The organism is Pantoea sp. SGAir0418 (assembly GCF_043529865.1).
Map to the genome: position 1 here is coordinate 3,660,430 of NZ_CP027911.1, position 56,776 is coordinate 3,717,205.

Below are 56,776 nucleotides of genomic sequence, written 5' to 3' on the forward strand. Positions count from 1 at the left end.
TCTCCTGCGATTTAAAACGTTTGGTTTCCGTCAGATCAACATCGCCGGTCAGGGTAAAGGGTCCGCGATTCCACGCCAGTCCGGTAGTTACCAGCGGGCGAATCTGATACGTATCGCGATAGCCGTTAACCTCTTTGGTGTCGATATCGCGCGAGACCAGGTTCTGCCCGGTCACGCCGAAGGTCCAGTTCTCCGCGAAGTCGGTAGCGATACCGGCATCGACGTTGAAACCGGTATCGGTGCTGCGATAGCGGCTGTCGTTAATATCATTCTTGTCGTAGTTATAAACGCTGGCGGTGTAGTTATACAGCCAGGTCTTCTGCAGCTTTGGCGTGACGCCAACGGAGACCGGGTGACCGGCGATGGTGAACTCATGTGCCATTGCGACGCCGTAATCGGTGATCAGCGCAGCCAGGCCGTTGGCGCTGGAGCGCAGATTATTTTGGTCGCCCGGCAAGGGAATGCGTCCATTTGCGACCTGATCCAGATAATCGATATCGCTCTGTACCACGTTAGCGCGGATGTGTGCCGTGCCGTAGGCCTTGGTGATGAAGGCGAAAGGAAGGGTCTCGTTGGGAATGCTGACGGCTAACGCCACGCCTGCGGTGCCATTCGCTTTATCACCGCGCAGATCGCGCAGCTGATTGGCCATATCACCTGCCGCCGCTCTGACCTGAGGCGCGCCATTGATGATCTCCGGCAGCGTAATGTTGTTGATCACGTCACGATAGCGGTCCACCGTATCAGTAATTTCGTCTACGCGATCCACTAATTTGTCTTTGTCAGTAATCTGCACACCAGCTGAAGGAAAAATGATGCTGACGTTATCTTCAGGCTGCGCTTTGGTCATCAATGCCGGGTTAGCCAGCACTGCCGAGCTCCAGGTTGAGGAAGCAACACCGGTTCCCCCCATGGCATCGTTACGCGCATCGTACCAGGTGCCAGCAGCAAATGCTGATGAGGTAAAAAATACCGCATTAAAACCAACAACATAAGCAATTTTCTTGCGTCTGAATAATGTCTTCACCATGAGTCTGCCATCACCTTTTAATTGTCGTGGACTGTCTCTACGACGGAATAGTTTATTAGCCCTATTCTGAACGCTGGCTAACGCTTTATTGCTGTGAATTGAAAGGAATTAGCATTGCTATTCGCAGAATTGGTCACGCCCGCACCATTCTGCTGTTGTTTTATGCAGAAATATGAACGTCAGCTAAATTGATGCCAGAAATTACTTAAAACCTTTTGAACCATAGCCACTAAGTCAGTGAGTTGCAAAGCAAAAAGATGGGTTAACCTGTGAGAAAAAACTCAGGAAGGAAAAGCATGGCTTAACAGAAGGAGGTACCAGGGCGCAACGCGGCAGATAAGTGGCTGAAAGACAGACATTTCCTGGATGATATCAGGTAAAAAAGCAATGGCAGCAGCGTAAAAGTTTGTGTGATAAAATAACATCACCCATCACCTGGAGAATGCTTATGCCAAACCTCACGCCCGAACAACTGCTCACGCAGGCTGAATCTCTGTGCCTTGACCGTGGCGTGCGCCTCACTACGCAGCGCGCAGAAGTGCTGCGCCTGATGGCGGAGCAGAACGGTTCCATTAGCGCTTACGATTTGCTGGACCAGCTGCGCATCAGTGAACCCCAGGCGAAACCACCGACTATTTATCGCGCGCTGGATTTCCTGCTGGAGCAGGGATTTATTCATCGGGTGGAGTCAAATAACAGTTATGTGGTGTGCCACCATTTCGACGAGCCGGCGCACACATCGGTAATGCTGGTGTGCGACAACTGTGCCGCCGTCAGTGAGAAGCACGCGCACGGCGTGGAAAAGATCATTGCCGGGTTGGCCGATCAGGCAGGTTTTACCTTACGTCATAGCGTTATTGAGGCGCACGGCTTGTGTGAAAACTGTGCCGAAGTGGCGGCCTGCACGCAGCCGGGTAGCTGTCAGCACGATCATGAAGTGGAAAGTAAGAAGAAGGTGCGTAAAGGGTAACTGGCACGTCCGTGTGCCAGGCCGATCGTAACGATCAGCGGGTAGGAGCATCATCCTTAAAGCGGGAGACTTACCAGCGGTAATCTTTGTTTTGACTTTCCCAGTCTTTCAATTCACGTTCAGCTTCATCTTTGGCGTAACCGTAACGTTCCTGGATTTTACCCACCAGCTGATCGCGTTTCCCTTCGATCACGGTCAAATCGTCATCGGTTAACTTGCCCCATTTCTCTTTAAACTTCCCTTTAAACTGCTTCCAGTTTCCGCTCGCTTCGTCTTTGTTCATAACAATCCTCCACGTCTTCCTGAGTGAGATGGTGTATTTCTCATGTAATACCGGAAATAACCATATAACGCGCTGCTTATCTGCGCCGTTTGAGATAATTATAGTAGCCGCTTCGGATTGTGCACAGAATTACAGATTATTCTGGCATCTGCGCTGCGCTTATGGCTGGCTGAACCAGCTGTCACGCTGCCAGTGGCGGCGCCACATCCATCCCAGCGTCAGGCCGCGCAGCGCCAGAAACACCGTGATCGCCAGCCATAAACCGTGATTCCCTAACCACGGCAGCGTCAGCAAAGTGATGCCGAAACCGGCTGCTGCCATGATCATGCTGTTACGCATTTCGCGGCCGCGCGTCGCGCCAATGAACATGCCGTCCAGCAGATAACACCAGACGCCGACCAGCGGTAAAATCACCTGCCACAGCAGAAAGCGATCGGCCATCTCACGCAGCGGCTGCAGCGAGGTAAGCAGCGCAACAATGTGCGGCCCGCTGAGCGCATAAATAAGCGCAAACAGCAGCGCAACGATACCCGCCTGGCGACAGGCGGCATGCCAGATCAGCAGCAGCCGGCTGCGATCTTTTGCCCCTACCGCTTCACCCGAGCAGGCTTCCACCGCGTAAGCAAAGCCGTCCAGCGCATAGGCAGTAAACGTCAGGAACATCAACAGCACCGCATTGACCGCAACCACATCCGGTCCGATGCGTGCACCCAGCAGGGTCAGCGAGGCGAAGCAGATCTGCAGCATGAGCGAGCGCAGCATGATGTCGCGATTAAGGCGAAATAACCGCGCCGCGTCACCGCGCCAGCTGTTTTTCAGCAGTTTGAAATCGATACCGCGCAGTTTCAGCACGCGCGCCACCATCCATAATCCCACTGCCAGCGTCACGTATTCGGCCAGCGCCGTGGCGGCGGCGGCACCGGCAACGCCCCAGTGCAGTTTCAGCACCAGCAGCAGATCGAGCAGGATGTTGACCAGGTTTCCGACAATCAGCAGAACCATCGGCGCACGCGCATACTGCACGCCCAGCAGCCAGCCGAGAATCACCAGGTTAGCCAGCGTAGCCGGTGCGCTCAGCCAGCGGATTTCAATGAAGATCTGCGCCTGCTGCTGGACTTCCGCGCTGCCGCCCATCAGCGTTGCCGCCAGGCTACTGGCAGGAGAACGCAGCAGCGCCAGCAGCAACCCGGCGGCCAGAGCGATCAGCAGCGGCTGCATCAGTGCGCGCGCCAGTGCCTGTTTATCGCCGGCCCCGAACGCCTGCGCGGTTAAACCGGTGGTGCTCATACGCAGAAACAGCAGCAGCATAAAGATGAAGCTGGTTGCCGTGGTGCCTACGGCCACGCCGCCGAGGTAGATCGGGCTATCAAGATGGCCAATCACGGCGGTATCGACCACGCCGAGCAGCGGCACGGTGATATTGGAGAGGATCATTGGCAACGCCAGTCGCCACAGCGCTTTATCAGAAGAGGAAAATAGCTGCATCAGCCCCATCCCGAGGGTTACGGTGGTCGGCCTGAGCGAGCGCCTTACGGGCCGGGAACAAAAGTATGATTAGAGCAGACTGCGGACAGCGCGCGAGCGCCGCCGCAGCGGGGGAGATCAACCGGGTTTCAGAGCCACTCGCCGTTGCGCACGATGCCTACGGCCAGCCCTTCCACGGTTAGCGACTGTTCACGGGTATCCACGACAATCGGCTGGAAATCATTGTTTTCCGGCAGCAGCTGGACAATCGCGCCCTGCTTCTTCCAGCGTTTCACCGTGACTTCATCATCGATACGCGCAACCACCACCTGGCCATTGCGCACTTCCTGTGTTTTATGCACCGCGAGCAGATCGCCGTCCATAATGCCGATATCTTTCATCGACATACCGCTGACGCGCAGCAGGAAATCGGCAGAGGGTTTGAACAGGTTGGCGTCGACCTGATAGTGGGCTTCGATATGTTCCTGCGCCAGCAGCGGTTCACCGGCGGCGACGCGACCGATCAGTGGCAGCCCTTCACTCGCCTCTTCTTCCATCAGCAGGCGAATACCGCGCGATGCACCGGAGACGATTTCAATGACACCTTTACGCGCCAGCGCTTTCAGGTGTTCTTCAGCAGCGTTAGGCGAGCGGAAGCCCAGTTGCGAAGCAATTTCAGCACGCGTTGGCGGCATGCCGGTCTGATTAATATGGTCGCGAATCAGGTCATAGACCTGTTGCTGCCTGCTGGTTAACGCTTTCATCCCGCCCCCTGGTTGTTTATACAGTCGCTGTGAGTATATACAGGTATTGGCGAAATGAAAACCGAAACAGAGGGAAAAATCAGCGGCTTGATGAATGTGGAATGTTTATCGCAAATGCGACCAAAGCAGCGCGATCCAGACAAACAGAGCCAGTAAGATAGCCAGCAGTACCGCCGCCGAGCCCATGTCTTTGGCGCGTCCTGCCAGCGGATGGCGCTCCTGACCGATGCGGTCCACCACGGCTTCGATGGCACTATTAAGGATCTCAACAATGACCACCAGCACCACCGAGCCAATCAGCAACACACGCGTGATGGCATCGACATCCAGCCAGCAGGCAATGGCAACCGCGACCAGTGCGGCAATCGCCTCCTGGCGAAAAGCGGCTTCATGCTGCCAGGCAGCGCGCAGCCCCTGCCAGGAATAACCGGCGGCTTTAATGATTCTCAGGAAACCGGTGACGTTATTTGCCATGTTGTGGAACCCTTAACTGTTTTTGACGTCAATGTCTGGGCGCGCGAGGTGGCACAGCCACAGATCTTCGCCGCACTTTCTGGTATGCTTGCCGCGCTTTGCTAACAAGAGGCTTCAAGTTGTCTATGTCAGGTTGGCGTAAACTCTATTACAAATTGTTGAATTTACCACTCTCTATTTTGGTAAAAAGTAAGGTCATTCCGACCGATCCGATCTCGGAACACGGTATCGATCCGACCCGTCCGGTGATGTATGTTTTGCCTTATGATTCAAAGGCGGACCTGCTCACGCTACGCGCACAGTGCCTGAAGCACGATCTGCCGGATCCGCTGGCACCGCTGGAGATTGACGGCACCCTGCTGCCGCGCCACGTATTTATTCACGATGGGCCACGCGTCTTCCCCTATTTCGTGGCGAACCCGGAGTCGGTCAAGCTTTTCCATGACTACCTCGATCTGCACCGCAACAATGCGGCGCTGGACGTACAGATGCTGCCGGTTTCCGTGATGTTTGGCCGTGCGCCAGGCCGTGAAATTCAGGGCGAACCGACGCCACATCTGCGTATTCTTAACGGTATACAGAAGTTCTTTGCCATCCTGTGGCACGGTCGCGACAGCTTTGTCCGCTTCTCGCCCACGGTTTCACTGCGTCAGATGGCCACCGAACACGGTACCGATCAGTCGATCGCGCAGAAGCTGGCACGTGTCGCGCGCATTCATTTTGCCCGCCAGCGGCTGGCAGCCGTCGGCCCGCGTCTGCCGGCACGCCAGGATCTGTTCAACAAGCTGCTGCAGTCCAAAGCGATTGAGAAAGCGGTTGAAGACGAAGCGCGCAGCAAGAAGATTTCGCATGAAAAAGCCCAGCAGAACGCCATCGAAATGATGGAAGAAGTGGCGGCGGATTTCTCGTACGAAGCGATCCGCGTGACTGACCGTGTGATGGGCTGGCTGTGGAGTCGGCTCTATCAGGGCATTAACGTGCACGGCGGCGAACGCGTGCGCCAGCTGGCGCAGGATGGTCACGAAATTGTTTACGTGCCCTGCCACCGCAGCCACATGGATTATCTGCTGCTGTCCTACGTGCTCTATCATCAGGGCCTGGTGCCGCCGCATATTGCTGCCGGTATCAATCTCAACTTCTGGCCAGCCGGACCGATTTTCCGTCGCCTCGGTGCCTTCTTTATTCGTCGTACCTTTAAAGGCAACAAGCTCTACTCCACGGTGTTCCGCGAGTATCTGGGCGAGCTGTTCAGCCGCGGCTATTCGGTTGAGTATTTTGTTGAGGGCGGGCGCTCACGTACTGGCCGTCTGCTCGACCCGAAAACCGGCACGCTGTCGATGACGTTACAGGCGCTGCTGCGCGGCGGCAGCCGTCCTATCACCTTTGTGCCGATCTACATCGGTTATGAGCACGTGATGGAAGTCGGCACTTATGCCAAAGAGCTGCGCGGTGCCGCGAAAGAGAAAGAGGGCTTCATGCAGATGGTGCGCGGCCTGCGCAAGCTGCGTAACCTCGGTCAGGGCTATGTGAACTTCGGTGAGCCGCTGTCGCTGGTTAACTATCTTAACAAACAGGTTCCGGAGTGGCGCGACGCGATTGACCCTATCGATCCTCAGCGTCCGGCGTGGATGACGCCGGTAGTGAACGATATCGCGGCACGTCTGATGGTACGCATCAACGAAGCCGGCGCGGCCAACGCCATGAACCTGTGCGTGACCGCGCTGCTGGCATCGCGCCAGCGTTCGCTGACGCGTGAACAGCTGACGGAACAGCTGGAGTGCTACACCCAGCTGCTGCGCAATGTGCCGTACTCACCCGAGTCAACCGTGCCGGATCTCAGCGCTGAAGCGCTGCTCGATCACGCCATGGGCATGAACAAGTTCGAGACCGAGCAGGACAGTATTGGCGAGATCATCATTCTGCCGCGCGAGCAGGCGGTGCTGATGACCTACTATCGCAACAACATCCACCATATGCTGGTGATGCCGTCGCTGATTGCCGCTATCGTGCAGCAGCATCGGGAGATCAGCGAGGCGGAACTGCTGCGCCAGGTCAGCCTGGTCTATCCGATGCTGAAGAGCGAACTGTTCCTGCGCTGGGACAGTGCCGAACTGCCAGCCCTGCTGAATGCGCTCTGCGCCGAAATGGCGCGGCAGGGGCTGATCACCGTACAGGAAGGCCAGCTGAAAATGAGTGCGGCGCGTTACCGTACGCTGCAGCTGCTGGCGGCCGGGATTCGTGAAACGCTGCAGCGTTTCGCCATCACCTTCGCCATTCTCAGCGCCAAGCCGACCATTAACCGTGGCACGCTGGAGAAAGAGAGCCGCACGCTGGCTCAGCGTCTGTCAGTGCTGCACGGTATCAATGCGCCGGAGTTCTTCGACAAGGCAGTCTTTACCGCGCTGGTGCTGTCGCTGCGTGATGAAGGCTATATCAGTGATTCCGGTGATGCGGATGCTGAACGTACCAATATGATGTGGCAGATGCTGGCCGAACTGGTCACCAGCGATGTCCGTCTGACCATTGAGAGTGCCGTGGCGCACGACTAATGGACGACTGAAAACCGCGGCGCATCTGTCACACGCCAGATTGCGCCGCGGTTTTTATTGTCAGATTCAGGCGCGAAAAGAACGCGCTTCCCACTGCGACGACCGGCGCGCCGCCGGGGTTAATCATCCCGTCATCAGAACAGCGCAACAAACGGCTGGGTATTAAGCAGCACGCCAATAAACAGCACCAGACCAACGTAGTTGTTGTTAAGGAATGCCTGGAAGCACAGCTCACGTTCACGCCCGGCAATCAGTTTCTGCTGATGCACAAACAGCCCGCCCGCCAGCAGCAGCGACCAGTAAAACGCACCGTTCAGATGCAGTAAAATGCCCACCAGTGCCATCAGGCCCAGCGCGGCCAGCTGTAACAACCCGATAATCAGCTTGTCGTAACGCCCAAAAAGAATCGCCGTGGATTTCACGCCAATCTTCAGATCGTCGTCGCGGTCAACCATGGCGTACTGGGTGTCATAAGCCACCGTCCAGCAAATATTGGCGAGAAACACCAGCCAGCAGACAAAGGGTAAGGACTCACTAACCGCCGCCCAGCCCATCGGAATCGCCCAGCCAAACGCCGCGCCCAGCACCACCTGCGGCAGATGGGTATAGCGTTTCATAAAGGGATAAACCCACGCCAGCGCCAGCCCGCCAAATGACAGCAGAATGGTCATGCGGTTCATGGTCAGCACCAGCAGGAACGCCAGCAGACCGAGGCCAGCGAACAGCAGCTTCGCCTCTTTCTCCGTTACCGCGCCGCTGGCTAACGGTCGCGCGGCGGTGCGTTTCACGTGGCCGTCGACGTTACGGTCGGCATAATCGTTGATCACGCAGCCCGCCGCACGCATCACAAACACGCCAGGGACGAACACCAGCAGCACCGACAGCGGCGGAATCGCCATGCCGGACAGCCACAGCGCCCACAGTGTCGGCCACAGCAGCAGCAGCGTGCCAATCGGTTTATCAATACGCATCAGGCGACTATAGGCCTGCCATTTGCTCATGGTTAAAGTCTTTTGCACGGGGCGTTATCCTTGCTTCAGCGCGCGGTACAGCGGCGACGCCGGTAAAAACAGTTCAGTTAACAGCAGCGGTTTGCCGGACAGGCGCAGCCGCGAGCGGCGTCCCCACAGGTCATCAATCTGGCCCGGATCGATAAAATCACGGCTCAGCGTCGAGGAGGCAAACAGGTAGCGTCCCAGCGGTCGCGTGCCGAGATTTTGCAGCATCTGTTCCGGGCCGTTCAGCGTGCTCTCCGGCACCACGGTACGGCCAATCAGCCAGGGTTCATTGTCACCGCACAGCACGATTTCACGCAACCAGAAGCGCGTGTCGGCAGGCAGAAACGCTGCTTCCTGCGGCATCTCATCGGCGGTAATGAACGCTTCCCGCAGCAGTTGTACGGTAACCTGCTGACAATGCTGCTCAAAGCGGCGTGTCATTGAGTCTTCTTCCAGCAGCCAGTCAAGCAGCGGCGGTGAAAGTAACGGGGAAGAGGCTGGCAGCCAGTGCAGTGCGCGTAACTGGCGCAGCGCGTCATGCGACATCAGGACATCTCCGGTAAAAAAGTTGCCCTAGTGTAGCGCACCGCGCTCAGCGTGACACATCTGCTTGTGCCACGCTGGCGTCGCGGGAGGAATTACTCGCGTTTCAGGCGGTTACTGTTGGCCAGCCACAGCGTCACCACCAGAATCAAAATGGCCGCCGAGTAGCACAACGTATCGAAAGGATTTTTATGGTCGACAATGATCAGACGAATAATCGCCGTGATGCCGATATAGACGAAGTAGCGCAGCGGAAAGTGATAGCCGGACTGAAAGTACTTCACAATCAGCGCGATAAACTCGAAATAGAGAAAGTAGATCACAATGCCTTCGATCAGCAGATACGAGGACGCCTGCTCACCGGTGCTGAACAGCACATTCGCCAGGTGAATGGTCTCTTTACCGAGAAACACCACCAGAATAACGGCCAGAATCACCAGGCCAATGTTCAGTACCCACTGTAATACCGAAGCAATAAGCTGCCCCGCCGCTGGTTTTGTTGTCATTATTTTGCGCCTCAGATGACGAGATTCTTCTGGCGCTATCATGCTGTAATGTGATCTAAATCACAATACATCACACCTCAACATCAACGCACAGCGCGTCATAACGCCAGTACTCGCAGTCGCAGTCAATCACCCGCTTATGCTGGTCACGGTTGATACGCGTAATCAGCAGGCCGGGCGTACCGCTCGCCACGTTCAGTGCGGGCGCCGCCCGCGCCGGAAGCGGACCGGGCACAATGGTAAACCGTGCGCCGCCGTAGTGAATGCCGTAGCGCTGGTCATACAGATCGGTCAGCGAGCGGGTGAGATCTTCACGCAGCAGACCGGGAAAGAAGGCCGGATTGAGGTAATGCTCGACGTACAGCACCGCGCGGCCATCAATGCGGCGCAGGCGGCGAATGCGGTACACCTGATCGCCTTCCAGCAGTTGCAGATGACGCGCAATTGCCAGCTGCGCCGGCACCTCGCGCGCCTCCATCACCTCAGTGCTGGCAATGCGCCCCTGCTGCAGCGCCATGGCGTGAAAGTGGCTGTGATGTGCCGGGTTATAGATGAGGCGCGGCGGCGCAATAAACCAGCCGCGCCGCAGTTCGCGGTAGATGACGCCCTGCGCTTCCAGCAGGCCAAGCGCTTCACGAAGCGTGATGCGCGTGGTGGAATATTGCTCGCTCAACGCGCGCTCGGCCGGCAATCGTCTGGTGACAAACTCTCCGTTTTCAATCCGTTCGCATAGTGCGGCGGCGATCACATCTGCGGTTTTCGACGACATTTTTTTCAGCCTCATTTTGGGGCAAATCTGCACTATGACAGTTCGATGACTACAATGTGACAAGGCACATCCCACGCTTTAGCGCGCTGTAACCGCATGTGGAACGACGCGCCACATCCCATTTCAACACCCCGGTCATAAAACCTTCATCTATCCGGGCTACATTGGCTCGGTTCTTGCTGGACTAGACCACGACGACCCACAACTTACACCCGGAGCAACCGAGATGAAAGCGTTTATCTCTTCTGTAGTAGCCAGTGCCGTTCTGCTTGCGCTGCCCGCCGCGCAGGCCGCCGATAACGATGTTGCCGCGCTGGAAAAAGCCGCGCGCGCCGAAGGCCAGGTTAACAGCGTCGGTATGCCTGACACCTGGGCCAACTGGAAAGATACCTGGAACGATCTCAGCACCAAATACGGTCTCAAGCACAGCGATACCGATATGTCTTCGGCGCAGGAGCTGGCGAAGTTTGCCGCCGAGCAGGATAACGCCAGCGCCGATATCGGCGACGTGGGCGCCGCTTTCGGTCCGATTGCCGTCGCCAAAGGCGTGGCGCAACCCTACAAACCCACCCACTGGGATCAGATTCCGGCATGGGCGAAAGACGCCGATGGCAACTGGATGCTGGCCTACACCGGCACCATCGCTTTCCTGATCGACAAGCAGCAGGTGAAAGACGCACCGCACAGCTGGGCCGATCTGAAAAAAGGTAAGTATGTGGTCACTATCGGCGACGTCGGCACGGCTGCTCAGGCGGCAAACGGCGTCCTCGCCGCCAGCTATGCGCTGGGCGGTGACGAGAAGAACATCAAGCCGGCGCTGGCGTTCTTTGGCGAGCTGGCGAAACAGGGCCGCCTTGGCGTGACCGATCCGGTGATCGCCAACATCGAAAAAGGTGAGATTCAGGTCGCCGTGGTGTGGGACTTCAACGGTCTGAACTACCGCGACCAGATTGATAAAAATCGCTACGAAGTGGTGATTCCGTCGGACGGGTCCGTGACTTCTGGCTACACCACCATTATCAACAAATACGCCCGCCACCCGAACGCGGCGAAGCTGGCGCGTGAATACATTCTGTCGGATGAGGGCCAGATAAACCTGGCGAAAGGCTATGCGCGCCCGATTCGCGCCGAGCATTTAACGCTGCCGGCGGACGTGCAGGCCAAACTGCTGCCGCAGTCGGAATATAAAAATGCCCGTCCGATCAAAGACCAGGCTGCCTGGGATAAGACCTCAAAACTGCTGCCGCGTCTGTGGCAGGAGAATGTGGTTATTAACATGAAGCAGTAATGCAGACGTTTTGCCAGTCGCACATACCGTAGCGGCGCGACGTATCGCGCATCCGTTTTCCGGCAATGCGCAATACATTGCGCCGCTACCTATCACCAATTTTTACAGAGTGCGCATTCATGCGCACCTGAGGGAGCGGGGATGAAAACAATCCTGGTGGTACTCGATGGGCTGAGTAATCAGGTGGCGCAGCACGCCATGGGCTATCTGTTTGCCGAATGCAAACAGGGCAACGGCCACTATTACACGCTGACCTGCGAACTGCCGTCGCTGTCACGTCCGCTGTACGAATGCATTCTGACCGGCATTCCACCGGTGCGCAGCGGCATCATTCACAACGGCGTCAATCGCCTGAGCAATCAGCGCAGCATCTTCCACTATGCGCGCGATGCCGGACTCACTACCGCCGCTGCCGCTTATCACTGGGTGAGCGAACTGTATAACCACTCGCCGTTCAACGCCGCGCGCGATCGCCACACTAACGCGCCCGACCTGCCGATTCAGTACGGCCATTTCTACTGGGACGACGGTTACCCCGACTCGCATCTGTTCGAGGATGCCGAAAGCCTGCGCCTGCAGCACGATCCCGATTTCCTGCTGATTCACCCAATGAACATCGACGATGCCGGGCACAAGCACAGCCTGTCATCACCGCAGTATCGTAACCGGGCACGAATGGCGGATGGCTATCTGTCGCAGTGGATGCCCGGCTGGCTGGCCGCCGGTTATCAGGTGATTGTCACCGCCGACCACGGCATGAACGACGATCGCTCGCACGGCGGTATTCTGCCGGAAGAGACGCAGGTGCCGCTGTTTGTTTTTGGCCGCGGCTTCTCGCTGCAGCCCGACCTGGAGCCGCAGCAAACCGACCTGTGCGGCACCGTCTGCACCCTGCTCGGCGTCCCGCACGACAAACCGCTGTGTCGCGGTCTGCTGGCGGAGCCGCGCTGATGAAGGGCAAAACCCTGGCCTCGCTGTTGCTGCTGCCGTTCGTGCTGTTCTGGATCGCCTTCCAGCTCGCGCCGCTGCTGTGGATTGCCATCAACAGCTTCTGGAGCGATATCAATGAGCGCTGGGGCATCGATAACTACAGCGATATCCTCACTTCACCGTTCTACCTGCAGGCTTTTCGCCTGTCGCTGGATATTTCGCTGTGGTCGAGCGTTTACGGCCTGCTGATCGCGCTGCTTGCCGGTTATTCGCTGCACAAGCTCGGCACCGGGCGTTTTCAGCGCTTTTTGCTGTCGTTCACCAATATGACCAGCAACTTCGCCGGCGTGCCGCTGGCCTTCGCCTTTGTCATCCTGCTCGGACTGAACGGCTGCCTGACGCTGCTGCTGCGCCACTACGGCTGGCTGGACAGCTTTAAGCTGTTTTCGCGCGACGGCATGGTGCTGGTTTACACCTGGTTCCAGATTCCGCTCGGTATTCTGCTGCTCTACCCGGCGTTTGACGGGCTGCGGAAAGACTGGGAAGAGTCGGCGGCACTGCTTGGTGCCAGCCGCTGGCGCTACTGGTGGCACATCGGCCTGCCGATTCTGTTTCCGGCGCTGCTCGGCACCTTTGTGATTTTGCTGGCCAACGCGCTGGGCGCCTACGCCACCATTTACGCGCTGACCACCGGCAACTTCAACGTGGTGCCGGTGCGCATCGCCGCGCTGGTGTCAGGCGATATCTCGCTCGATCCCAATACCGGCGGCGCGCTGGCGATGCTGCTGGTGCTGATTATGGCGCTGATTACCGTGGTGCAGCAGTATCTGGTGCGTCGCAGCTATCTGCATGCCCGCGTACAGGAGTCCTGACATGTCTCGCGTCGAAAAACTCTACCATCGCCTGATTGTCTGGCTGCTGCTGATTGTGCTCGCCGCACCGCTGCTGGCGACGCTGCTGTACGGCATCTCCAGTGAGTGGAGCGATACCATTCTGCCGCAGGGCTTTACCCTGAAGTGGCTGACGCAGTTGTGGAGCGATCCGCGCTTCCTCACCGCGCTCGGTCATTCACTGCTGATCTGCGTGGGTGCGCTGCTGTTCTCCCTGCTGCTGGTGCTGCCTGCGATGTTTGTAATCGCTTACTACTATCCAAAACTGGACGCGGTGATGAACGTGCTGATTCTGATGCCGTTTGCCGTGCCGCCGGTAGTCTCGTCGGTCGGGCTGCTGCAGCTCTACTCCTCGGGCCCGCTGATGCTGACCGGCACGCCATGGATTCTCATCGGCTGTTACTTCACCATTGCGTTGCCGTTTATCTACCGCGCCATTGCCAACAATATGCAGGCCATCAACCTGAAAGAGCTGATTGACGCGGCTCATCTGCTGGGCGCCAGCACCTGGCAGGCAGCCCTGTTTGTGGTGCTGCCAAATCTGCGCAAAGGGGTGTTCATTGCCGTGCTGCTCTCCTTCTCCTTTCTGATTGGTGAGTTTGTCTTTGCTAACCTGCTGGTCGGCACCCGCTATGAAACGCTGCAGGTTTATCTCTACAACATGCGCAACGGCAGCGGGCATTTCACCAGCGCGCTGGTGATCTCTTATTTTGCGGTTGTCCTGCTGGTCACCTGGCTGGCCAATGCCCTCAATCCTGAACGAGGCTGACCATGAGTTACCTGAACGTTACCCAACTGAATAAAAGCTACGGCCCGACCACCATTTTTGAAAACATCGATTTCAGCGCCGACGAAGGTGAGTTTGTCACCCTGCTCGGCCCGAGCGGCTGCGGCAAGTCAACGCTGCTGCGCTGCATCGCCGGCCTGACCGATGTCGACAGCGGCACCATTCTGCTGCAGGGCCAGGATCTGGTGCCGCTGCCGCCACAAAAGCGCACCATTGGCATGGTGTTCCAGAGCTATGCGCTGTTTCCCAATATGACGGTGGAGAAGAACGTCGCGTTTGGCCTGAAGATGCAGAAACTGGCCGCCGGTGAGATTCAGCAACGCGTGATGGAAGCGCTGGCGCTGGTGGAGCTGACCGACTTCGCGCGCCGCTATCCGCACCAGCTGTCGGGCGGCCAGTGTCAGCGCGTGGCGCTGGCACGTTCGCTGGTGACGCGGCCGCGTCTGCTGCTGCTGGATGAACCGCTGTCGGCGCTGGACGCCCGCATTCGCCGCCATCTGCGCGAGCAGATTCGCCACATTCAGCAGGAGCTGAAGCTGACCACCATTTTTGTCACCCACGATCAGGAAGAGGCGCTGACGCTGTCGGACCGTATTGTGCTGATGAATCGCGGTCGCATTGTGCAAAACGGCAACGCGGAAACGCTCTATACCCAGCCGGTGGATCTGTTCGCCGCGGGCTTTATTGGTAACTACAACCTGCTGAGCGCCGAACAGGCAACGCAGCTGACCGGCCAGCCGTTCAGCGGCCAGGTGGCGATTCGTCCGGAATCCATCCTGCTGTGCGCACCGCAGGCGGGCATCGCGGCCACCATTCTCAGCCATAGCCTGCTCGGGAACGTGATCCGCTATCGCGTGCTGGCGAATCAGGTCGAGTTGTCCGTCGATGTGCTCAACCGCAGCGTGGCAGATTTACACCCCGCCGGCATGCAGATTGGACTACAGTTAGAGATGTCGACGTTGCGCCAGGTCGCTTAAATTAAACGAAAAATTGGCAACGCAGCGCGACGCAGGTATTTATCGGCTGTGCTTATCGCCAGGCAGGCAGCCGCCTGTTTTCTGCCTGGCGCATAGGAGCCTTTATTCGTGCTAACCCTGCTTAACCTTCTCTCCGCCGTCGCCCTGCTGGTATGGGGCACCCACATTGTCCGCACCGGCGTGATGCGCGTGTACGGTGCCGATCTGCGTCGCGTGTTAAGCCGCAGCGTGGAAAAAAAACCGATGGCGTTTCTTGCCGGGATTGGCGTTACCGCGCTGGTGCAGAGCAGTAACGCCACCACGTTATTAGTCACGTCGTTTGTGGCGCAGAATCTGGTCAGCCTGACGCCCGCGCTGGTGGTGGTGCTGGGTGCCGACGTCGGTACCGCCATCATGGCGCGCATCCTGACCTTCGATCTCTCCTGGCTGTCGCCGCTGTTTATCTTTTTTGGCGTGGTATTTTTCCTCAGCCGCAAACAGACGCGCGCCGGTCAGATCGGACGCGCGGCCATCGGCCTCGGGCTGATTCTGCTGGCGCTGCAGCTGATTGTCGCCGCCGCCAAACCCATTACCCAGGCCGCCGGCGTGCAGGTGCTGTTCTCGACGCTGACCGGCGATATCATGCTGGATGCGCTGATTGGCGCGGTATTCGCCATCATCAGCTACTCCAGCCTGGCTGCGGTGCTGATTACCGCCACGCTGACCGCCACCGGCGTTATCTCGTTCAAAGTGGCGCTGTGTCTGGTAATTGGCGCTAACCTCGGCAGCGGCTTGCTGGCAATGATCAACGCCAGCGGATCCAATGCTGCCGGCAAGCGGGTGGCGCTCGGCAGCCTGTTGTTCAAGCTGATTGGCAGCATCGTTATTTTGCCGTTTGTCGATTACATCGCCGACCTGCTGGATAAGCTGCCGGTTAACGATGAAGAGATGGTGATCTTCTTCCACGTGTTCTACAACCTGGTGCGCTGTCTGGTGATGGTGCCGTTTGCCGAACCGATGGCGCGCCTGTGCCGCCGCATGATCGCCGACGATGCGGAAAACCAGACCCATCTTAAACCTAAGCACCTCGACAGCAGCGCGCTGGATACCCCGGCGCTGGCGCTGGCCAACGCGGCGCGGGAGACGCTGCGCATTGGCGATGTGGTGGAGCAGATGCTGGAGAGCTTCAACAAGGTGGTGATGGGCGAACTGCGCGAGGAGCGCGCGGTGCGGCGGCTGGATGATGATGTGGATGTGCTGTACACCGCCATTAAGCTCTATCTGGCGCGCATGCCGAAGGAGGATCTGGCGGAAGAGGATTCACGCCGCTGGGCCGAGGTGATTGAGATGGCGCTGAATCTGGAGCAGGCAGGCGACATTATCGAACGCATGAGCGCCGACGTAGCGGACAAATCGCTGCAGGCGCGCCGGGCGTTTTCGCCGGAAGGGCTGGAAGAGCTGAATTCGCTGCAGGAGCAGGTGTTAAGCAACCTGCGCCTGAGCCTGTCGGTGTTTCTGTCGCACGACGTCACCAGCGCGAAGCGCCTGCGCCGTGCCAAGCACCGTTTCCGCATCCTGATTCGCCGTTATTCCCACGCCCACGTCGAGCGCCTGCACCGGCAGAATGTGCAAAGCATCGAAACCAGTTCGCTGCATTTAGGTTTGCTGGGAGATATGAAGCGCCTGAATTCGCTGTTCTGCGCGGTAGCGTACACCGTACTGGACCAGCCGGACGATGAGCGCGAGGTGGATTAATTTTAAGGTCGCCATGAATGGCGACCCTGTAAAACCGACCGGCCGTTGTAGGGTGCGCATTCATGCGCACCAGGCAATTTACGACAACAAACTAAACGCGATCATCCCGACGATGGCGCCGGTGGTGCCGAGAATCGTCTCCATCAGCGTCCAGGTCTTCAGCGTCTCGCCTTCGGTGGCACCGGTGAAGCGGCCGAACAGCCAGAAACCGGCATCGTTGACGTGGCTGATAATAATCGAGCCGCCGCCAATGCAGATCGACAGCGCCGCCAGCTGCGCACCGCTGTAATGCAACGGTTCAATCACCGGCATCACCAGCCCGACGGTGGTTAAACAGGCCACCGTGGCCGAGCCCTGAATCACCCGAATCGCGCCGGAGAGAATAAAACAGGCCAGCGCAATCGGCATGCCGGCACCGGTCAGCGCGTGGCCCAGCACCGGGCCAACGCCGGAATCCACCAGCACCTGTTTGAACACGCCGCCCGCGCCAATCACCAGCAGAATAATCCCCGCCGGTTGCAGCGCGCTGCCGCATACCTGCATCACCTTCTCTTTATCCATGCCCTGACGGTAAGCCAGGCCGTAAATCGCCACCAGCAGCGCCAGCAGGATGGCGGTAAACGGATGGCCGATAAACTCCAGCCACGCATACAGACGTGAATCCGGTGTGGTAAAGCGCGCGCCGATGGTTTTCAGCCCGACCAGCAGCAGTGGGAACAGAATCAGCGACAGGCTAAAGCCAAACGACGGCAGCTGGCCCTCGCTGACGTCCGGCTGATGATCTTCCGGCGGCGCGCTGAACGTCACATGGCGCGCAATCAGGTTGCCAAACAGCGGACCGGCAATCAGCATGCCGGGAATCGCCGCGCACAGCCCCAGCAGGATCATCCAGCCAAAGTCAGCGTGCATCTGCGCCGCCAGCAGCATCGGTGCCGGTCCGGGCAGCAAAAAGGCCGCCGCGGCGGCGACGCCGGCAAACAGCGGGATCACCAGTTTGACCAGATTATCGTGGGTACGGCGTGCCACGGCGAAGGCGATGCTGATCAACAACACCACGGCCACTTCAAAGAACAGCGGCAGCGCACAGATCAGCCCGGCAATGCCCATCGCATAGTGCGCGCGCCGCTCGCCAAAGGTTTTCAGCATGCGAATGGCGATCTGATCGACCGCACCGGTTTCATGCAGAATTTTGCCGAACATGGCGCCCAGCGCCACCACAATGGCGAGAAAGCCGAGCGTGCCGCCCATGCCTTTTTGCATGGTCTCGGCAATTTTATCCAGCGGCATACCGGAGAACAGACCGGCACCCATCGACACTAACATCAGGGCGACAAAGGCGTGCATACGCGCTTTCATCACCAAAAACAGCAGCAGCAGGACAGAGCCTGCTGCGGTTAACACCAGCGTTGCGGTACTCATGACTAACCCTTGTTGATTGCGCCCTCGATGGTCGCAACCGTGGCCGCAACTACCTCATCCAGTGAGTGATTGATATCGACAACCAGCACATCCGGCTCGTCGGCACCCGGTTCCTGCAGGGTTTCAAACTGTGTCACCAGCATCTGCGGTTTGAAGAAGTGGCCTTTGCGCGCCTTGAGACGAGACTCAATGGTGGCAAAATCGCCCTTCAGATAGATGAATTTCAGGTTGTGGTTGCCCTGACGCAGGATGTCGCGATAGGACTTTTTCAGCGCTGAACAGACGATGATCGAGATCGCCTGGGTGCGCTGCATCGCGAACGCCGCATCATTCAGCGCCTGCAGCCACGGCTGGCGATCGTCGTCGTTCAGCGGATGGCCTTCCGCCATTTTGGTGATGTTGCTGCGCGGATGCAGGAAATCACCATCCAGAAACGCGGTGCTGAGCTGATGAGACACCTGATTGGCGACGGCAGACTTTCCGCTGCCGGAAACACCCATCAGGATAAAGACGTGGTGCGATGGAGATGGCGTGGTCATGGTTTTGCGCTCCGGCAGGTTAAGCTGCCAATGTTACCGATAACAATTTTGATTGCCATTGTCCGAGCGCGCTCAGACGCTGGCAACCCTTGTCAGGCGGAAAAGCACGAAAGTGTGAACTGACTCAAAAAATCGCCAAAATCAGATGCTGCCACCTTCGGCAATCTCAAAACCGACATCCAGCGGCGCGGTCACGCTGCGATCGCCGCCAATCCGCGCCAGCAGCATGGCGGCTGATTCACGCCCCATGCGTTCGCGTGGCGTCAGCACCGTAGCCAGCCGCGGATTGACCACCTGCGTGATGTCGTGGCCGTGAAAGCCGGCGATCGCCATCTGCTCCGGCACGCGCAACCCCTGGCGCTGGCACTCAAACATCGCGCCTACCGCCAGGTCATCATTGGTACAGAACAGGCTGTCAGTGTGCGGATAGCGCTTCTGCGCCTCACGCAGCAGCTGGGCACCGGCGCTGAAGGAGGAGGCATCTTCCATCATGACGCTGTGTGGCGTCAGCCCGGCTTCGCGCATCGCCTGTTCGTAGCCCTGCTGCTTTTGCAGCGTACGCTCATCAAGGCGCGCGCCCAGGTAAACGGTATGACGATGGCCTTTCCTGAGGATAGCATGCGTCATCTGCCGCGCCGCCTCGACGTTGTCGAAGCCCACGGCCATATCAAGGCACGGCGTGACGCAATCCATCATTTCGATCACCGGAATGCCCGCCACTTCCAGCATGCGCAGCGTGCCCGGCGTGTGGGAACGTTCGGTAAGGATCACGCCATCAATGTTCCAGCCCAGCAGCGAACGCAGCTGCAGCTCCTCTTTGTGCGGGTTATAGCCGAAGTGCGCCACCAGCGTCTGATAGCCCGCTTCATCGGTCACGGTTTCAATGCCGCGCAGCACGTCGGCAAACACCTGGTTGGTGAGCGAGGGCAGCAGCACGCCAATCGCGCGGCTGGTGGCGTTAGAGAGCATGTCGGGCGCACGGTTGGGGATATAGCCGAGTTCATCCAGCGCCACGGCGATTTTGTCGCGCAGCGCCGCAGAGACCTGATCGGGGTTCCGCAGGTAGCGGCTGACGGTCATTTTTGTGATGCCGACGCGATCGGCAACATCCTGTAATACCGGTCTTTTCTTCTTCATCGTGTGCGCCTGAGGTCAGAGATACGCTGAGTTTATCATTTTTTTGTCATGTTATGCCGTTGCGGCCACGGAAGGAGAAGAGGGATAAAGTGCTGAGGACGGGGTTCGGCTGAGGCACAGGCAAAAAAAAAGCCAGCACCCGAGCTGGCTAAGAAACACTGGAAGCAATGTGAGCAATGTCGTGCTTACCCGGTTTGTCAGGAGACGCAGCCGGATTCGCGTTGACAATAATAATCATTATCATTCGCGTCTGTAAAGCCCTTTCCTGTTTTTTTTACCGTTGACGTTGCGCGCGAATTCCCTGATGTTAAAGGGGATTTCATTCACTGAGTGCAAGGAGCTGCTTTATGAGTCAGGTTACTGTTCGTCACGCAACGCCCGAAGATGCCGCCGTTCTGACGCGTATCTATAGCCAGCCGGAAACCCAGGCGGGCACGCTGCATCTGCCGTATCAGACACCGTCACTCTGGCAGGAGCGGCTCGCGAATCCCCGTCCCCATGTCACCATGCTGGTGGCCTGTATTGACGGGCAGGTTGTCGGTCAGCTGACGCTGGAAGTTATGGCGGTGGCACGCCGCCGTCACTGCGCCACTATCGGCATGGGCGTTGATCCGGCATTCCATCGGCGCGGCGTGGGTAAAGCGCTGATGGCGGCGATGGTGGATCTGTGCGACAACTGGCTGCAGGTCACGCGGATTGAACTGACGGTATTTGCGGATAATTACCAGGCCATGGGTTTGTATCAGCAGTTTGGTTTTGAGATTGAAGGTACCGCCAGAGGTTTCGCGGTCCGCGACGGCCAGATGATCGATACGCACTACATGGCGCGTCTGAAAGGGAATGCGCGATGAATCGCGCCGCTACCGGCCGGTGCACGGTGAGGTAGCGGCGCAATTTATTGCGCGACGTTAATACCCGGCACTCAAATCATCCACCGAGCGCGGGTCGGATGCGCCGTAACGCATGCCGTCCGGGCCAATCATGATGCTCTGCGTGCTGCCCATCGCCGGCAGCACTTTGACATGCTGACCTTTTGCTTCCAGCAGACGCAGCGTATCCGGGCTGAAGCCCTTCTCGACGCGCAGCTGATCCGGCAGCCACTGATGGTGGAAGCGCGGCGCATTGGTGGCTTCCGCCACGTTCATGCCGAAATCGATACTGTTCACCACCATTTGCAGCACGGTGGTGATAATCCGACTGCCGCCCGGGCTGCCGGTCACCAGCCAGGTTTTACCGTCTTTCGCCACAATGGTTGGCGACATCGATGACAGCGGACGTTTGGCCGGCTGAATCGCGTTCGCCTCACCGCCCACCAGGCCATAGACGTTTGGCGTGCCCGGCTTGGCAGAGAAATCATCCATTTCATTGTTCATCAGAATGCCGCTGTTACCGGCCACCACGCCGCTGCCAAAGTAGGTATTCAGCGTGTAAGTCACCGCCACCGCGTTGCCGTCTTTATCCACCACCGAGAAGTGGGTGGTTTGATTGCTCTCGTACGGTGCCAGCTTGCCGGGCTTGATGTCGGCTGAGGGGCGCGCCTTGTTGACATCAATCTGCTGGGCCAGCGTTTTGGCGTAGGCTTTGCTGGTCAGCGCCTGCTGCGGCACTTTAACGAAGTCGGGATCGCCGAGATACTCGGAGCGGTCGGCGTAGGCATATTTTTCCGCTTCGGCCATAACCTGCATCGCGTCCGCGCTGCCGAAGCCCCATTTCGCCAGGTCGAAGTTTTCCAGGATATTGAGGATCTGCACGATATGAATGCCGCCGGACGACGGTGGCGGCATGGAGAACACCTCGTAGCCACGGTAGCTGCCGCTTACCGGCTTGCGTTCCACTGCGCGGTAGGCCGCCAGATCCGCCTTGCCAATCAGTCCGCCGTGCTGCGCCATTTCGGCAGCGATCTCATCGGCAATTTTGCCTTTGTAGAACGCATCCGGCCCCTGCTGGGCAATCAGCTGCAGGCTGTGCGCGAGGTTTTTCTGCACCAGGCGATCGCCCTTCTGGTAAGGCTGACCGTCGGCTTTGTAGAAAATGGCGCGACTGTTGTCGTGGTTGATCAGGTTCTCTTTACCGTAGGTAGCGAGATCGTCAGCCAGCGCATCGTTAACGATGATGCCGTCGCGCGCCAGTTTGATCGCCGGCGCCAGCAGCGTGCTGAGCGGCAGCGTGCCATACTTTTGCGCCGCCAGGGCAAAACCGGCTACGGTTCCCGGCGTGCCGGAAGCCAGATGAGAAGTGAGTGATAACTTACTATCCGCGTTGCCCTGCTTATCCAGGAACATATCGCGCGAGGCACGCGCCGGCGCCATCTCGCGGAAATCAATGGCGGTGGTGCGGCCGGCAGCGGTGCGCAGCAGCATAAAGCCGCCACCGCCCAGGTTACCCGCCTGCGGGTGAGTGACCGCCAGCGCAAAGCCCACCGCAATCGCTGCATCTACCGCGTTACCCCCTTGTTTGAGGACATCGACGCCCACCCGGGTTGCCATGGCGTCCACTGACGCAACCATTCCGTGCTGCGCTTTCACCGGGTGAAAGGTGTCACTGTCGACGCCATATGACACCGGCGGTGCGCTGGCTGGCGCCGCCTGCGCCCCCTGCACCACGGTAAAACTCATTAAAAGCGCCCAGCCGAACTGGCGCACACCGTTATGTATCCTCATCCCGCCACCATCCTTTCAGTTGTTTACATTTGTTATTGATTGCTGCAAGTGTTTGCAAATACTGTAAAAAAGATAGCAGTTAAGCCAAATTAGGTGCACTCCTGGTTTTGGGGTTTGTGATATCGCATAAACTTATGGTTGCGGCGGTTGCTGCCGGGTGGCGAGCAACCTCACACAGCAGGCCGCACTGATGGAGGAACACCATGAAAAAATGGCTGATTGTTATCGCGGCACTGATGCCGCTGAGCGGCATGGCGAACATGCTGAACAACACTAACCAACCGAATCAACCCGGCTATAACCCAAGCCAGCAGCGGATGCAGACGCGCATGCAGGTCCAGCAGCAGCAACAGCAGCAGCAGTTGCGTCAGGATCAGCAGCAGCAAAATCAGGAGATGCAGCGTAAGCTGCAGGAGCGGCGCGATAGCGCCCGGCAGCGCGTGATTCAGTCGCAGCCGGGCCAGCAGAACAGCAATACACAAACGCAGTACGGCAATTAACGGAAGTCCGGGCCGATAGCATCAATGCGATCGGTACAGATGGCATCCACGCCCCAGCTCAGCAGCTCGCGCGCCCGCGCGGGCTGATTCACGGTATACACCAGAATACGCAGACCGGCGGCTTTAAGCGCGGCGGTGCGTCCGGCGTCCAGTAAGCGATGATTTAAATGGATGGAGACGCAGTCGAGCGCGGCGGTAAGCGTCTGCCAGTCGTCGTGCCACTCATCCAGCAGCAGGCCGCGCGGCAGCTCCGGCGCGGCCTGCATCGCCGCTTCCAGCGCCGCGTACGAGAACGAGGACAGCAGCGGTGCCGTTTGTCCCTGCCACAGCGTTCGTGCGGCCAGCGCCACATCACGTCCGGTTTCCACCTCTGTACCGCTGCTGGGTTTGATCTCAATGTTGGCCATCATCTGATGCTGGCGGCAGCGCGCGGCCACCTCGCTCAGCAATGCCAGCGGTTCACCGTCAAATTCACGGCTAAACCAGCTGCCGGCATCCAGCTGCGCCAGCTGCTGCCACGGCAGATCGCCCGCCACGCCCCAGCCGTTGCTGGTGCGGTCCAGCGTGTCATCGTGCAGCAGGAAAATCTGCTTATCCTGTGACAGTTTGGCGTCGAATTCGATCATGGTATGACCGTAGTGCGCGCCGACATCAATCGCCGCCAGGGTGTTTTCCGGGGCCAGCTTGCCGCCGCCGCGATGCGCAACAATGTGCGGATAGGGCCAGTTTTTTACACTCATTCCAGACGCTTTCCATGGGTAGAATCGAAGAAGTGTAACGCATCTGGCGGCAGTTGTAGCCACAGGCTGCTGCCAGCCTGCGGCCGCTCGCTATGCGGCAAACGCACCACCAGCCGCGTGTTGCCAATGTGGCCATGCGCAAGATTGTCCGCGCCGAGGATCTCCAGCGTATCCACCACCAGCGGCACACCGCCGGCCTCACGACTGCTGAGCTGAATATGCTCGGGACGAATGCCGAGCGTCAGCGGACGGTTGGCCCATCGTGCTTTGCCGGCGCCGAGCGGCAGGCTGTTGAGCGCATCGAGCGTAAAGCGCGAGCCATCGCTATTGATCTGACCGGGTAGCAGGTTCATCGCCGGCGCGCCGATGAACGACGCAACAAACTGACTGGCCGGACGCTCATACACCTCCACCGGCGTGCCCACCTGCTCCACCACGCCTTTATTCATCACCATCACGCGCTGCGCCAGCGTCATGGCTTCAACCTGATCGTGCGTGACGTACAGGCTGGTGGTTTTCAGCCGGCGGTGCAGTTGCTGCAGCTCCAGACGCATCTGCACGCGCAGGCGCGCATCCAGGTTCGACAGCGGCTCATCAAACAGAAACACCGCCGGTTCCCGCACGATGGCGCGGCCCATGGCCACGCGCTGACGCTGGCCGCCGGAGAGCTCGCGCGGACGGCGCTGCAACAGGTGATCAAGCTCCAGACTGCGCGCCGCATCCATCACCCGCTGGGTAATCTGTTCCTTGCCCATGCCGCGGATCTTCAGGCCGTAAGCCATGTTTTCTCCCACCGTCATGTGCGGGTAGAGCGCGTAATTCTGGAATACCATGGCGATGCCGCGATCTTTCGGCTCCATGTCGGTGACGCGCCGATCATCGATGTAGATATCGCCCGACGTGACGCGCTCCAGCCCGGCCACCATGCGCAGCAGCGTCGATTTTCCACAGCCGGATGGGCCGACCATCACCATAAATTCACCGTCATTGATGGTGATGTTCAGCGGCTGAATGATTTGGTTTTTGCCGTCATACGATTTCGTCACGGTCTGAAGGGTTACCGCTGCCATCTATTTCTCACTCTCCACCAGGCCACGCACAAAAGCGCGCTGCATCACAAGCACCACCACCACCGGTGGGATCAGGGTTAATAACATCGCCGCCATCACTTCGTTCCACTGCGTCGGACCGCCGCTGGTGTTGATCATACTTTTCACCCCCGCCACGGCAGTGCTCAGGCCGGCATCGTTGATGATCAGCAGCGGCCACAGATACTGGTTCCAGCCGTAAATAAAGGTGATGACAAACAGCGCGGCGAGATTGGTTTTTGACAGCGGCAGCACGATATCCCAGAAAAAACGCATCGGACTGGCGCCGTCAATGCGCGCCGCTTCAATCAGCTCATCCGGCAGCGACATAAAAAACTGGCGGAACAGGAACGTGGCGGTCGCGGAGGCCATCAGCGGCAATGTCAGACCGCTGTAACTGTCCAGCATGTGCAGCGTGGAGATCACCTCCACCGTCGGGAAAATACGCACTTCTACCGGCAGCATCAGGGTGATAAAGATCAGCCAGAAAAACAGCGTGCGCAGCGGAAAGCGAAACCACACCAGCGCAAACGCCGAGAGCATCGACACCGTGATTTTGCCCACGGTGATGCCCAGCGCCATGATCAGGCTGTTCAGCATCATCAGGCCAAACGCCGCGCTGCCGTTGACGCCATCGCGCCAGATGTGGGTGATGTTGTCGATGAGATGCGGGCCCGGCACCAGCGTCATCGGCACCTGATACACCGCGTTGTTATCCAGCGTCGCGGCGACAAACGCCACGTACAGCGGGAACAGAATGGTCAGCACCCCCAGCGCCAGCAGCGTGTGGGCGAAGATATCCAGCCCGCGTCGGTTTTCAATCATTGGTATTGCACCTTACGCTCGACAAAGCGGAATTGCAGAATGGTCAGGCCGATAACCAGCAACATCAGCACCACCGACTGCGCGGCGGACGACGAGAGATCGAGTCCGGTGAAGCCTTCGCGGTAGATTTTGTAGATCAGCGTGGTGGTGGCCTGTACCGGCCCGCCGCCGGTGGCGGCATCGATCACCGGGAAGGTGTCGAAAAAGGCGTAAACCAGATTCACCACCAGCAGGAAAAAGCTGACCGGCGTAATCAGCGGCAGCGACAGATTAAAGAAACGGCGCACCGGTCCGGCACCGTCAATCGCCGCGGCTTCCACCAGCGATTTAGGAATGGACTGCAGCGCGGCAAAGAAAAACAGGAAGTTGTAGCTCATTTGCTGCCAGATCGACGCAAGTACAATCAGGAACATCGCCTGACCGCTGTTCTGCGCATAGTTCCAGTTGTAGCCAAGCTGGTTCAGCAGATGGCTGAACAGCCCCAGCCCCGGATTGAACAGGAACATCCATAGCACCGCCGCAACTACCGGCGCCACCGCATAGGGCAGCAGCAGCAGCGTCTGATAGAGCTTTTTCAGCCGGATAACGTAATCCACCAGTGCCGCCAGCAGCAGCGAGAATGTCATGCCGCATACCGTCACCAGCGCGCTAAACACGAGGGTGGTCCAGAACGAATCAAGGTAGTAGTCGTCACTGAACAGGCGGCGGAAGTTATCAAGGCCAACAAAGGTGCTGGAGATGCCAAACGGATCGATGCTTTGCAGCGAGTACCACAGCGCCTCTCCGGCGGGCCAGAGAAAAAAGATCGCGGTGATCGCCAGTTGCGGTGCCACCAGCAGATACGGCAACAAACGGGCGCGGAAAACCGGACGTGATGATGAGGACATAGCAGGCTCGTCAGAATGAGACAGCGGGACGGACTTACCCGTCCATCCCGCCATTACGGAGTTACTTCACTTGCTGTTCAAAGCGACGCAGCAGTTCGTTGCCGCGTTTCACCGCGTTGTCCAGCGCTGCCTGTGGCGACTGTTTGCCGGTCCACACGCCTTCCAGCTCTTCGTCGACGATGGTACGAATCTGCGGCATGTTGCCCAGACGCATCCCTTTGGTGAACGGCAGCGGATCTTTATTCAGCATCTGCCGCGTGGCGATGTCCGCGCCCGGGTTTTTGTCATAGAAGCCCTGCTGTTTGGTCAGCTCATAAGCCGCGGTGGTGATCGGCAGATAACCGGTTTTCTGGTGCCATTCTGCCGCGATATCCGGCTGGGCGAGGAACTTCATGAACTCCGCCGCACCTTTATAAGTCGCTGCATCTTTGCCTTTCATCACCCACAGGCTGGCGCCACCGATAATGGCGTTCTGCGGTGCGTTCGGCACAGTGTCATCGTACGGCATCATGCCCACGCCAAAGTTGAATTTGGCGTAATGCTTAATGTCGGCCAGCGAACCGGATGAGGCGGTGGTGATACCGCAGTCGCCGTTATAGAACTTGGACGTCGACTCATCTTTACGGCCAAAGTAAGTGAAATCACCTTTCTTATTCATCTCTTCCAGCAGCTGGATGTGGCGCACCTGCACGGGTTTGTTGAACTCCAGCACCGCGTCGGTACCGTCAAAGCCGTTGTTTTTGGTGGCAACCGGCAGGCCATGCCAGGCGCTGAAGTTTTCGATCTGAATCCAGCCCTGCCAGCCGCTGGCATAGCCGCAGCTCATGCCGGCTTTACGCAGCGCGGCGGCATCCTGCGCCAGCGCCTGCCAGGTTTTCGGTGGCTGATCCGGGTTAAGACCGGCTTTTTTGAACGCGTCTTTGTTGTAGTACAGCACCGGCGTGGAGCTGTTAAACGGCTGTGAGATCAGCTGGCCGTTGCTGTCGCTGTAGTAACCGGCAACCGCAGGAACAAACTGTTTCGGGTCCATCGGCACGCCGGCGTCTTTAAACACTTCATGCACCGGCACGATGGCTTTAGAGGCCATCATGGTGGCGGTGCCCACTTCGTAAACCTGCAGAATGGCCGGTGCCTTACCGCTGCGCACCGCAGCGATACCCGCAGCCAGGCTCTGCTCGTAGTTGCCTTTGTAGGTCGGAACGATTTTGTAATCCGGGTGAGCCTGGTTAAAACGCTGTGCCAGAGAATCGACTTCTTTGCCTAACTCACCTTCCATTGAGTGCCAGAAAGGGATTTCGGTAGCAGCCAGCGCATTACCGCTGATCGCCAGACCGAGCAGCAGACTCATCAGGCGGGGACGAAGCGTAAAAGCGGACATAAGGGTTTCCTGTGCTTGTGGCGCGCGCGATATCACGCATTTTTTGTTCGCGAAGTAACATGACACGAGGAAATGACGGAAAAATAACAGGATTATGACGGGAATATGACGGGGTTAGTGCGCGCTGATGCCCTCACCCCGGCCCTCTCCCACGGGGAGAGGGAGATGAAAGGCCGTGCGTGCTGATGCCCTCACCCCGGCCCTCTCCCACGGGGAGAGGGGGATAAAAGGCGGTGCGCTGATGCCTTCTTCTGCAGGGCGAGAGAAGTCCGGGAGGATGCCAGGATAGCAACCTGGCCTGAAAAACGCTGCCGTACGGTTCCCTCTCCCGCGTGCGGGAGAGGGTTAGGGTGAGGGCAAATCACCGCACCAACGTCATGACCAAAGCCAGGTCAGGCGCCTAAATACGCGCTTCGCACCGCTTCATTGGATAACAACGCTTCACCGCTATCCTCCAGCACCACGTGACCGTTCTCCAGCACGTAGCCGCGATCGGCCAGCTTCAGCGCCTGGTTGGCGTTCTGCTCGACGAGGAAGATGGTCATGCCCTCTTTACGCAGCTGTTCGATGGTGTCGAAAATCTGCTGGATAATGATCGGCGCCAGACCCAGCGACGGCTCGTCCAGCAGCAGCAGGCGCGGCTGGCTCATGAGCGCGCGGCCAATCGCCAGCATCTGCTGCTCACCGCCGGACATGGTGCCGGCGCGCTGCACTTTGCGCTCCGCCAGCCGGGGGAACAGCTGATAAACGCGCTCAATGCGCTCCTGATACTGCTGACGCGTCGCGAAGAAACCGCCCATCGCCAGGTTCTCTTCCACCGTCATGCGCGAAAACACGCGCCGGCCTTCCGGTACGATGGCAATCGCTTCACGCATGATTTTTGCCGTCTGCCAGTCGGTAATGGTTTTGCCATCAAAGGTGATGGTGCCACTGGTGGCGCGCGGTTCGCCACACAGCGTACCGAGCAGCGTGGTTTTACCCGCGCCGTTCGCGCCAATCAGCGTCACGATTTCGCCCTGACTGATGTGCAGATTAATGTTATGCAGTGCCTGGATCGGGCCATAGTGCGCGCTGACGCCCTGCAAAGTTAAAATCGGGTTCGCCATGTTACGCCTCACCTAAATAAGCACGGATCACATCCGGGTTGTTACGCACTTCTTCCGGCGTACCGTTGGCCAGCGGCGTTCCCTGATTCACCACATAAATGCGATCAGAAATGCCCATCACCAGCTTCATATCGTGTTCAATCAGCAGCACCGTCACCTTGTGTTCGCCGCGCAGTTCAGCGATCAGCTCATCCAGCTCGTGCGTTTCGCGCGGGTTGAGGCCGGCGGCCGGTTCGTCGAGCATCAGGATTTCCGGACGCGTCACCATGCAGCGGGCGATCTCCAGCCGGCGCTGCTGGCCGTAAGCCAGATTGCCGGCCTGGCGGTTAGCCAGCTCCAGCAGGCCAATGCGCTCCAGCCAGCTGGCCGCGCGGTCCAGCGCTTCGCTCTCGCCACGCCGGAACGCCGGGGTTTTAAACAGCCCGGAGAACACGCCGCTTTTCAAATGCTGATGCTGCGCCACCAGCAGGTTTTCAATCACCGTCATCTCACGGAACAGGCGCACGTGCTGGAAAGTTCGCACCACGCCCATGCGCGCGATCTTCTGCCCCGGCAGGCCCTGCAATGGCTGATCGCGCAGTTTGATGGTGCCGCCCGTTGGCTTATAGAAACCGGTCAGGCAGTTGAATACCGTGGTTTTCCCCGCCCCGTTCGGGCCAATCAGCGAGACGATCTCCTGCGGATGCAGTTCCAGCGCCACGTTGTTGACGGCCAGCAGGCCGCCGAAGCGCATCATCAGGCCTTCAACGGCTAATAAAGGCTGACTCATGCCTGCTCTCCTTGTTTTGCCTGTTTCAGCTTCAGGTGCGGACGCTTCATCGGCAGCAGCCCCTGCGGACGCCAGATCATCATCAGCACCATCAACCCACCGAGCACCAGCATGCTGTACTCGTTCAAATCACGCATCAGCTCGCGCGATACCACCAGCAGAATCGCGGCCAGGATTACCGCCAGCTGCGAACCCATGCCGCCCAGCACCACAATCGCCAGCACAAACGCGGACTCGACAAAGGTGAAAGATTCCGGGCTGACAAAGCCCTGACGCGCGGCAAACAGCGTACCGGCGAAACCGGCGAACACCGCGCTGATGGTAAAGGCCGTCAGCTTGATGCGCGTTGGGCTGAGACCGAGCGAACGGCAGGCGATCTCATCCTCACGCAGCGCTTCCCACGCACGCCCCAGCGGCATGCGCAGCAGACGATTGATGACGAACAGCGTCAGCACCACCAGCAGCAGCGCCACCAGATAAAGGAAAATCACGCGGTGATTGGGATCGTACGCCAGGCCCGTCAGCTCGTGGAAGGTGGTCCAGCCGCCTTCACTGACGCGCCGGCCAAATTCAATGCCAAACAGGCTCGGCTTGGGGATCTGCGCGATTCCATTGGGACCGCCAGTGATTGATGTGCTGTTCAGCAGCAGAATACGCACGATCTCACCAAAGCCGAGCGTCACAATCGCCAGATAGTCACCGCGCAGCCGCAGCACCGGGAAGCCCAGCAGCAGGCCAAAGGCACCGGCGACAATACCCGCCAGCGGCAGACTTTCCCAGAAGCCAAAGCCGTAATAGTGATTCAGCAGCGCAAAGGTGTAAGCACCGATGGCGTAAAAGCCGCCGTAACCCAGCACCAGCAGGCCGGACAGGCCCACTACCACATTCAGACCGAGGCCGAGCATCACGTAGATCAGCGTCAGTGTGGCAATATCCACGCTGCCGCGCGACACGAAGAAGGGCCAGGCGACGGCGGCAACAATCACCAGCAGCATCAGCAGCTTTTGTTTTGGTGTCGAACCGTCAAAACCCGGCAGCACCAACCCTTTGCCACTGCGCTTAAACTTGCCCTGCAACAGCGGACGCAGCAGCTGGAACACAAACACCACTGCGCAGCCGAGGAAGATCCAGTTCCAGCGCACGGCGCCCGAATTCGCCACCACCAGTTTGGTGCCGTCGAGATCGAGGCGCATACCCATAAAGAAGCTGGCGAGTACCAGCAGCATCACCGTGGAGACCACGGCGTTAACCAGACCGAGGCGTTTCATACTTTCTCCACCTCCGGACGGCCAAGGATACCGGTTGGCATCACCAGCAGCACCACGATCAGCAGCGCGAACGACACCACGTCTTTATATTCGGTCGACAGATAGGCTGATGTCAGCGCTTCCGCAATGCCCAGCACCAGGCCGCCAATCATCGCGCCCGGAATGCTGCCGATGCCGCCCAGTACCGCCGCGGTAAAGGCTTTCATGCCGGCCATAAAGCCGATGAACGGGTTAATGGAGCCGTAAAACTGCCCCAGCAGCACGCCAGCCACGGCCGCCATCGCTGCGCCGATCACAAAGGTCAGTGAGATCACGCGGTCGGTGTTGATGCCCAGCAGGCTGGCCATTTTCAGATCTTCAGCGCAGGCGCGGCAGGCGCGGCCCATGCGCGAATAGCGGATGAACAGCGTCAGCGCCAGCATCGCGAGGAAGGTGACGACCCAGATAACCAGCTGCATGGTGGTGAGCGTGGCGGCAAAGCCGTTGCTCTCACCCAGCGTCCACTGGCCGGTGATCAGGCTGGGCAGCGCCAGATCGCGCGAGCCCTGCGTCAGGCTGACGTAGTTCTGCAGAAAGATCGACATACCAATCGCCGAGATCAGCGCGATCAGGCGTTTGGAGGAGCGCACCGGCTTATACGCCACGCGCTCGATGCTCCAGCCGTAGGCGCTGGAGATAATCACCGCCATCACGAACCCGGCGGCAATCATCAGCCACGAGGTGTCGATACCCATCATCATCAGGGCGGCAATCACGATAAAGGAGACATAGCTGCCGATCATGTACACCTCGCCGTGGGCGAAGTTGATCATGCCGATGATGCCGTAAACCATGGTGTAACCGATGGCGATCAGCGCGTAGGTGCTCCCGAGGGTGACCCCGTTGAACATCTGCTGAATGAAATAGAGAAACTGCTCGGACATAGTGAGGACCTGCATGTAAACGGGAAATCCCCGGTGCGTTCGGCACCGGGTTAGGGTGAGAGCACCGCGTCGCAGCGCCTCATTCAGCGCGTGCGCGCGGTGCCGCACCCTGCCCTCGCCCATCAGGAGAGGGACAATTCAGGAGCGTGCTTACTTAACTGCGGTAGAAGAACCGTCTTTGTGCCATTTGAAGACGCCAAATTCGAAGCCCTTCAGATCGCCCTTCTGGTCCCAGCTCAGGTTACCCATCACGGTGGGCACCGGCGCACCCTCTTTCAGGTTTTTAGCAATCGCATCAGGCTCATCGCTTTTGCTGCGCTCAATGCCCGCCACCAGTGACTGAATAGCTGCATAGGTGGTCCAGACGAACGGGCCGGTTGGATCTTTGCGGTTTGATGCGCTGTTGGCTTTGATCGCGTCCACAATCGCTTTGTTGTCTGGCAGCTGGTCGTAGCGCTTCGGCAGCGTCACGTACAGGCCTTCAGAGGCGTCACCCGCGATGTTAGACAGGGAAGCGTTGCCGACCCCTTCTGGTCCCATAAAGCCGGCTTTCAGACCGGCGGTTTTGGCCTGACGCAGAATCTGGCCCAGCTCCGGGTAGTAACCGCCGTAGTAAACGAAGTCGACGTTCTCTTTCTTCAGGCGCGCAATCAGCGTGGAGAAGTCTTTATCGCCAGCGGTGATCCCTTCGAACAGCACCACGTTGCCGCCTTTCGCCTTCAGGGTTTTCTGCACGGATTCCGCCAGGCCCTGACCGTACTGCTGCTTGTCATGCACCACGGCAATACGTTTTGGTTTGATCTGATCGAGGATGTAGTTGGCAGCGGTCGGGCCCTGATCGGAATCGAGACCGGTGGTACGCATCACGTCGGCATAGCCGCGCGCGGTCAGTTCAGGCGCAGTAGCCGCCGGGGTGATCATCAGAATGCCTTCATCGTTATAAATGTCTGATGCTGGCTGAGTGGAGGAGGAGCACAGGTGGCCGATAACGTATTTGATACCGTCATTGACCACTTTGTTGGCCACCGCAACCGCCTGTTTCGGGTCACAGGCGTCGTCATATTCTACGCCAACCAGCTTGTCGCCGTTTACGCCGCCTTTGGCGTTGATGTCCTTGATCGCCTGGGCCGCACCGGTGAACTGCATATCACCGTACTGCGCCACCGGGCCGGTTGCCGCACCGACAATCGCAATTTTGATGTCTTTCGCCAGTACCGCATGGCTCATCGCCAGCGCTACGCAACCCGCCAGTAATGCGCGTCCTTTACTCATTTTCATGCGAACTTCCCCATCTGTTGTGTCGTGTCTGTTGTGATTGGTTATTTATCTGCCAGTCAAAGAGCAAAACTGATTTGAGAATAATGAGTTAGCGCTCTTTTCTGGCATTTTTTGTTAAGAAGGCTTTATTTTTCAGGTTATTAAACAGGAACTTTCTTCTGTAAATCAACTGACATATTCAGTAAAAGCTGACAGGAACAGCAGATTACTCTGGTTTTTATGGCCGGTTTTTCACCACCAGGCCAGCGCGTTATGCTGGCTTTTTCAGCGATCGATGCTGGCTTACTCCACAATCCTGGCAAAGTGGCTGGCATTTGACCTCTTTTCATCGCAAAAAAGTGACAGCGCTCTGACTGTCTAAATTCGCTACACTAAGGCCTTTCTGCCAGTACAGGTAAGGGTTATGAAGCTCACTATTCAGCGCATCAGCACGCTGACGCCGCAGGATCGACTGGATTTAGCCAAAGTCTGGCCGCAGCAGGATATCGCGCAGCTGGAAGCCAGCCTCAGTGAAGCGCAGCGGCTTTATGCAGCGCGCTTTAACGATCGCCTGCTTGGGGCGCTGCGGCTGGAGATTCGCGGCACGCTGGGCAAGATTACGCAGCTGGAAGTGCGTGAAGTTACGCGGCGGCGCGGCGTAGGGCAGTATCTGCTGGAAGAGACGATAGCGCAGAACAGCGCGCTGGATCACTGGTGGGTTGCCGATGACGGCGAAGACGATCAGCGCGTACGCGCGGCGTTTATGCAGGCGTGTGGTTTCCGCGCGCAGAGCGACGGGTGGGTGCGTTAAGCGGCGATTTTACGCCGTGCAGAGCGGTGCGCATGGATGCGCGCCCTACGGGGATTGCGAACGAGCGTACAGATTGCGTGGGGTCGTGATTAACGATGCCTATGCATGCGTGTCCTGTAGGGTCGCCATTCATGGCGACCGTGCTGTAATCCGCACAGGTCATACGTCATCGCCGGTTATTGCGCGCATAAAAAAAGGCGACCCGGTGGTCGCCCCCTTTATCTGTCAGCCGTTAATCAGGCTTCAATCGCCATACGCAGTTTCTTCATGGCGTTCTTTTCCAGCTGACGCACGCGCTCGGCAGACACACCGTACTGGTCGGCCAGCTCCTGCAGCGTGGTTTTGTTGTCATCATCCAGCCAGCGGGCGCGGATAATGTGCTGGCTACGCTCATCGAGGCTCAGCATTGCATCGCTCAGCTTGTCAGCGGCGTGCGCATCCCAGTTATCCTCTTCAATGCCGTCGGCAAAGTCAGAGGTTTTATCCTGCAGATACAGCACCGGTGCCATCGGCTTGCCTTCGCCCGCATCGTCATCAGACGACATGTCAAAAGTCATATCCTGGGCCGCCATGCGCGACTCCATTTCCAGCACGTCTTTGCTGCTGACACCCAGCTCGCGCGCCACCATTTCGACTTCATCCTGATTGAACCAGCCGAGACGCTGCTTGGTTTTACGCAGGTTAAAGAACAGTTTGCGCTGTGCTTTGGTGGTGGCAACTTTCACGATACGCCAGTTACGCAGCACGTACTCGTGAATCTCCGCTTTGATCCAGTGTACGGCAAACGACACCAGACGCACCCCGACTTCCGGGTTGAAGCGACGCACCGCCTTCATCAGGCCGATGTTACCTTCCTGGATCAGGTCCGCCTGCGGCAGGCCGTAACCGGAATAGTTACGAGCGATATGAACAACAAAGCGCAGGTGAGACAGGATCAGCGTCTTAGCTGCATCCAGATCGCCCTGGTAATGCAGCCGCTCAGCCAGTGCTTTTTCCTCTTCTGCCGTTAATACCGGCCAGTTGTTAGCAGCCCGGACGTAAGATTCCAGGTTGCCCAGAGGAGCAATCGCTAAAGTTTGCATTTCTTTGGTCATTCAAACCCTCACAAATTCAATGGACTTGCTGCTCGTTTCCCTGCGCAGCCGTTACATTATGTCAACGACGCGTGAAAACCAAAAGCAATCTGTGCTACTTGGACGTCAAAGTTATCCACAAGTTCAATTATAGCAGTGAATATTTTACACACAGATGACGGCGGGGGAAATCGGAGAAATCCTCTGCTCCCAGGTCGTCGGCAGCAGAGGAAGAGTATATCAAAAAATCGTTGCTATGGGTTACTGCGGCGTAAAACGACGTAAATGTTGCACCGTCGCCAGCCAGGCGGCAATCCAGCCGATGATGGCCGCGATTAACAGCAACAGCAGGCCTTCATCCCACGAAAAGCCCTCCAGCGCGAAGCTGGTACCGAAGACGGAGGCGACCTGCGCCACCACCGACTGCAGGCGCAGCACCAGCACTTCCGACAGAATCAGCGACAGCACCGCACCGCTGAAACCGAGCAGCGCGCCGCCGTAGAGGAAGGGCCGCAGAATAAAGCCATCGGTCGCGCCAATCAGCTTCTGCACATTGATGGTGTCGCGCCGGGCAAAAATGCTCAGACGCACGCTGTTGCCAATCACCAGGAACACCGCCACCACCATCAGCAGGCCGATCATTGACGCCACCTGCCCCACCAGCCCGGTGAGTGCGGCTAAACGCGCAAACCAGCTGTCATCCATGCGCACCTCATCCACGCCCTGCACTTTCGCCACGCGATCGCGCAGATTGGCCATGGTATCGGAGTTCTGGAAGTTCAGCTTCGGCGTGATGATCGCCACCGCCGGCAGCGGGTTCTGCTCCAGCATATCCATCGCACCACCAAAGCCGGACCAGTTGCGGAACTCGCTTTGCGCCTCTTCACGCGTCAGGTAGTTCACCTTGTCCACGCCATCGAGCTTTTTCAGTTCGGCGGTCACGTTCTCTGCCGCCGTGTCATCCAGCGCTTTGTCGAGGTAAACCGTCAGCTGCGGCGCCGGGTACCACTGTGCGGCGGCCTGGCTGACGTTTTTCCACACCATGTAGCACACGCTGGGCAGCGTCAGCGAAATCGCGATCACCATTACCGTCAGCAGCGTCGCCAGCGGCTGACGATACATGTCGGACAGCGTACCGCGCCACGCGTAGCGCCACTGCTCCTGCCAGCCGCCCTTCAGCGCTTTGCTCTTTGACGGCTGCTTCGCCGCTTTCGGCGCAGCCGGACGCTTGTTACGTTTATTGACCATCGTGGCCTCCGTGCAGACGTCCCTGATTAAGCGTCATCACGCGATAATTGCGGCGTGCGATCAGCCCGATGTCGTGCGTCGCCATCAGTACCGTAACGCCCACGCGGTTGAACTCTTCAAACAGGCGCAAAATATCTTCTGACAGCGCGTTATCGAGGTTACCGGTCGGTTCATCCGCCAGCAGCACCGCCGGTTTATTCACTACCGCGCGGGCAATGCCGACGCGCTGCTGTTCACCGCCAGAGAGCTGAATCGGATAACTTTTTGCTTTGTCGAGCAGGCCGACTTTGTCCAGCGCCGCCGACACGCGACGGCGAATATCCTCGCCGCTGGCCCCGGAAATAATCAGCGGAATCGCTACGTTGTCGTAGACCGAACGATCCATCAGCAAATGGTGATCCTGGAAAATCATGCCGATCTGGCGGCGCAGGAAAGGCACTTCGCTGTGACGCAGCCGGGAAATATCGTGACCGCTGAACCAGATTTGCCCGGCGCTCGGGCGCTCAATGCCACAAATCAGCTTCAGTAAGGTACTTTTCCCCGCGCCTGAGTGGCCGGTCAGAAACGCCATCTCACCGGGACGCAAATGGAAATCCACGCCCTGCAGCGCCTGGCGTCCTCCCAGATAAGCCTTACTGACCTCTTCAAAGCGAATCATGCCAATTATTCCTCTCGGGCAAACAGTGCCTCAATAAAGTCGGCGGCCTTAAACGGCCGTAAATCTTCGATGCCTTCCCCGACACCGATATAACGAATCGGAATGCCAAACTGATCGGCCACCGAGAAGATCACGCCACCTTTTGCGGTGCCGTCGAGCTTGGTCAGGGTGATGCCGGTCAGGCCGACCGCTTCGTGGAACAGCTTCGCCTGGCTGATGGCGTTCTGGCCGGTGCTGGCGTCAATCGTCAGCATCACCTCATGCGGTGCCTCTTCGTCCAGCTTCTTCATCACGCGGGTGATCTTCTTCAGCTCTTCCATCAGATGCGCTTTGTTCTGCAGGCGGCCGGCGGTATCGGCGATCAGCACGTCAACGTGGCGCGATTTCGCCGCCTGGATGGCGTCAAAAATGACCGACGCGGAATCCGCGCCCGTATGCTGCGCGACCACCGGGATATTGTTGCGCTGGCCCCAGACCTGCAGCTGCTCTACCGCCGCCGCGCGGAAGGTGTCCCCCGCCGCCAGCATGACGGACTTGCCCTGCGCCTGATACTGACGCGCCAGCTTACCGATGGTGGTGGTTTTACCCACGCCGTTAACGCCGACCATCAGGATAACGAACGGTGTTTTGCCCGCCACGTCCAGCGGAGCATCGACCTTTTCCAGAATGCCGGCCATTTCAGCCTTCAGCAGGCCATACAGCGCTTCGGCATCGCGCAGCTGCTTACGGCTGGCCTGTTGCGTCAGGCTGGTGATGATGCGGCGCGTCGTTTCCACGCCGACATCGGCAATCAGCAGCTGCTCTTCCAGCTCTTCAAACAGCTCGTCATCGATTTTTTTGCCGCGGAACAGGCTGATAAAGCCGGATCCGAGGTTTTCACGCGTTTTGACCAGGCTGCGTTTCAGGCGGGCAAAGAAGCCCTCTTTGGTGGGGCGCTCCTGCTCCTGAGCCACAATCGGCGCGGCCGCCAGCGGCAGATCGCTCACGGTGTCTGTCGCCACGCGCTCTTCTGCCGCATCTTCGGCATAGGTTTCCGCTAACGCCAGCGCTTCCAGCTCTTCATCGCTCAGCGGTGCGTCTGCGTCCTCTGGCTGAGGCTCCTCAGATAAAACCGGTGCTTCAATAATCAGTTCTTCAGCCTGCGGCTCCTCTTCAACCGGCATCAGCTCCGGCTGCGGATGATCTTCCGGCAGTACCTCTTCTTCAATCGCGCTGACGGCAGCGATTTCTGCGTCATCAGCGTTAGCGTCGGATTCGGCTGCGGTTTCTGCTTCCGTGACGGGATGCGTTTCAGCGTCGGCGTGAACCGGCGATTCGGCCTGCTGTTCTGCCACCTGTTCAGTGACGCTCACGGTTTCGGCGGCCTGCGCTTCGGCGCTTGCTAACGCGCTCTCTTCAGCGGCGGGTGCCGGTTGATCGGTCGGCTGCTGCTGCGCCTGCTCTTCCGCTGGCTGCTGCTCTTCTTTGCCAAAGCCCAGCCAGGAAAAAAAGCCGCGTTTTTTCTCTTTTGCCATTGTGTGACCACACTCCTCGATGGCTTATTCCCGGTAGCACGCTGTTCCCAGGGGATAAAAAATTCACTTTTTCGCGCGTGAGCGGCGTAAAAATCAGGCAATTACGTCCGCTTTATCAACTTAGTAGTCTAACACTTTCCTGCCAGCGCACCACAGCACCCTTTTTTAACGTTTCTTCTGCCTGCTACGCCCGTTAAACTACGCAACAAATTATGACGAGTTGTGAGCGAAATGAGTAAATCCCCCCGCAACAGCGGCGCGGCAGGCCAGATTCGCCTGATTGGCGGACAGTGGCGCGGCCGCAAATTGCCGGTGCCGGACAGCGCCGGCCTGCGCCCGACCACCGATCGCGTGCGTGAAACGCTATTCAACTGGCTGGCGCCGGATATCCAGCAGGCGCGCTGCCTCGATTGCTATGCCGGCAGCGGCGCGCTGGGCTTAGAAGCGCTGTCGCGCTATGCCGCCTCCGCAACCCTGCTGGAACTGGAACGTCACGTGGCGCAGCAGCTGACGCAAAACCTGCACACGTTGCGCGCCACCAACGCCAGCGTCGTCCAGACCAATACGCTGCAGTGGCTAAGCCAGCCCGGCGAGCCGTTCGACGTGGTGTTTGTTGATCCCCCGTTCCGCAAAGGCCTGCTGCAGGAGACGCTAACGCTGCTGGAGAATAATGGCTGGCTCGCCGCCCACGCGCTGATTTATGTTGAGAGCGAAGTGGAGCACGGCACCCCGCTGGCACCGGCTAACTGGGATCTGTATCGCGAGAAGATTGCCGGTCAGGTGGCCTATCGCCTCTATCAACGCCAACAGGAGACCGATGATGTGGCTTAATCTGGGACGTTTGCTGATGATTTGCGTCTGGGCATTTCTGCTGCTTAACCTGGTGCATCCCTTCCCGACGCCGCTGCGCTACTTTGTCCACGTTGCGCTGTTCTTTATGGTGGTGATGCACGGCCTGCAGCTGGTGCTGCTGCGTGCCACGCAACCAAAGGAAGCGCCAAAACTGAGCCGCGCCACGCAGGCGAAAATCTTCTTCTTTGGCGTATTTGAACTGCTGGCGTGGCAGAAAAAGCACTATCCGTCGTAACGCAAGGCAGCGCGCGCGGCTTCAGCCCCGTGCGCTTTAGCGTCTATTGCGCCGGGGTAAAGCTGACAAAGCGCGTGCCCTGCATTTTCAGCTCGCCCTTCACGCCTTTGTCCATCTGGTGATAATCGCTGGCGCTGACGTTGACCTTAAAATCACCGGCGCCGTTCAGCGGATGGAACCAGGCTTCATACTTCATCTCTTCCGCCACAATCTCTTCGCGCTGACGCGAACGGCGATTGGGGGCCGGAAACTCTCGCTTGGTTTTCACTTCCACACTCATTGAGCGCACCGGTGAAGCGTCGTTGACTGCGGCTTCGCGGCGCTGCTTGATAAACTGACGGGTTGCCAGGATGGCAATTACAGCCAGGACGATAAAAAAGATTAGCGGTGGTTTGCTCATGTTTTCTCTCGCACTTTACGTCGGGGGTTAACAGATAAAAGACGCCAAAGCATACAACCAGAGTTGCCCGATTGTCACATTTGCCGCCAGTAACTTAAACTGAGATCGCGATTTTGGGAAAATTCATCAATGTGGGCGACACGTTCACAAAAGGGAGAAAAAATGCTTTGGTCTTTCCTTGCAGTCCTTTTTTCCGGTTGGCTGTATGTCGATGCCTCCTACCGCGGCCCGCAGTGGCAGCGCTGGCTGTTCAAACCCGTTACGCTGCTGTTGCTGGTTGCCTGGGCGTGGCAGGCTCCCACGCTTAACACCACCGACTACCTGATTCTGGCTGGCCTGGTCGCTACGCTGGTGGGCGATGCGTTAACCCTGCTGCCGCGTCAGCAGATGCTGTATGCGCTCGGCGCCTTTTTCCTTTCGCATCTGCTGTACACCATCAGCTTTGCCCCGCACATGACCATGAGCTTCTTCTGGCCGATTCCGCTCACCTTCCTGGTGATTGGTATCATTGTGATCGCCATTATCTGGTCAAAACTGGATACGCTGCGCTGGCCGATTTGTACGCTGATTGGCATGACGCTGGTGATGAACTGGATGGCGGCGGAAAATTACTTCTTCCGTCCGACCGATTACAGTTTCTCGCTGCTGGTGGGTGCCGTGCTACTGTTGCTGGCTAACATCGTGTGGTTTATCTCGCACTATCGCCGCCGCTTCAGCGCTGACAGCGCGATTGTCGCCGCCTGCTACTTTGCCGGTCACTTCATGATTGTGCGTTCACTGTGGCTGTACTGAAAAAAGTGACCTCACCGCTTGACTCTGGAGTCCACTCCAGAGTGTAGCATGCAGACTGCGGGCATCGGCCCGCTTCTGCAACCGGAGGTCACATGCATCAACATGCCCACTCTTGCCGCTGTGGCAAATCACACCGTCAGCCAAAACCGCTGTGTGCGGTACGCAGCGTTCAGCCTGCATCCCTGAAGATTTCCGCCGCGCAGCCGGTGGCCGCGTCCAGTGATTGCGGCTGCTGCACCAGCGATGACGATAGTCCCGGCGGCGGCGACGCCGACAGCGACAGGCGCGCATCCGCGTCCTATCAGTTCCGCTGGCAGATTGCCGGCATGGACTGCCCGAGCTGCGCCCGCAAAATCGAAACCGCCGTGCAAAAGCTGCCGCAGGTCGCCAGCGCGCGGGTGATATTCGCCAGTGAAAATCTGCTGGTGGAGGCGCACAGCGATATTCGTCCGGCTATTGAACAGGCCGTTAACCATGCCGGCTTTAGCCTGAAATCCACAGAGAACCCCGCACCGACGGCGCGCCGCTGGCGCGATAATGCCTCGCTCATACTGCTCACGCTGTTGATGATTGCCAGCTGGCTGCTGAGCCAGCTCACGCCGCTGTGGGGCGATCGCCTGTTTGTGCTTACCACGCTGGTCGGTCTGGCGCCGGTAGCCCGCAGCGCATGGCAGGCCATACGCAGCGGCTCACCGTTCAGCATTGAAACCCTGATGACCCTCGCCGCCGCGGGCGCGCTGGTGATTGGCGCCCACGCCGAAGCTGCCATGGTGCTGCTGCTGTTCCAGCTGGGAGAACGGCTGGAAGCCTATGCCGCCGCGCGGGCGCGCCGTGGCGTCACCGCGCTGATGGCGCTGCGTCCGGACACCGCCACGCGCGTCAATGGCACACAGCGTGAGCAGGTGGCACTGGCGGCGCTCAAGCCCGGCGATGTGATTGAAGTGGCGGCAGGCGGTCGTCTGCCCGCCGATGCCGAGCTGCTGCACGCCAGCGCCAGCTTTGATGAAAGCGCCCTGACCGGCGAATCGCTACCGGTGGCCCATCAGCCGGGCGATGCCGTGATGGCAGGCGCCACCAGCGTGGATCGGCTGGTGACGCTGCGCGTGACCTCACAGCCGGGCCACAGCGCTATCGACCGCATTCTGCAGCTGATAGAAGAGGCCGAAAGTCACCGCGCGCCGGTGGAGCGTTTTATCGATCGCTTCAGCCGCCTCTACACGCCGGCCATCATGCTGCTGGCGCTGCTGGTGATGGTGCTGCCGCCGCTGCTCGGATTCGGCGCCTGGCTGCCGTGGATCTACAAAGGGCTGACGCTTCTGCTGATTGGCTGTCCGTGCGCGCTGGTGATCTCCACGCCTGCCGCTATCACTTCCGGCCTGGCGGCGGCGGCTCGCCAGGGCGCGCTGATTAAAGGCGGCGCGGCGCTCGAACGCCTCAGCCGGGTGCAGGCGCTGGCGTTTGATAAAACCGGCACCCTGACCGCCGGTAAACCACAGGTCACCGACGTGCAGCCGTTTGGCGCGGATACACAGCAACAGCTGCTCAGCCTCGCGGCCGCTATTGAGCAGGGCTCCGGCCATCCGCTGGCGCGGGCGATAGTCGCGGAAGCGCAGCACCAGCAGCAGGTGATCCCACCGGCGCAGCATCAGCAAACGCTGGCCGGCAGCGGCATTCGCGCACAAATCGACGGCGTGATGCATCAACTGCTGGCACCGCGTGATGCGGCGGCGCTGAGTGACGCGCAGCAGCAGCAGATTGCGCAGCTGGAGGCACAGGGCAAAACCGTGGTGGTGCTGTTGCGCGAAGCACAGCCGCTCGGGCTGCTGGCGCTGCAGGATTTGCTGCGCGAGGAGGCCCGCAGTGCGCTGGCGGCGCTGCAGGCGCTGGGAATTCGCAGCGTGATGCTGACCGGCGATAATCCGCGCGCCGCCGCCGCGATAGCCGCCGAACTCGGCATCAGCTATCGCGCCGGTCTGTTGCCTGCGGATAAGGTAGCCGCCGTACGTGAACTGGGCGAACAGCAGCCGCTGGCGATGGTCGGCGATGGCATCAACGATGCGCCAGCCATGAAGGCCGCGACGCTGGGGATTGCCATGGGCAGCGGCACCGATGTGGCGCTGGAAGCGGCCGATGCGGCTCTGACGCAGAATAACCTGGCGATTCTGCCGCGCACCGTGCAGCTGGCACGCCGCACGCGCGCCATTATTCGTCAGAATATTGCGCTGGCGCTGGGGCTGAAGGCAATTTTCCTCGTCACCACGCTGCTCGGCTTTACCGGCCTGTGGCTGGCGGTGCTGGCCGATTCGGGTGCCACCGCGCTGGTCACCGCCAACGCGCTGCGCCTGCTGCGTCAGCGCTGAGGCGGGCGGATGCCGCGATCAGGCATCCGCGCCTTTCTGGATCAGATACTGGTACGGCAGGCTCTCGGTCTGCTGTGCCAGCAGCTGATGCTCCATAAAGCGGCAGAAGCCGGGAATATCACGCGTGGTCGCCGGATCGTCGGCGATGATCAGCAACGTTTCGCCCGCCTGCATGGTACGCACGGTTTTGCGCACCATCATCACCGGCTCCGGGCAGCGCAGCCCAAGCGCATCAAGCGTATGGTCCGCAGCGGAAAAAGGATCGCTCATGATTCTCTGTCTTTATTCAGGGTGGGCGCTCATTCTAACGCGCTACAGCGCGCGCGCAAGGCGAGAACGATTGCGTTAAAATTAACCATTGCATTTGTTGCGCAACACGCTAAGATGCCGTCCGATTTTTTAATGTTACTGCCAATTCCTCAAAATAATTCAGGTTTTAGGAAGGCGGCAAGCCTGCTCACCTCAGGAGCTTACTGAAGTAAGTGACTGGGGTGAGCAGGCGCAGCCAACGCACATAAAACCTGAAGTATGAAGAGGATGGGTTCCCTCACCCCATTTTTAAAAAAGGCCTTTATGATCCACTTCTCTGCTCGTCAGCGCATGCATGCGCTATTCTGGCTGTCGCTGTTTCACCTGCTGGTGATTACCTCCAGTAACTATCTGGTGCAGCTGCCGGTCGCGATTTTCGGTTTCCACACCACCTGGGGTGCGTTTAGCTTCCCGTTTATTTTTCTCGCCACCGATCTCACCGTGCGTATTTTTGGCGCACCGCTGGCACGGCGCATTATCCTTGCGGTGATGATTCCGGCGCTGTTTATCTCCTACATCGTGTCGTGCGTGTTTTATCAGGGCGCGTGGCAGGGCTGGGCCTCGCTGCAGGAGGTCAATCTGTTCGTGGCGCGTATCGCCTGCGCCAGCTTTATGGCCTATGCGCTGGGGCAGATCCTTGATGTGCACGTGTTTAACCGCCTGCGTAAACTGCCGCAGTGGTGGATTGCGCCTGCCTGTGCCATGTTCCTCGGCAATATCAGCGATACGCTGGCCTTCTTCTTTATCGCCTTTTATAAGAGTCCGGACCCGTTCATGGCCAGCCACTGGGTGGAGATCGCACTGGTGGATTACAGCTTCAAAGTGCTGATCTGCATGGTTTTCTTCCTGCCTGCTTACGGTGTTCTGCTCAATGCGGCACTTAAGCGTCTGGCGGAACGTTCGGCTCAGCGCCAGATGAATTTCGGCTAATTGAACGTAGACGAAACGCCACGGCACGCTAAGATTTCCTGACAAAGCGCTGATTGCTTTTAAGCACCGATTCCGTTTTGATAACGGCTGATGGAAACCTTACGAAGGGATAAGAATGCGTAACTTAGTGAAATATGCGGGCATCGGCCTGCTGGTGTTAGGCCTGGCGGCGTGTGATCAGAAGAAAGACGACACGGCGGCAAACAGCAACGGCGCCAGCGCCAGTCAGTCAGCACAGACAGTAAACCTGATGGACGGTAAGCTGAGTTTCAGCCTGCCAGCAGGCATGTCAGATAAGAGCGGCAAGCTGGGTTCGGAATCCACCAATATGCACGTGTATGCCGATGAAACCGGCCAGCGCGCAATTATCGTGATTGCGGGCGATCCGACCAGTGAAGCCCTGGATGCGCTGGCTCAGCGTCTGGAGCAGCAGCAGCGCAACCGCGATCCGCAGCTGCAGGTGGTGTCGAATAAAGCGGTGACGCTGAAAGACCAGCCGGCACAGCAGCTGGATACGGTGATTTCCGCCAATAACCAGACCTCCTGGTCCTCGGTTATTCTGGCGAAGGTGGACGGTAAACTGCTGACGCTGCAGATCACCCTGCCCGCCGACAATCAGCAGCAGGCGCAGAGCGATGCCGATGCGATTGTGAAGAGTATTACCCTGAAGTAAGTTTGCACCAACGGTAGCGGCGCGATTTATCGCGCGTTGTTAAAAACCGCGCAATGAATTGCGCCGCTACAGAATGTGCCTCGTTTATAACCTCACCGGCGAAATATGCCAGATCTCATCCGCGTACTCCTGAATGGTACGGTCGGCGGAGAAATAGCCCATATTGGCGATGTTCAGCGCCGCACGCCGCTGCCACTCTTCCGGCTGGCGATAAAGCTTATCCACCTTATCCTGGGTATCCACGTAACTGCGGTAATCCGCCAGCAGCTGATAGTGATCGCCAAAGTTGACCAGCGCGTCGAACAGGTTACGGTAGCGCCCTGGCTCCTGCGGGCTGAAGACGCCGCTGGCGATTTGCGTCAGCGCCTGGTGCAGTTCCGCATCCTCTTCATAGTATTTGCGCGGGTTATAGCCCTCAGTGCGCAGCTTCTCCACCTGCGGCGTGGTGTTGCCGAAGATAAAGATATTCTCTGCGCCGACGTGCTCGCGCATCTCCACGTTGGCCCCGTCCAGCGTACCGATGGTCAGCGCGCCGTTTAGCGCAAATTTCATGTTACTGGTGCCGGAGGCTTCGGTGCCGGCGGTAGAGATCTGCTCGGAGAGATCCGCCGCCGGAATGATGATCTGCGCCAGGCTGACGCCGTAGTTAGGGATAAACACCACCTTCAGCTTGTTCTTCACCTGCGGATCATTGTTGATCACGTTGGCGACATCGTTGATCAGGTGAATGATGTGCTTGGCGACGTAATAGGCCGACGCCGCTTTCCCGGCGAAGATATTGACGCGCGGCACCCACTCTGCGGTCGGATCGGCTTTGATGCGGTTGTAACGCGTGATGACGTGCAGCACGTTCAGCAGCTGACGTTTGTATTCGTGAATACGCTTGATCTGCACGTCGAACAGCGCCTGCGGATCCAGCACGATATCCATATTCTTCGCCACCCACTCCGCGAGGCGCTTTTTGTTGGCGAACTTGGCATCGGCAATCTGTTCAATAAACGCCGGATAGTCAATGTGCGGCACCAGCTCGCTCAGCTGAGCCAGATCGGTACGCCAGGTGCGGCCAATCGCGTCATCCAGCACCTCTGACAAGGCCGGGTTGGCCAGCGCCAGCCAGCGGCGCGGCGTCACGCCGTTGGTTTTATTGCAGAAGCGCCCCGGGAACAGACGGGCAAAATCGGCGAACAGCGACTGCACCATCAGATTAGAGTGCAGCTCCGACACGCCGTTGACCTTGTGGCTAACCACCACCGCCAGCCACGCCATGCGGATGCGGCGACCATCGTTTTCGTCGATGATCGAGATGCGCGCCATCAGATCCCAGTCATCCGGATAGTAGTCCTGAATGGTCTTCAGGAAGTAGTCATTGATTTCGAAGATGATGCTGAGGTGACGCGGCAGGATCTTGCCGATCATGTCCACCGGCCAGGTCTCCAGCGCTTCGCTCATCAGCGTATGGTTGGTGTACGAGAACACCTGGCAGGTGACTTCAAAGGCGTCGTCCCAGGTAAACTTGTGCTCATCAATCAGCAGGCGCATCAGCTCGGGAATCGCCAGCACCGGATGGGTATCGTTGAGGTGGATGGCAATTTTGTCGGCCAGGTTGTCCCAGGTTTCATGCATCTGCCAGTGGCGATTGAGGATATCCTGCACCGTGGCGGAGACGAGAAAATACTCCTGGCGCAGGCGTAGCTCGCGCCCGGAGTAGGTCGAGTCGTCGGGATAGAGCACGCGCGACACGTTCTCCGAGTGGTTTTTATCTTCCACCGCCGCGAAGTAATCGCCCTGATTAAACTTGCCGAGGTTGATTTCGTTACTGGCCTGCGCGCCCCACAGCCGCAGCGTGTTGGTGGCATCGGTGTCGAAGCCAGGGATGATCTGATCGTAGGCCATTGCTACGATCTCTTCGGTCTCAACCCAGCGCACCCGGCTGCCTTCATGCTGCAACCGCCCGCCAAAACGCACTTTGTAGCGGGTGTTAAAGCGCTGGAACTCCCACGGGTTGCCGTACTCCAGCCAGTAATCCGGCGATTCACGCTGCTGGCCGTCAACAATGTTCTGTTTGAACATGCCGTAATCGTAGCGAATGCCGTAGCCGCGCCCGGGCAGGCCCAGCGTGGCCAGCGAGTCGAGGAAGCAGGCCGCCAGCCGGCCAAGACCGCCGTTGCCGAGCCCGGGGTCGTTCTCTTCTTCCATCAGCTCGCTGAGGTCGAGTCCCATCTCATCCAGCGCCTGATTGAGGTCGTCATAGATGCCCATCGCCAGCAAGGCATTGCCCAGCGTGCGCCCCATCAGGAACTCCATCGACAGGTAATAAACCTGGCGCACATCCTGCGACAGCTGCGCACGGCTGGAGCGCAGCCAGCGCTCCACCATGCGATCGCGTACCGCCAGCAGCGCGGCGTTCAGCCACTCATGCTTGTTGGCGATCGACGGATCTTTACCAATGGTAAACATCAGCTTATAGGCGATTGAGTGCTTGAGGGCGTCAACCGTCAGCGTGGGTGAGGCATAGGTGAAAGGTGCGTTCATATGCGGTATCCCAATCTCTCATTACAGCAAGCGTTGATAAAGATCGCGGTAGGCTTGTGCTGCCACCTGCCAACTAAAATCCATCCCCATCGCCTGGCGCTGAACATAACGCCAGAGTGAAGGACGGGACCATAAAACAAAAGCACGACGAATCGCGCGCAGCAGTGACCAGGCATTGCTGTCTTCGAAGCTGAAGCCGCTGGCTACGCCGTCGGCGAGGTTTTCCAGCGAGCTGTCCTGTACGGTATCCGCCAGTCCACCGGTGCGCCTGACCAGCGGCAGCGTGCCATATTTCAGACCGTACAACTGCGTCAGACCGCACGGTTCGAAACGGCTGGGCACCATAATGACGTCCGCGCCACCGACAATGCGGTGCGAGAACGCTTCGTGATAACCAATTTGCACGCCGACGCTGCCCGGATGCTCAGCGGCTGCGGCGAGGAAGCCCTGCTGCAGTTCCGCATCGCCCTGACCCAGCAGCACCAGTTGCCCGCCCTGCGCCAGCAGTCCCGGCAGTGCTTCCAGCACCAGATCCAGCCCTTTCTGTTTGGTTAAACGGCTGATAACGCAGAACACCGGCACTTTGTCATCAACCTTCAGCCCCATGGCAATCTGCAGCTGACGTTTATTCTCCGCTTTGCTCTCCAGCGTGTCGCGGTCGTAGCGGGCGGTAAGCAGCAGGTCGTGTGCCGGATCCCAGATGCCGGGATCGACGCCGTTGAGAATACCGCTCAGCCGTCCTTCGCGCAGCCGCTGCTCCAGCAGCGCTTCCATGCCGTAGCCGAACTCCGGACGGGTGATCTCCAGCGCATAGGTCGGGCTGACCGCAGTTATATGATCGGCATAAAACAGGCCGGCCTTTAGGTAAGAAATCTGGCCGTAGAATTCCAGCCCGTGCATTTCAAAATAGGCGCGCGGGATCTGGATTTCGTCCAGATGCCGCGCGGAAAACAGCCCCTGATACGCCAGGTTATGCACGGTAAACACCGTTTTCGCCGGACGTCCGCGTGCGGCGATATAAGCCGGAGCCAGACCGGCGTGCCAGTCGTGCGCGTGCACGATGTCCGGCTGCCAGTATGTATCCAGCCCGCTGGCCAGCTCGGCCGCCATCCAGCCGAGCAGCGCAAAGCGCAGGTAGTTATCGACATAGGCAAACTGCGACGTATCGTGGTACGGGCTGCCGGGACGATCGTACAGTCCCGGCGCATCAATCAAATATATCCCCACGCCGTTGAAGGGCCCAAACAGCAAGCGGACCGGCCCGGCAAAGGTTTGCAGCTCCGCCACCACTTCGGTATCAGGAATCCCTTTACGCAGATCCGGAAACGCCGGAATCAGCACCCGCGTGTCCATACCTTCGGCAATTTGTGCCTGAGGCAATGCGCCGACGACATCAGCCAGTCCGCCGGTTTTTAGCAGCGGGAAAAGCTCTGAACAGACATGTAAAACCTGCATCCTGAACCCCTATTGTGTTATCGCCCGCGTTCCACGCGGCAATGTTCTTTGCCTTTCGTCACTTACTGACCCGCAGCGGCCAATTTGGCCAGCATGGCGCGCGTCACCAGTACGATGCCCTCTTCTGAACGGTAAAAACGGCGACTATCCTCATCCGGATTTTCGCCAATCACCATGCCTTCCGGAATGACGCAGGCACGGTCTATGACGCAGCGACGCAAACGGCACGATCGCCCGATAACCACATCGGGCAGCAGCACCGCCGAATCAATATTGCAAAACGAGTTAACGCGCACGCGCGGGAACAGCACCGAATTCACCACCACCGAGCCGGAAATAATGCAGCCGCCGGAGACCAGCGAGTTCATGGTCATGCCGTGACTGCCGGATCGATCCTGGACAAATTTGGCCGGCGGCAGCGGCTCCATGTGGGTACGAATCGGCCATTCGTGGTCATACATATCGAGTTCGGGCGTCACCGAGGCCAGATCGAGGTTGGCGCGCCAGTAAGCTTCCAGCGTACCGACGTCGCGCCAGTAAGGTTCCGCGTTTTCGTCGTTCTGTACGCACGACAGCGTGAAGGAGTGCGCGTAGGCTTCGCCGCTGGCGACGATCTTCGGCAGCAGATCTTTACCGAAATCGTGGCTCGAGTCGGCGATCTGCAAATCCTCCTCCAGCAGCTCATAGAGATAATCGGCGTTGAACACGTAGATGCCCATGCTGGCCAGCGCTTTGCTGTCGTCGCCCGGCATGGACGGCGGCTGCGCCGGTTTCTCAACGAAATCGATTACATTGTTGTCCGCATCGACTGCCATCACACCAAACGCGGTGGCCTCATGCAGCGGTACGGGCAGACAGGCGATGGTGCACTTAGCGCCACGATCGGCGTGGTCGAGCAGCATGCGCGAGTAATCCATTTTGTAGATGTGATCCCCGGCGAGAATCACGATGTACTGTGCGTTATAGCGGCGAATGATGTCGAGATTCTGCGTGACCGCATCGGCGGTACCGCGATACCAGTGTTCGGTCGAGGCGCGCTGCTGCGCCGGCAGCAGATCGACAAACTCATTCATCTCTTCGTTGAACAATGACCAGCCGCGCTGAATGTGCTGCGTCAGCGTATGTGACTGATATTGGGTGATGACGCCGATGCGCCGAATCCCGGAGTTGATACAGTTGGAGAGCGCAAAGTCGATGATGCGGAACTTGCCGCCGAAGTGCACGGCAGGCTTGGCGCGTTTGGCGGTAAGATCTTTCAGGCGCGTACCGCGCCCGCCAGCAAGGATCAGGGCAACCGTCTGTGTAGGGAGCTGGCGCGCCAGCATCAGGGGGTCGTTTCTATCTAATTTCACCATGTCTGACTCCTTATGATTGCTTTAGGAACACACACACGCCGTGTGCGGGCCCGTGCCAGACAGTTGTCAGGATGGGGTTATCTTCCCCGGCGAAAGGAGGAATGGCTCGCCATTCTCCGTCTGGTAAGGCAAGGTCACTCACCGAATCCGTGGCGTTTATCGTTAGTAACCAGCGGCCGGAGAGCAGGATCTGCAGTCTGTGCATCCCCTGTTCCCACTCATCCCTTTCCAGTGGTTTGCCGCTGGCATTCAACCACTGCACGTTACCATCGCCCTCCTGCCACCAGCTGTCCTGCGTCAGCGCGGGAATACGCTGACGCAGCCGGATTAACGCGGCAGTGAAGTCGACCAGTCCAAAATCATCCTGTTGCCAGTTCAGCCAGGTGAGCGGGTTATCCTGACAGTACGCATTATTGTTGCCGTGCTGGCTGTGACCGCGTTCGTCACCGGCCAGCAGCATCGGCGTGCCCTGCGCCAGCAGCAGCGTGGTCAGCAATGCGTGCACGCTGCGCCGCCGCCGCTCGACCACATCGAAGTTGCCCTGCAGCCCTTCAAAACCATGGTTATGGCTGAAATTACTGCTGCTGCCGTCGCGATTATCTTCGCCGTTGGCCTGATTATGCTTCTGGTTATAACTCACCACGTCACGCAGCGTGAAGCCGTCGTGCGCGGTGATCAGATTAATGCTGGCGTGCGGCAGACGCGCCGCGCGCTGAAATACATCGCTGGAGCCGGCAAAGCGGCGGGCAAAATCACCGTTACTCAACTCACCGTGCAGCCAGTAGCGGCGCGCCGTATCGCGAAAGTGGTCGTTCCATTCGGCGAAGCCGGGCGGAAAGTTGCCCACCTGATAGCCGCCGGGGCCGATATCCCAGGGTTCAGCGATCAGTTTCACCTGCGACAGCACCGGGCAGGCCTGCATGGCCACAAACAACGGCGCATCCTGGCGATAATCCGGCGTGCGCCCGAGCACGCTGGCGAGATCGAAACGAAAGCCGTCAACGTGGCAGGTTTGCACCCAGTAACGCAGCGCGCCCAGCGCCCAGTCAAGCACCAGCGGATCGCTGAGGTTCAGCGTATTACCGCAGCCGGTCCAGTTGTGATATTCACCGTTATCGCCCAGCCAGTAATAGCTGGCATTGTCGACGCCGCGCAGCGACAGTGTCGGGCCAATCTCCTCCAGCTCGGCGCTGTGGTTGAACACCACGTCCAGAATCACTTCAATGCCCGCCGCGTGCAGCGCTTTTACCGCCTGCTGAAACTCCTGCAGCGGCGTCTGGCCCGCTTCACCCGCCGCGTAATGCGGATGCAGCGCCCACAGCGCAAACGGGTTGTAGCCCCAGTAGTTGCTCAGGCCGAGCCGTTGCAGGCGCGGTTCGCTGGCAAACGCGGCTATCGGCAGCAGCTCCAGCGCGGTGATACCCAGCCGGCGCAGATAGCTCACCATAGCAGGATGCCCCAGCGCCGCATATGTCCCGCGTAGCCTTTCCGGAATTTCCGGATGCTGCTGCGTCAGGCCGCGAACGTGCGCCTCGTAAATCACCGTTTTGCCCCACGGCGTGCGCGGCGCACAATCGTCCTGCCAGTCAAAATCGTCGGCGATCACCAGCGATTTGGGTGCCACAGCGGCGCTGTCGGCATCATCCTGCTGCCACTCTCCACCCAGCAGGCGCGCGTCGTCAGGCACCGCGCCGCATACCGCTTTGGCACAGGGATCGACCAGCAGTTTGGCCGGGTTGAAACGATGGCCGCGCTCTGGCTGCCACGGTCCATGCACGCGGTAGCCATAGCGCTGGCCCGGCTTTAGCGCCGGAACATAGCCATGCCAGATGTCACCGCTGCGCGCCGGCAGAGGAAAACGCTGCTCACTCCCCTGTTCATCAAACAGGCACAGCTCCACCCGCTCCGCGTGGCGCGAGAACAGCGTAAAGTTGACGCCGCGCCCATCATAATGGGCACCCGGCGGTACCGGCTGGCCCGGCTGGAGCATCAATCGCCCTCCCGCACCAGCCACAGCGTGGCGAGCGGCGGCAGCGTCAGGCTTAGCGACTGCGCGCGCCCGTGGCTGGCGATGTCATCGGTATGCACGATACCGTGATTGCGCAGATCGCTGCCGTGATAATCATGCTGATCGGTGTTCAGCACTTCGCGCCAGCCGCCGCGCTGATTCACGCCGAAGCGATAGTTGTGGCGCGGCACCGGCGTAAAGTTACTGGCGACGATCAGTTCGTTGCCCTCGCGGTCGCGGCGCACAAACACAAAGACCGAGTTTTCGTGATCGTCGACCACCAGCCACTCGAAGCCGCTGGCATCGAAATCGAGCTGATAGAGCGGCGAAAAGTGGCGATAGCTGTGGTTCAGGTCACGTACCAGTCGCTGCACGCCGTGGTGCCAGTTATCCAGCCCCTCCAGCAGATGCCAGTCGAGGCTGGTGTCGTGGTTCCACTCGCGTCCCTGAGCGAATTCATTGCCCATAAACTGCAGTTTTTTGCCGGGAAAGCCCCACATCCAGCCGTAATAGGCGCGCAGGTTGGCAAACTTCTGCCAGGTATCACCCGGCATGCGGTCGAGGATCGACTTTTTGCCGTGGACCACTTCGTCGTGCGACAGCGGCAGCACAAAGTTTTCCGTGTAGTTGTACAGCATGCCGAAGGTCATCAGCTGATGATGGTAGCGGCGATGCACCGGATCGAGCTTCATGTAGTCGAGGGTGTCGTGCATCCAGCCAAGGTTCCATTTGAACCAGAAGCCCAGGCCGCCATCTTCGGATGGCCGCGTCACGCCGGGATAATCGGTAGACTCTTCCGCCACGCTGATGCTGCCGGGTGCGGCGCGGCCCAGCGTGCGATTGGTGTGGCGCAGGAAGGCGATGGCTTCGAGGTTTTCACGGCCGCCAAACTGGTTAGGCACCCACTCACCCTCTTTGCGGCTGTAGTCGCGATAGATCATCGACGCCACCGCATCGACGCGCAGGCCATCAATGCCGAAGCGCTCCATCCAGTACAGCGCATTGCCGGAGAGATAGTTGCTGACCTCGCGCCGGCCAAAGTTGTAGATCAGCGTATTCCAGTCCTGATGGTAGCCTTCGCGCGGATCGCTGTGCTCGTACAGCTCGGTACCGTCGAATTTGGCGAGGCCAAAATCGTCACTGGGGAAGTGGCCCGGCACCCAGTCGAGCAGCACGTTGAGACCTGCCTCGTGGGCAGCGGCGATAAAGTGACGAAACTCATCGCGCGTGCCGAAGCGGCGCGTCGGCGCGTACATGCCGAGTGGCTGATAGCCCCAGCTGCCGTCGAACGGATGCTCATTGATCGGTAACAGTTCGATATGGGTAAACCCCATCTCTTTGACATAGGGCACCAGCTGTTCGGCCAGCTCTTTGTAACTCAGCCAGAAATTGTTGTCGGTGTGGCGACGCCACGAACCGAGATGCACCTCGTAAATGGAGATCGGCTGGTCAAAGCCGTTGGCGATTTTGCGCTGTGGCTGCATCTCCAGCTTCGGCGGCAGGCCGCAGATCATCGAGGCGGTCTGCGGGCGCATTTGCGCCTCGAAGGCGAACGGATCGGCTTTGATGCGCATCTGACCGTGCGCATCAATGATCTCGAATTTGTAAAGCTGGCCATTAACCGCGCCGGGGACAAACAGCTCCCAGATGCCGAGTTCGCGGCGGAAACGCATCGGATGGCGGCGGCCATCCCAGAAGTTAAACTCGCCCACCACCGAAACGCGCTGCGCGTTGGGGGCCCAGACGGCGAAGCGCGTGCCGGCAACGCCATCAATGGTGGTGCCGTGCGCGCCGAGCGTTTCATACGGCCGCAGGTGCGTGCCTTCGGCCAGCAGCCAGGCATCCATCTCCGCCAGCAGCGGGCCAAAGCGGTAGGCATCGTCGATCAGGTTTTGCTGGCCGTGCCAGTTGACTGCCAGCTGGTAGCGAAACAGGTTTTTACGGCGCGGGATCACGCCGCTGAAGAAGCCGCGCGAATCAAGACATTTAAGCTGGGCGCATTTGCGGCCGGTGTTGGTTTCAATCACCCAGACTTCGGATGCATCCGGTAACAGCGCACGCACTTCGAGACCTTGTGTGGTCTGGTGCATCCCCAGTACTGAGAAGGGGTCGGCATAATTCCCGGCGAAAAGGGCATTGATCGCATGGCGATCGGGAAGCTCTGACATGACTTTCTTCCTATGATTTTTTGCGCAGGCGACCGGAGAGACAGGATTGTCGCTATAGGTGCGCTGCTTTTCATGAGCCATACATACAGCAGCAAGGAAGGACACCCTCCGTGGGAAAGATCCTGGCCGTGTACAACAACTATTCCATTCGCAAAGTAAAAACAGTTAACAACCGGCACATCACTGTTAAATCATAGCTTGGGGTTGGCAGAAGCCAGGGTGGAACGCAAAAAATTGTTATCGGGCGAGCAAAAAGGGGAAGCTGATCACTTGTCGGGCGCAATTTGGGTTAAGTTTTGCACTCCCGTGGAAAGAAAAAAGGCCGGGAAACCCCGGCCTGTCTGGATTCGCGCTGCGCTTAGTCGATCAGCAAACGCAGCATGCGACGCAGCGGTTCGGCAGCGCCCCACAGTAACTGATCGCCGACGGTGAAGGCCGACAGATACTCCGGCCCCATGTTCAGCTTACGCAGACGGCCCACCGGCGTGGTCAGCGTACCGGTCACCGCGGCAGGCGTCAGTTCACGCATGGTGATGTCGCGATCGTTCGGCACCACTTTCACCCACTCGTTGTGCGCGGCCAGCAGCTGTTCGATTTCGTTCAGCGGCACATCTTTTTTCAGCTTCAACGTGAACGCCTGGCTGTGGCAGCGCAGCGCGCCGACGCGCACGCACAGGCCATCGACCGGAATGGTGTGACGGGTCGAGAGAATTTTGTTGGTCTCCGCCTGGCCTTTCCACTCTTCGCGGCTCTGGCCGTTGTCCAGCTGCTTGTCGATCCACGGGATCAGGCTGCCGGCCAGCGGTACGCCGAAGTTGTCGGTCGGCAGCGTGCCGGAACGGGTAAAGTCAGTCACGCTGCGCTCAATGTCGAGAATGGCGGAGGCCGGATTTTGCAGCGAAGTCGCAACGTGATCGTGCAGCATGCCCATCTGGGTCAGCAGTTCGCGCATATGGCGCGCGCCGCCGCCGGAAGCCGCCTGATACGTCGCGACGGAGGCCCACTCGACCAGGTCGTTAGCGAACAGTCCGCCCAGCGACATCAGCATCAGGCTGACGGTGCAGTTACCGCCGACAAAGGTTTTGATGCCGCTGTCGAGGCCCTGACGAATCACCTGATGGTTGACCGGATCAAGAATAATGATGGCGTCATCTTTCATGCGCAGCGTGGAGGCCGCATCAATCCAGTAGCCCTGCCAGCCGCTCTCGCGCAGCTTCGGGTAGACTTCACTGGTATAATCGCCGCCCTGGCAGGTGATGATGATATCCAGCGCCTTCAGCGCCTCAATATCAAACGCATCCTGCAGCGCACCGGTCGACTTACCGCCAAACGTCGGCGCAGCCTGACCCAGTTGCGAGGTGGAGAAGAAGACCGGATTGATCACATCGAAATCGCGTTCTTCGCTCATACGTGACATCAGCACAGAGCCGACCATGCCACGCCAACCAACAAAACCTACATTCTTCATTTTCTGTCCGTCTCAGGAACTCGGGCCGGGGCCTGGGTGGTGCGAAAAAAGACCAGCGCCAGCAACGCGCCAGTCTGCGTAATAATCAGGTTTACCTATGACCCACAACTCTACAAAATGCAGCACTTCTGGCAAGTGAATTAATTCGATTGCGCTAACTTTTTCAGCAGTACAACTTATAACGGCTGTGGCCGACCTGAAGGGATGGTTTACCTCTGATGACTGAAATGATATCCGCGACCATATTGTTGCTGTTGATTATGGACCCGCTGGGCAACCTGCCGATTTTCATGTCGGTGCTGAAGCACCTGGAGCCGAAGCGCCGCCGCGTAGTGCTGATGCGCGAGATGCTGATCGCCTTGATTCTGATGCTGCTGTTCCTGTTCGCCGGTGAACGCATCCTGGCGTTTCTTAATCTGCGCACCGAAACGGTGTCGATTTCCGGCGGCATCATTCTGTTTTTGATCGCCATTCGCATGATTT

General features: G+C 58.7%; 53 protein-coding genes (2 of these 53 running past the window's edge). 18 read left to right on the plus strand and 35 right to left on the minus strand.

The window, feature by feature from the left end; genetic code table 11:
• Window positions 1-1,030: the 5' portion of a conjugal transfer protein TraF gene (locus C1N84_RS17105; protein WP_262264525.1), read on the minus strand. It extends 218 nt beyond the left edge of the window; the window shows 1,030 of its 1,248 coding nt (coding positions 1-1,030); it begins with the start codon at window positions 1,028-1,030; the stop codon falls past the left edge of the window.
• 448 nt (window positions 1,031-1,478) lie between these two features.
• Here C1N84_RS17105 and zur point away from each other — a divergent pair, with 448 nt between their 5' ends.
• Window positions 1,479-2,000 carry a zinc uptake transcriptional repressor Zur gene (gene zur, locus C1N84_RS17110; protein WP_088515725.1) on the plus strand — a complete coding sequence of 174 codons (522 nt, stop codon included), beginning with the start codon at window positions 1,479-1,481 and terminating at the stop codon, window positions 1,998-2,000.
• Between the two features lie 70 nt (window positions 2,001-2,070).
• On the opposite strand, the gene C1N84_RS17115 is transcribed toward zur, so the two are convergent.
• The 4 genes from C1N84_RS17115 to C1N84_RS17130 form a co-directional block, all read right to left on the minus strand.
• Window positions 2,071-2,283: a CsbD family protein gene (locus C1N84_RS17115; protein WP_021507857.1), complete on the minus strand. Its 213-nt coding sequence runs from the start codon at window positions 2,281-2,283 to the stop codon at window positions 2,071-2,073.
• Between the two features lie 159 nt (window positions 2,284-2,442).
• Complete coding sequence (dinF, locus tag C1N84_RS17120) at window positions 2,443-3,768, minus strand: MATE family efflux transporter DinF (RefSeq protein WP_088515746.1); 1,326 nt, start codon at window positions 3,766-3,768, stop codon at window positions 2,443-2,445.
• A 128-nt stretch (window positions 3,769-3,896) separates the two neighbouring features.
• Window positions 3,897-4,511: a transcriptional repressor LexA gene (gene lexA, locus C1N84_RS17125; protein ID WP_031279762.1), complete on the minus strand. Its 615-nt coding sequence runs from the start codon at window positions 4,509-4,511 to the stop codon at window positions 3,897-3,899.
• Between the two features lie 105 nt (window positions 4,512-4,616).
• On the minus strand, window positions 4,617-4,985 hold the full coding sequence (locus C1N84_RS17130; protein WP_021507859.1) for a diacylglycerol kinase: 369 nt from the start codon (window positions 4,983-4,985) through the stop codon (window positions 4,617-4,619).
• Window positions 4,986-5,110: 125 nt separating this feature from the next.
• On the opposite strand from C1N84_RS17130, the gene plsB reads away from it, so the two are divergent.
• Window positions 5,111-7,534 (plus strand): glycerol-3-phosphate 1-O-acyltransferase PlsB, encoded by a 2,424-nt coding sequence (gene plsB / locus C1N84_RS17135; RefSeq protein ID WP_031279763.1) that lies wholly within the window; start codon window positions 5,111-5,113, stop codon window positions 7,532-7,534.
• A gap of 134 nt (window positions 7,535-7,668) precedes the next feature.
• Here the strand turns inward: plsB and ubiA are convergent, their stop codons facing one another.
• The 4 genes from ubiA to C1N84_RS17155 form a co-directional block, all read right to left on the minus strand.
• Window positions 7,669-8,535, minus strand: a complete 867-nt coding sequence (gene ubiA, locus C1N84_RS17140; RefSeq protein ID WP_264443776.1) for a 4-hydroxybenzoate octaprenyltransferase — start codon at window positions 8,533-8,535, stop codon at window positions 7,669-7,671.
• Window positions 8,536-8,559: 24 nt separating this feature from the next.
• Complete coding sequence (gene ubiC / locus C1N84_RS17145; protein ID WP_264441742.1) at window positions 8,560-9,078, minus strand: chorismate lyase; 519 nt, start codon at window positions 9,076-9,078, stop codon at window positions 8,560-8,562.
• A 92-nt stretch (window positions 9,079-9,170) separates the two neighbouring features.
• The gene (gene psiE / locus C1N84_RS17150; RefSeq protein WP_010616618.1) at window positions 9,171-9,581 is read right to left on the minus strand and encodes a phosphate-starvation-inducible protein PsiE; all 411 of its coding nucleotides are present in this window, start codon (window positions 9,579-9,581) and stop codon (window positions 9,171-9,173) included.
• Between the two features lie 70 nt (window positions 9,582-9,651).
• Entirely contained in the window at window positions 9,652-10,350 is a 699-nt protein-coding gene (locus tag C1N84_RS17155) for a UTRA domain-containing protein (protein WP_021507862.1), read from the minus strand.
• Between the two features lie 226 nt (window positions 10,351-10,576).
• Here C1N84_RS17155 and C1N84_RS17160 point away from each other — a divergent pair, with 226 nt between their 5' ends.
• The 6 genes from C1N84_RS17160 (at window position 10,577) to C1N84_RS17185 (ending at window position 16,956) form a co-directional block, all read left to right on the plus strand.
• Entirely contained in the window at window positions 10,577-11,638 is a 1,062-nt protein-coding gene (locus C1N84_RS17160) for an ABC transporter substrate-binding protein (protein WP_141496157.1), read from the plus strand.
• A gap of 141 nt (window positions 11,639-11,779) precedes the next feature.
• Window positions 11,780-12,589: an alkaline phosphatase family protein gene (locus tag C1N84_RS17165; RefSeq protein ID WP_264441743.1), complete on the plus strand. Its 810-nt coding sequence runs from the start codon at window positions 11,780-11,782 to the stop codon at window positions 12,587-12,589.
• Complete coding sequence (locus C1N84_RS17170) at window positions 12,589-13,440, plus strand: ABC transporter permease (protein WP_021507865.1); 852 nt, start codon at window positions 12,589-12,591, stop codon at window positions 13,438-13,440. Before C1N84_RS17165 ends, C1N84_RS17170 begins: the two co-directional genes overlap by 1 nt.
• Before the next feature lies 1 nt (window position 13,441).
• A complete protein-coding gene (locus tag C1N84_RS17175) occupies window positions 13,442-14,227 on the plus strand; it encodes an ABC transporter permease (RefSeq protein ID WP_058757571.1) in 786 nt (261 codons plus the stop codon).
• Window positions 14,228-14,229: 2 nt separating this feature from the next.
• Window positions 14,230-15,222, plus strand: a complete 993-nt coding sequence (locus C1N84_RS17180; RefSeq protein WP_211724890.1) for an ABC transporter ATP-binding protein — start codon at window positions 14,230-14,232, stop codon at window positions 15,220-15,222.
• A gap of 108 nt (window positions 15,223-15,330) precedes the next feature.
• Window positions 15,331-16,956, plus strand: coding sequence for a Na/Pi cotransporter family protein (locus C1N84_RS17185; protein WP_031279764.1), 1,626 nt, complete (start codon window positions 15,331-15,333; stop codon window positions 16,954-16,956).
• A gap of 78 nt (window positions 16,957-17,034) precedes the next feature.
• Here C1N84_RS17185 and gntU read toward each other — a convergent pair whose 3' ends face one another.
• The 3 genes from gntU to gntR all read right to left on the minus strand — a co-directional run bounded on the left by gntU (window position 17,035) and on the right by gntR (window position 20,051).
• Window positions 17,035-18,375: a gluconate transporter gene (gene gntU / locus C1N84_RS17190; protein ID WP_021507994.1), complete on the minus strand. Its 1,341-nt coding sequence runs from the start codon at window positions 18,373-18,375 to the stop codon at window positions 17,035-17,037.
• A gap of 2 nt (window positions 18,376-18,377) precedes the next feature.
• On the minus strand, window positions 18,378-18,914 hold the full coding sequence (gene gntK / locus C1N84_RS17195; RefSeq protein WP_010615889.1) for a gluconokinase: 537 nt from the start codon (window positions 18,912-18,914) through the stop codon (window positions 18,378-18,380).
• A gap of 141 nt (window positions 18,915-19,055) precedes the next feature.
• Window positions 19,056-20,051 carry a gluconate operon transcriptional repressor GntR gene (gene gntR / locus C1N84_RS17200; RefSeq protein WP_021507996.1) on the minus strand — a complete coding sequence of 332 codons (996 nt, stop codon included), beginning with the start codon at window positions 20,049-20,051 and terminating at the stop codon, window positions 19,056-19,058.
• 347 nt (window positions 20,052-20,398) lie between these two features.
• On the opposite strand from gntR, the gene C1N84_RS17205 reads away from it, so the two are divergent.
• A complete protein-coding gene (locus C1N84_RS17205; protein ID WP_264441745.1) occupies window positions 20,399-20,902 on the plus strand; it encodes a GNAT family N-acetyltransferase in 504 nt (167 codons plus the stop codon).
• 57 nt (window positions 20,903-20,959) lie between these two features.
• Here C1N84_RS17205 and ggt read toward each other — a convergent pair whose 3' ends face one another.
• On the minus strand, window positions 20,960-22,711 hold the full coding sequence (ggt, locus tag C1N84_RS17210; protein ID WP_264441746.1) for a gamma-glutamyltransferase: 1,752 nt from the start codon (window positions 22,709-22,711) through the stop codon (window positions 20,960-20,962).
• Between the two features lie 203 nt (window positions 22,712-22,914).
• Here ggt and C1N84_RS17215 point away from each other — a divergent pair, with 203 nt between their 5' ends.
• The gene (locus tag C1N84_RS17215) at window positions 22,915-23,211 is read left to right on the plus strand and encodes a DUF2756 domain-containing protein (protein WP_058757576.1); all 297 of its coding nucleotides are present in this window, start codon (window positions 22,915-22,917) and stop codon (window positions 23,209-23,211) included.
• Here C1N84_RS17215 and ugpQ read toward each other — a convergent pair.
• The 10 genes from ugpQ to C1N84_RS17265 all read right to left on the minus strand — a co-directional run bounded on the left by ugpQ (window position 23,208) and on the right by C1N84_RS17265 (window position 33,473).
• Window positions 23,208-23,951, minus strand: a complete 744-nt coding sequence (gene ugpQ / locus C1N84_RS17220; RefSeq protein WP_104187819.1) for a glycerophosphodiester phosphodiesterase — start codon at window positions 23,949-23,951, stop codon at window positions 23,208-23,210. The two genes, C1N84_RS17215 and ugpQ, sit on opposite strands and share 4 nt — an antisense overlap.
• On the minus strand, window positions 23,948-25,021 hold the full coding sequence (locus C1N84_RS17225; protein ID WP_021508001.1) for a sn-glycerol-3-phosphate import ATP-binding protein UgpC: 1,074 nt from the start codon (window positions 25,019-25,021) through the stop codon (window positions 23,948-23,950). The genes ugpQ and C1N84_RS17225 overlap by 4 nt, the downstream gene beginning before the upstream one ends.
• Complete coding sequence (ugpE, locus tag C1N84_RS17230) at window positions 25,022-25,864, minus strand: sn-glycerol-3-phosphate ABC transporter permease UgpE (RefSeq protein ID WP_021508002.1); 843 nt, start codon at window positions 25,862-25,864, stop codon at window positions 25,022-25,024.
• Window positions 25,861-26,751: a sn-glycerol-3-phosphate ABC transporter permease UgpA gene (ugpA, locus tag C1N84_RS17235; RefSeq protein ID WP_031279792.1), complete on the minus strand. Its 891-nt coding sequence runs from the start codon at window positions 26,749-26,751 to the stop codon at window positions 25,861-25,863. Before ugpA ends, ugpE begins: the two co-directional genes overlap by 4 nt.
• Window positions 26,752-26,812: 61 nt before the next feature.
• The gene (gene ugpB / locus C1N84_RS17240) at window positions 26,813-28,129 is read right to left on the minus strand and encodes a sn-glycerol-3-phosphate ABC transporter substrate-binding protein UgpB (protein ID WP_058757579.1); all 1,317 of its coding nucleotides are present in this window, start codon (window positions 28,127-28,129) and stop codon (window positions 26,813-26,815) included.
• A gap of 392 nt (window positions 28,130-28,521) precedes the next feature.
• Window positions 28,522-29,235: a high-affinity branched-chain amino acid ABC transporter ATP-binding protein LivF gene (livF, locus tag C1N84_RS17245; protein WP_010615896.1), complete on the minus strand. Its 714-nt coding sequence runs from the start codon at window positions 29,233-29,235 to the stop codon at window positions 28,522-28,524.
• Between the two features lies 1 nt (window position 29,236).
• A complete protein-coding gene (livG, locus tag C1N84_RS17250; protein ID WP_021508005.1) occupies window positions 29,237-30,004 on the minus strand; it encodes a high-affinity branched-chain amino acid ABC transporter ATP-binding protein LivG in 768 nt (255 codons plus the stop codon).
• A complete protein-coding gene (locus tag C1N84_RS17255; protein ID WP_264441747.1) occupies window positions 30,001-31,272 on the minus strand; it encodes a high-affinity branched-chain amino acid ABC transporter permease LivM in 1,272 nt (423 codons plus the stop codon). The genes livG and C1N84_RS17255 overlap by 4 nt, the downstream gene beginning before the upstream one ends.
• A complete protein-coding gene (gene livH, locus C1N84_RS17260) occupies window positions 31,269-32,195 on the minus strand; it encodes a high-affinity branched-chain amino acid ABC transporter permease LivH (RefSeq protein ID WP_010615899.1) in 927 nt (308 codons plus the stop codon). The genes C1N84_RS17255 and livH overlap by 4 nt, the downstream gene beginning before the upstream one ends.
• A 150-nt stretch (window positions 32,196-32,345) precedes the next feature.
• Window positions 32,346-33,473: a branched-chain amino acid ABC transporter substrate-binding protein gene (locus C1N84_RS17265; RefSeq protein ID WP_021508007.1), complete on the minus strand. Its 1,128-nt coding sequence runs from the start codon at window positions 33,471-33,473 to the stop codon at window positions 32,346-32,348.
• Window positions 33,474-33,876: 403 nt separating this feature from the next.
• Between C1N84_RS17265 and panM the strand changes: the two genes are divergently transcribed.
• On the plus strand, window positions 33,877-34,263 hold the full coding sequence (gene panM / locus C1N84_RS17270) for an aspartate 1-decarboxylase autocleavage activator PanM (protein ID WP_021508008.1): 387 nt from the start codon (window positions 33,877-33,879) through the stop codon (window positions 34,261-34,263).
• Between the two features lie 236 nt (window positions 34,264-34,499).
• On the opposite strand, the gene rpoH is transcribed toward panM, so the two are convergent.
• From rpoH to ftsY, 4 genes are all read right to left on the minus strand, one after another.
• Entirely contained in the window at window positions 34,500-35,357 is an 858-nt protein-coding gene (rpoH, locus tag C1N84_RS17275; protein ID WP_021508009.1) for an RNA polymerase sigma factor RpoH, read from the minus strand.
• A gap of 240 nt (window positions 35,358-35,597) precedes the next feature.
• On the minus strand, window positions 35,598-36,584 hold the full coding sequence (gene ftsX, locus C1N84_RS17280) for a permease-like cell division protein FtsX (protein WP_058770000.1): 987 nt from the start codon (window positions 36,582-36,584) through the stop codon (window positions 35,598-35,600).
• Window positions 36,574-37,242, minus strand: coding sequence for a cell division ATP-binding protein FtsE (gene ftsE, locus C1N84_RS17285; protein WP_021508011.1), 669 nt, complete (start codon window positions 37,240-37,242; stop codon window positions 36,574-36,576). The genes ftsX and ftsE overlap by 11 nt, the downstream gene beginning before the upstream one ends.
• Before the next feature lie 5 nt (window positions 37,243-37,247).
• Window positions 37,248-38,756 carry a signal recognition particle-docking protein FtsY gene (ftsY, locus tag C1N84_RS17290; protein WP_264441750.1) on the minus strand — a complete coding sequence of 503 codons (1,509 nt, stop codon included), beginning with the start codon at window positions 38,754-38,756 and terminating at the stop codon, window positions 37,248-37,250.
• Between the two features lie 231 nt (window positions 38,757-38,987).
• Here ftsY and rsmD point away from each other — a divergent pair, with 231 nt between their 5' ends.
• Window positions 38,988-39,587, plus strand: coding sequence for a 16S rRNA (guanine(966)-N(2))-methyltransferase (gene rsmD / locus C1N84_RS17295; RefSeq protein ID WP_262264536.1), 600 nt, complete (start codon window positions 38,988-38,990; stop codon window positions 39,585-39,587).
• Window positions 39,577-39,843 (plus strand): DUF1145 family protein, encoded by a 267-nt coding sequence (locus tag C1N84_RS17300; RefSeq protein ID WP_021313674.1) that lies wholly within the window; start codon window positions 39,577-39,579, stop codon window positions 39,841-39,843. The genes rsmD and C1N84_RS17300 overlap by 11 nt, the downstream gene beginning before the upstream one ends.
• A 43-nt stretch (window positions 39,844-39,886) precedes the next feature.
• On the opposite strand, the gene C1N84_RS17305 is transcribed toward C1N84_RS17300, so the two are convergent.
• Window positions 39,887-40,243: a DUF2500 domain-containing protein gene (locus C1N84_RS17305; protein WP_021508014.1), complete on the minus strand. Its 357-nt coding sequence runs from the start codon at window positions 40,241-40,243 to the stop codon at window positions 39,887-39,889.
• A gap of 162 nt (window positions 40,244-40,405) precedes the next feature.
• Between C1N84_RS17305 and C1N84_RS17310 the strand changes: the two genes are divergently transcribed.
• Both C1N84_RS17310 and C1N84_RS17315 read left to right on the plus strand, forming a co-directional pair.
• Window positions 40,406-41,035, plus strand: coding sequence for a lysoplasmalogenase (locus C1N84_RS17310; RefSeq protein WP_394541681.1), 630 nt, complete (start codon window positions 40,406-40,408; stop codon window positions 41,033-41,035).
• Window positions 41,036-41,127: 92 nt separating this feature from the next.
• The gene (locus C1N84_RS17315; protein WP_264441753.1) at window positions 41,128-43,395 is read left to right on the plus strand and encodes a zinc/cadmium/mercury/lead-transporting ATPase; all 2,268 of its coding nucleotides are present in this window, start codon (window positions 41,128-41,130) and stop codon (window positions 43,393-43,395) included.
• A gap of 18 nt (window positions 43,396-43,413) precedes the next feature.
• Here C1N84_RS17315 and tusA read toward each other — a convergent pair whose 3' ends face one another.
• Entirely contained in the window at window positions 43,414-43,665 is a 252-nt protein-coding gene (gene tusA, locus C1N84_RS17320; protein WP_021508017.1) for a sulfurtransferase TusA, read from the minus strand.
• Between the two features lie 303 nt (window positions 43,666-43,968).
• Here tusA and C1N84_RS17325 point away from each other — a divergent pair, with 303 nt between their 5' ends.
• Together C1N84_RS17325 and C1N84_RS17330 are read left to right on the plus strand one after the other, a co-directional pair.
• Window positions 43,969-44,634: a 7-cyano-7-deazaguanine/7-aminomethyl-7-deazaguanine transporter gene (locus C1N84_RS17325; protein WP_264441754.1), complete on the plus strand. Its 666-nt coding sequence runs from the start codon at window positions 43,969-43,971 to the stop codon at window positions 44,632-44,634.
• A 115-nt stretch (window positions 44,635-44,749) separates the two neighbouring features.
• The gene (locus C1N84_RS17330; protein ID WP_059009882.1) at window positions 44,750-45,307 is read left to right on the plus strand and encodes a DcrB family lipoprotein; all 558 of its coding nucleotides are present in this window, start codon (window positions 44,750-44,752) and stop codon (window positions 45,305-45,307) included.
• Window positions 45,308-45,391: 84 nt separating this feature from the next.
• On the opposite strand, the gene glgP is transcribed toward C1N84_RS17330, so the two are convergent.
• The 6 genes from glgP to asd form a co-directional block, all read right to left on the minus strand.
• Window positions 45,392-47,839, minus strand: a complete 2,448-nt coding sequence (gene glgP, locus C1N84_RS17335; RefSeq protein ID WP_058769996.1) for a glycogen phosphorylase — start codon at window positions 47,837-47,839, stop codon at window positions 45,392-45,394.
• Between the two features lie 21 nt (window positions 47,840-47,860).
• Entirely contained in the window at window positions 47,861-49,294 is a 1,434-nt protein-coding gene (gene glgA / locus C1N84_RS17340; protein ID WP_058757589.1) for a glycogen synthase GlgA, read from the minus strand.
• Window positions 49,295-49,356: 62 nt separating this feature from the next.
• Entirely contained in the window at window positions 49,357-50,649 is a 1,293-nt protein-coding gene (gene glgC, locus C1N84_RS17345; RefSeq protein WP_058757590.1) for a glucose-1-phosphate adenylyltransferase, read from the minus strand.
• 10 nt (window positions 50,650-50,659) lie between these two features.
• The gene (glgX, locus tag C1N84_RS17350; RefSeq protein WP_264441756.1) at window positions 50,660-52,639 is read right to left on the minus strand and encodes a glycogen debranching protein GlgX; all 1,980 of its coding nucleotides are present in this window, start codon (window positions 52,637-52,639) and stop codon (window positions 50,660-50,662) included.
• Window positions 52,639-54,825, minus strand: a complete 2,187-nt coding sequence (glgB, locus tag C1N84_RS17355; protein WP_058757592.1) for a 1,4-alpha-glucan branching enzyme — start codon at window positions 54,823-54,825, stop codon at window positions 52,639-52,641. The genes glgX and glgB overlap by 1 nt, the downstream gene beginning before the upstream one ends.
• 358 nt (window positions 54,826-55,183) lie before the next feature.
• Window positions 55,184-56,293, minus strand: coding sequence for an aspartate-semialdehyde dehydrogenase (asd, locus tag C1N84_RS17360; RefSeq protein WP_031279794.1), 1,110 nt, complete (start codon window positions 56,291-56,293; stop codon window positions 55,184-55,186).
• Between the two features lie 218 nt (window positions 56,294-56,511).
• Between asd and C1N84_RS17365 the strand changes: the two genes are divergently transcribed.
• Window positions 56,512-56,776, plus strand: partial view of a YhgN family NAAT transporter gene (locus C1N84_RS17365; protein WP_031279795.1) — the beginning only. It continues 329 nt past the right edge of the window; 265 of the gene's 594 nt are visible here — the first part of the coding sequence; its start codon is at window positions 56,512-56,514; the stop codon falls past the right edge of the window.

What these genes read in the sequence shown, in the direction of transcription:
- C1N84_RS17300 (WP_021313674.1), top strand. Translation starts at nt 39,577, where the DNA reads ATGTGGCTTAATCTGGGACGTTTGCTGATGATTTGCGTCTGGGCATTT.
- ugpB (WP_058757579.1), bottom strand. Translation starts at nt 28,129, where the DNA reads ATGTCCGCTTTTACGCTTCGTCCCCGCCTGATGAGTCTGCTGCTCGGT.
- C1N84_RS17330 (WP_059009882.1), top strand. Translation starts at nt 44,750, where the DNA reads ATGCGTAACTTAGTGAAATATGCGGGCATCGGCCTGCTGGTGTTAGGC.
- dinF (WP_088515746.1), bottom strand. Translation starts at nt 3,768, where the DNA reads ATGCAGCTATTTTCCTCTTCTGATAAAGCGCTGTGGCGACTGGCGTTG.
- gntK (WP_010615889.1), bottom strand. Translation starts at nt 18,914, where the DNA reads ATGACCACGCCATCTCCATCGCACCACGTCTTTATCCTGATGGGTGTT.
- ftsY (WP_264441750.1), bottom strand. Translation starts at nt 38,756, where the DNA reads ATGGCAAAAGAGAAAAAACGCGGCTTTTTTTCCTGGCTGGGCTTTGGC.
- C1N84_RS17315 (WP_264441753.1), top strand. Translation starts at nt 41,128, where the DNA reads ATGCATCAACATGCCCACTCTTGCCGCTGTGGCAAATCACACCGTCAG.
- C1N84_RS17305 (WP_021508014.1), bottom strand. Translation starts at nt 40,243, where the DNA reads ATGAGCAAACCACCGCTAATCTTTTTTATCGTCCTGGCTGTAATTGCC.
- psiE (WP_010616618.1), bottom strand. Translation starts at nt 9,581, where the DNA reads ATGACAACAAAACCAGCGGCGGGGCAGCTTATTGCTTCGGTATTACAG.
- C1N84_RS17170 (WP_021507865.1), top strand. Translation starts at nt 12,589, where the DNA reads ATGAAGGGCAAAACCCTGGCCTCGCTGTTGCTGCTGCCGTTCGTGCTG.
- ugpA (WP_031279792.1), bottom strand. Translation starts at nt 26,751, where the DNA reads ATGTCCTCATCATCACGTCCGGTTTTCCGCGCCCGTTTGTTGCCGTAT.
- C1N84_RS17265 (WP_021508007.1), bottom strand. Translation starts at nt 33,473, where the DNA reads ATGAAAATGAGTAAAGGACGCGCATTACTGGCGGGTTGCGTAGCGCTG.
- C1N84_RS17310 (WP_394541681.1), top strand. Translation starts at nt 40,406, where the DNA reads ATGCTTTGGTCTTTCCTTGCAGTCCTTTTTTCCGGTTGGCTGTATGTC.
- C1N84_RS17175 (WP_058757571.1), top strand. Translation starts at nt 13,442, where the DNA reads ATGTCTCGCGTCGAAAAACTCTACCATCGCCTGATTGTCTGGCTGCTG.
- ftsX (WP_058770000.1), bottom strand. Translation starts at nt 36,584, where the DNA reads ATGGTCAATAAACGTAACAAGCGTCCGGCTGCGCCGAAAGCGGCGAAG.
- rpoH (WP_021508009.1), bottom strand. Translation starts at nt 35,357, where the DNA reads ATGACCAAAGAAATGCAAACTTTAGCGATTGCTCCTCTGGGCAACCTG.
- livF (WP_010615896.1), bottom strand. Translation starts at nt 29,235, where the DNA reads ATGGCGAACCCGATTTTAACTTTGCAGGGCGTCAGCGCGCACTATGGC.
- C1N84_RS17205 (WP_264441745.1), top strand. Translation starts at nt 20,399, where the DNA reads ATGAGTCAGGTTACTGTTCGTCACGCAACGCCCGAAGATGCCGCCGTT.
- C1N84_RS17130 (WP_021507859.1), bottom strand. Translation starts at nt 4,985, where the DNA reads ATGGCAAATAACGTCACCGGTTTCCTGAGAATCATTAAAGCCGCCGGT.
- tusA (WP_021508017.1), bottom strand. Translation starts at nt 43,665, where the DNA reads ATGAGCGATCCTTTTTCCGCTGCGGACCATACGCTTGATGCGCTTGGG.
- ugpE (WP_021508002.1), bottom strand. Translation starts at nt 25,864, where the DNA reads ATGATTGAAAACCGACGCGGGCTGGATATCTTCGCCCACACGCTGCTG.
- C1N84_RS17160 (WP_141496157.1), top strand. Translation starts at nt 10,577, where the DNA reads ATGAAAGCGTTTATCTCTTCTGTAGTAGCCAGTGCCGTTCTGCTTGCG.
- ftsE (WP_021508011.1), bottom strand. Translation starts at nt 37,242, where the DNA reads ATGATTCGCTTTGAAGAGGTCAGTAAGGCTTATCTGGGAGGACGCCAG.
- ubiA (WP_264443776.1), bottom strand. Translation starts at nt 8,535, where the DNA reads ATGAGCAAATGGCAGGCCTATAGTCGCCTGATGCGTATTGATAAACCG.
- C1N84_RS17255 (WP_264441747.1), bottom strand. Translation starts at nt 31,272, where the DNA reads ATGAAACGCCTCGGTCTGGTTAACGCCGTGGTCTCCACGGTGATGCTG.
- C1N84_RS17215 (WP_058757576.1), top strand. Translation starts at nt 22,915, where the DNA reads ATGAAAAAATGGCTGATTGTTATCGCGGCACTGATGCCGCTGAGCGGC.
- livG (WP_021508005.1), bottom strand. Translation starts at nt 30,004, where the DNA reads ATGAGTCAGCCTTTATTAGCCGTTGAAGGCCTGATGATGCGCTTCGGC.
- C1N84_RS17115 (WP_021507857.1), bottom strand. Translation starts at nt 2,283, where the DNA reads ATGAACAAAGACGAAGCGAGCGGAAACTGGAAGCAGTTTAAAGGGAAG.
- glgB (WP_058757592.1), bottom strand. Translation starts at nt 54,825, where the DNA reads ATGTCAGAGCTTCCCGATCGCCATGCGATCAATGCCCTTTTCGCCGGG.
- C1N84_RS17325 (WP_264441754.1), top strand. Translation starts at nt 43,969, where the DNA reads ATGATCCACTTCTCTGCTCGTCAGCGCATGCATGCGCTATTCTGGCTG.
- C1N84_RS17165 (WP_264441743.1), top strand. Translation starts at nt 11,780, where the DNA reads ATGAAAACAATCCTGGTGGTACTCGATGGGCTGAGTAATCAGGTGGCG.
- C1N84_RS17225 (WP_021508001.1), bottom strand. Translation starts at nt 25,021, where the DNA reads ATGGCAGCGGTAACCCTTCAGACCGTGACGAAATCGTATGACGGCAAA.
- plsB (WP_031279763.1), top strand. Translation starts at nt 5,111, where the DNA reads ATGTCAGGTTGGCGTAAACTCTATTACAAATTGTTGAATTTACCACTC.
- livH (WP_010615899.1), bottom strand. Translation starts at nt 32,195, where the DNA reads ATGTCCGAGCAGTTTCTCTATTTCATTCAGCAGATGTTCAACGGGGTC.
- rsmD (WP_262264536.1), top strand. Translation starts at nt 38,988, where the DNA reads ATGAGTAAATCCCCCCGCAACAGCGGCGCGGCAGGCCAGATTCGCCTG.
- glgP (WP_058769996.1), bottom strand. Translation starts at nt 47,839, where the DNA reads ATGAACGCACCTTTCACCTATGCCTCACCCACGCTGACGGTTGACGCC.
- gntR (WP_021507996.1), bottom strand. Translation starts at nt 20,051, where the DNA reads ATGAAGAAGAAAAGACCGGTATTACAGGATGTTGCCGATCGCGTCGGC.
- zur (WP_088515725.1), top strand. Translation starts at nt 1,479, where the DNA reads ATGCCAAACCTCACGCCCGAACAACTGCTCACGCAGGCTGAATCTCTG.
- ggt (WP_264441746.1), bottom strand. Translation starts at nt 22,711, where the DNA reads ATGAGGATACATAACGGTGTGCGCCAGTTCGGCTGGGCGCTTTTAATG.
- C1N84_RS17180 (WP_211724890.1), top strand. Translation starts at nt 14,230, where the DNA reads ATGAGTTACCTGAACGTTACCCAACTGAATAAAAGCTACGGCCCGACC.
- C1N84_RS17155 (WP_021507862.1), bottom strand. Translation starts at nt 10,350, where the DNA reads ATGTCGTCGAAAACCGCAGATGTGATCGCCGCCGCACTATGCGAACGG.
- lexA (WP_031279762.1), bottom strand. Translation starts at nt 4,511, where the DNA reads ATGAAAGCGTTAACCAGCAGGCAGCAACAGGTCTATGACCTGATTCGC.
- glgC (WP_058757590.1), bottom strand. Translation starts at nt 50,649, where the DNA reads ATGGTGAAATTAGATAGAAACGACCCCCTGATGCTGGCGCGCCAGCTC.
- glgX (WP_264441756.1), bottom strand. Translation starts at nt 52,639, where the DNA reads ATGCTCCAGCCGGGCCAGCCGGTACCGCCGGGTGCCCATTATGATGGG.
- glgA (WP_058757589.1), bottom strand. Translation starts at nt 49,294, where the DNA reads ATGCAGGTTTTACATGTCTGTTCAGAGCTTTTCCCGCTGCTAAAAACC.
- panM (WP_021508008.1), top strand. Translation starts at nt 33,877, where the DNA reads ATGAAGCTCACTATTCAGCGCATCAGCACGCTGACGCCGCAGGATCGA.
- ubiC (WP_264441742.1), bottom strand. Translation starts at nt 9,078, where the DNA reads ATGTCGCATGACGCGCTGCGCCAGTTACGCGCACTGCACTGGCTGCCA.
- gntU (WP_021507994.1), bottom strand. Translation starts at nt 18,375, where the DNA reads ATGAGTACCGCAACGCTGGTGTTAACCGCAGCAGGCTCTGTCCTGCTG.
- asd (WP_031279794.1), bottom strand. Translation starts at nt 56,293, where the DNA reads ATGAAGAATGTAGGTTTTGTTGGTTGGCGTGGCATGGTCGGCTCTGTG.
- ugpQ (WP_104187819.1), bottom strand. Translation starts at nt 23,951, where the DNA reads ATGAGTGTAAAAAACTGGCCCTATCCGCACATTGTTGCGCATCGCGGC.